51 protein-coding genes (1 of these 51 running past the window's edge) are annotated in these 57671 nt (G+C 66.1%); 32 read left to right on the forward strand and 19 right to left on the reverse strand.

All coding sequences use genetic code 11. From position 1 onward, the window contains the following. The 6 genes from PKKP23_RS05570 to PKKP23_RS05590 all read left to right on the forward strand — a co-directional run. The coding region (locus PKKP23_RS05570; protein WP_420873191.1) for a glycoside hydrolase family 19 protein at positions 1–1208 on the forward strand (1208 nt) is incomplete at its 5' end. A 90-nt stretch (positions 1209–1298) separates the two neighbouring features. Then, on the forward strand, positions 1299–1616 hold the full coding sequence (locus tag PKKP23_RS05575) for a hypothetical protein (RefSeq protein ID WP_126876142.1): 318 nt from the start codon (positions 1299–1301) through the stop codon (positions 1614–1616). Further along, positions 1613–1948, forward strand: coding sequence for a hypothetical protein (locus PKKP23_RS05580; protein ID WP_126876143.1), 336 nt, complete (start codon positions 1613–1615; stop codon positions 1946–1948). The genes PKKP23_RS05575 and PKKP23_RS05580 overlap by 4 nt, the downstream gene beginning before the upstream one ends. 113 nt (positions 1949–2061) lie before the next feature. Continuing rightward, the gene (locus tag PKKP23_RS05585; protein ID WP_420873192.1) at positions 2062–2325 is read left to right on the forward strand and encodes a PAAR domain-containing protein; all 264 of its coding nucleotides are present in this window, start codon (positions 2062–2064) and stop codon (positions 2323–2325) included. Between the two features lie 64 nt (positions 2326–2389). Then, on the forward strand, positions 2390–2692 hold the full coding sequence (locus PKKP23_RS34010; RefSeq protein ID WP_168724531.1) for a hypothetical protein: 303 nt from the start codon (positions 2390–2392) through the stop codon (positions 2690–2692). A 140-nt stretch (positions 2693–2832) separates the two neighbouring features. Then, on the forward strand, positions 2833–3099 hold the full coding sequence (locus PKKP23_RS05590; RefSeq protein ID WP_126876144.1) for a hypothetical protein: 267 nt from the start codon (positions 2833–2835) through the stop codon (positions 3097–3099). Positions 3100–3140: 41 nt separating this feature from the next. Here PKKP23_RS05590 and PKKP23_RS05595 read toward each other — a convergent pair whose 3' ends face one another. The 10 genes from PKKP23_RS05595 to PKKP23_RS05640 all read right to left on the reverse strand — a co-directional run bounded on the left by PKKP23_RS05595 (position 3141) and on the right by PKKP23_RS05640 (position 15148). Next, on the reverse strand, positions 3141–3539 hold the full coding sequence (locus PKKP23_RS05595) for a hypothetical protein (protein ID WP_240658766.1): 399 nt from the start codon (positions 3537–3539) through the stop codon (positions 3141–3143). 114 nt (positions 3540–3653) lie between these two features. Beyond that, positions 3654–4664 (reverse strand): SDR family oxidoreductase, encoded by a 1011-nt coding sequence (locus PKKP23_RS05600; RefSeq protein WP_126876145.1) that lies wholly within the window; start codon positions 4662–4664, stop codon positions 3654–3656. Between the two features lie 34 nt (positions 4665–4698). Continuing rightward, positions 4699–6366 carry a GMC family oxidoreductase gene (locus tag PKKP23_RS05605; protein ID WP_176048848.1) on the reverse strand — a complete coding sequence of 556 codons (1668 nt, stop codon included), beginning with the start codon at positions 6364–6366 and terminating at the stop codon, positions 4699–4701. Next, on the reverse strand, positions 6356–7027 hold the full coding sequence (locus PKKP23_RS05610) for a gluconate 2-dehydrogenase subunit 3 family protein (RefSeq protein ID WP_126876323.1): 672 nt from the start codon (positions 7025–7027) through the stop codon (positions 6356–6358). The genes PKKP23_RS05605 and PKKP23_RS05610 overlap by 11 nt, the downstream gene beginning before the upstream one ends. A 68-nt stretch (positions 7028–7095) precedes the next feature. Next, a complete protein-coding gene (locus PKKP23_RS05615; protein WP_240658768.1) occupies positions 7096–7953 on the reverse strand; it encodes a hypothetical protein in 858 nt (285 codons plus the stop codon). Positions 7954–8226: 273 nt separating this feature from the next. Then, positions 8227–9444 (reverse strand): enolase C-terminal domain-like protein, encoded by a 1218-nt coding sequence (locus tag PKKP23_RS05620; RefSeq protein WP_240658770.1) that lies wholly within the window; start codon positions 9442–9444, stop codon positions 8227–8229. Between the two features lie 309 nt (positions 9445–9753). Beyond that, positions 9754–10473: a DUF4396 domain-containing protein gene (locus tag PKKP23_RS05625; RefSeq protein WP_126876147.1), complete on the reverse strand. Its 720-nt coding sequence runs from the start codon at positions 10471–10473 to the stop codon at positions 9754–9756. Between the two features lie 376 nt (positions 10474–10849). After that, positions 10850–12082, reverse strand: coding sequence for an NAD(P)/FAD-dependent oxidoreductase (locus PKKP23_RS05630; protein WP_126876148.1), 1233 nt, complete (start codon positions 12080–12082; stop codon positions 10850–10852). A gap of 53 nt (positions 12083–12135) precedes the next feature. After that, on the reverse strand, positions 12136–13686 hold the full coding sequence (locus tag PKKP23_RS05635; protein WP_126876149.1) for an amidase: 1551 nt from the start codon (positions 13684–13686) through the stop codon (positions 12136–12138). Between the two features lie 100 nt (positions 13687–13786). Continuing rightward, a complete protein-coding gene (locus tag PKKP23_RS05640) occupies positions 13787–15148 on the reverse strand; it encodes an MFS transporter (RefSeq protein WP_126876150.1) in 1362 nt (453 codons plus the stop codon). A 128-nt stretch (positions 15149–15276) separates the two neighbouring features. On the opposite strand from PKKP23_RS05640, the gene PKKP23_RS05645 reads away from it, so the two are divergent. The 5 genes from PKKP23_RS05645 (at position 15277) to PKKP23_RS05665 (ending at position 20934) form a co-directional block, all read left to right on the forward strand. After that, the gene (locus PKKP23_RS05645; protein WP_240658771.1) at positions 15277–16038 is read left to right on the forward strand and encodes a helix-turn-helix domain-containing protein; all 762 of its coding nucleotides are present in this window, start codon (positions 15277–15279) and stop codon (positions 16036–16038) included. Between the two features lie 185 nt (positions 16039–16223). After that, positions 16224–17345 carry an extracellular solute-binding protein gene (locus PKKP23_RS05650; protein ID WP_126876151.1) on the forward strand — a complete coding sequence of 374 codons (1122 nt, stop codon included), beginning with the start codon at positions 16224–16226 and terminating at the stop codon, positions 17343–17345. A 373-nt stretch (positions 17346–17718) separates the two neighbouring features. Continuing rightward, complete coding sequence (locus tag PKKP23_RS05655; protein ID WP_126876152.1) at positions 17719–18024, forward strand: hypothetical protein; 306 nt, start codon at positions 17719–17721, stop codon at positions 18022–18024. 256 nt (positions 18025–18280) lie between these two features. Continuing rightward, positions 18281–20305, forward strand: a complete 2025-nt coding sequence (locus tag PKKP23_RS05660) for a response regulator (RefSeq protein WP_126876153.1) — start codon at positions 18281–18283, stop codon at positions 20303–20305. Continuing rightward, positions 20302–20934 carry a response regulator gene (locus tag PKKP23_RS05665; protein ID WP_017776386.1) on the forward strand — a complete coding sequence of 211 codons (633 nt, stop codon included), beginning with the start codon at positions 20302–20304 and terminating at the stop codon, positions 20932–20934. Before PKKP23_RS05660 ends, PKKP23_RS05665 begins: the two co-directional genes overlap by 4 nt. Positions 20935–21007: 73 nt before the next feature. Here PKKP23_RS05665 and PKKP23_RS05670 read toward each other — a convergent pair whose 3' ends face one another. Further along, entirely contained in the window at positions 21008–21427 is a 420-nt protein-coding gene (locus PKKP23_RS05670; protein WP_126876154.1) for a secondary thiamine-phosphate synthase enzyme YjbQ, read from the reverse strand. A 334-nt stretch (positions 21428–21761) separates the two neighbouring features. After that, complete coding sequence (locus PKKP23_RS05675; protein ID WP_017776388.1) at positions 21762–23177, reverse strand: aminotransferase-like domain-containing protein; 1416 nt, start codon at positions 23175–23177, stop codon at positions 21762–21764. Here PKKP23_RS05675 and PKKP23_RS05680 point away from each other — a divergent pair. The 9 genes from PKKP23_RS05680 to PKKP23_RS05720 all read left to right on the forward strand — a co-directional run bounded on the left by PKKP23_RS05680 (position 23164) and on the right by PKKP23_RS05720 (position 30868). Further along, the gene (locus PKKP23_RS05680; RefSeq protein ID WP_126876155.1) at positions 23164–23391 is read left to right on the forward strand and encodes a hypothetical protein; all 228 of its coding nucleotides are present in this window, start codon (positions 23164–23166) and stop codon (positions 23389–23391) included. The two genes, PKKP23_RS05675 and PKKP23_RS05680, sit on opposite strands and share 14 nt — an antisense overlap. 220 nt (positions 23392–23611) lie before the next feature. Next, positions 23612–24094, forward strand: a complete 483-nt coding sequence (locus tag PKKP23_RS05685; RefSeq protein ID WP_042303115.1) for an MSMEG_0572/Sll0783 family nitrogen starvation response protein — start codon at positions 23612–23614, stop codon at positions 24092–24094. A gap of 17 nt (positions 24095–24111) precedes the next feature. Next, on the forward strand, positions 24112–25188 hold the full coding sequence (locus PKKP23_RS05690) for a Nit6803 family nitrilase (RefSeq protein WP_126876156.1): 1077 nt from the start codon (positions 24112–24114) through the stop codon (positions 25186–25188). Then, positions 25181–26251: an MSMEG_0568 family radical SAM protein gene (locus PKKP23_RS05695; RefSeq protein WP_126876326.1), complete on the forward strand. Its 1071-nt coding sequence runs from the start codon at positions 25181–25183 to the stop codon at positions 26249–26251. The genes PKKP23_RS05690 and PKKP23_RS05695 overlap by 8 nt, the downstream gene beginning before the upstream one ends. A 2-nt stretch (positions 26252–26253) precedes the next feature. Next, positions 26254–26811, forward strand: coding sequence for an MSMEG_0567/Sll0786 family nitrogen starvation N-acetyltransferase (locus tag PKKP23_RS05700; protein ID WP_126876157.1), 558 nt, complete (start codon positions 26254–26256; stop codon positions 26809–26811). A 65-nt stretch (positions 26812–26876) separates the two neighbouring features. Further along, entirely contained in the window at positions 26877–27881 is a 1005-nt protein-coding gene (locus PKKP23_RS05705) for a sll0787 family AIR synthase-like protein (protein WP_126876327.1), read from the forward strand. Further along, on the forward strand, positions 27878–29122 hold the full coding sequence (locus PKKP23_RS05710) for an MSMEG_0565 family glycosyltransferase (RefSeq protein ID WP_126876158.1): 1245 nt from the start codon (positions 27878–27880) through the stop codon (positions 29120–29122). Before PKKP23_RS05705 ends, PKKP23_RS05710 begins: the two co-directional genes overlap by 4 nt. 57 nt (positions 29123–29179) lie before the next feature. Next, positions 29180–29464, forward strand: coding sequence for an MSMEG_0570 family nitrogen starvation response protein (locus tag PKKP23_RS05715; RefSeq protein ID WP_126876159.1), 285 nt, complete (start codon positions 29180–29182; stop codon positions 29462–29464). 60 nt (positions 29465–29524) lie between these two features. Then, positions 29525–30868, forward strand: coding sequence for an MSMEG_0569 family flavin-dependent oxidoreductase (locus tag PKKP23_RS05720; protein WP_126876160.1), 1344 nt, complete (start codon positions 29525–29527; stop codon positions 30866–30868). A gap of 419 nt (positions 30869–31287) precedes the next feature. On the opposite strand, the gene PKKP23_RS33730 is transcribed toward PKKP23_RS05720, so the two are convergent. Then, positions 31288–31443 carry a hypothetical protein gene (locus tag PKKP23_RS33730; RefSeq protein ID WP_160167493.1) on the reverse strand — a complete coding sequence of 52 codons (156 nt, stop codon included), beginning with the start codon at positions 31441–31443 and terminating at the stop codon, positions 31288–31290. A 35-nt stretch (positions 31444–31478) separates the two neighbouring features. Between PKKP23_RS33730 and PKKP23_RS05725 the strand changes: the two genes are divergently transcribed. Further along, complete coding sequence (locus PKKP23_RS05725) at positions 31479–32669, forward strand: porin (RefSeq protein WP_126876161.1); 1191 nt, start codon at positions 31479–31481, stop codon at positions 32667–32669. A 302-nt stretch (positions 32670–32971) separates the two neighbouring features. On the opposite strand, the gene PKKP23_RS05730 is transcribed toward PKKP23_RS05725, so the two are convergent. Both PKKP23_RS05730 and PKKP23_RS05735 read right to left on the reverse strand, forming a co-directional pair. Then, positions 32972–33904, reverse strand: coding sequence for a bestrophin family protein (locus PKKP23_RS05730; protein ID WP_126876162.1), 933 nt, complete (start codon positions 33902–33904; stop codon positions 32972–32974). Between the two features lie 56 nt (positions 33905–33960). Then, positions 33961–36279: an FdhF/YdeP family oxidoreductase gene (locus PKKP23_RS05735; protein WP_126876163.1), complete on the reverse strand. Its 2319-nt coding sequence runs from the start codon at positions 36277–36279 to the stop codon at positions 33961–33963. 293 nt (positions 36280–36572) lie between these two features. Between PKKP23_RS05735 and PKKP23_RS05740 the strand changes: the two genes are divergently transcribed. The 8 genes from PKKP23_RS05740 to PKKP23_RS05775 all read left to right on the forward strand — a co-directional run bounded on the left by PKKP23_RS05740 (position 36573) and on the right by PKKP23_RS05775 (position 45669). Continuing rightward, positions 36573–38015 carry an aminotransferase-like domain-containing protein gene (locus tag PKKP23_RS05740; RefSeq protein WP_126876164.1) on the forward strand — a complete coding sequence of 481 codons (1443 nt, stop codon included), beginning with the start codon at positions 36573–36575 and terminating at the stop codon, positions 38013–38015. Between the two features lie 285 nt (positions 38016–38300). Further along, a complete protein-coding gene (locus PKKP23_RS05745; protein ID WP_126876165.1) occupies positions 38301–40676 on the forward strand; it encodes an MCP four helix bundle domain-containing protein in 2376 nt (791 codons plus the stop codon). A 76-nt stretch (positions 40677–40752) separates the two neighbouring features. Beyond that, entirely contained in the window at positions 40753–41490 is a 738-nt protein-coding gene (locus tag PKKP23_RS05750; protein ID WP_126876166.1) for a methyl-accepting chemotaxis protein, read from the forward strand. Then, positions 41487–42032, forward strand: a complete 546-nt coding sequence (locus tag PKKP23_RS05755) for a hypothetical protein (protein WP_126876167.1) — start codon at positions 41487–41489, stop codon at positions 42030–42032. Before PKKP23_RS05750 ends, PKKP23_RS05755 begins: the two co-directional genes overlap by 4 nt. Before the next feature lie 50 nt (positions 42033–42082). After that, a complete protein-coding gene (locus PKKP23_RS05760) occupies positions 42083–42448 on the forward strand; it encodes a response regulator (RefSeq protein WP_026121776.1) in 366 nt (121 codons plus the stop codon). A 312-nt stretch (positions 42449–42760) separates the two neighbouring features. After that, complete coding sequence (locus PKKP23_RS05765) at positions 42761–44011, forward strand: Crp/Fnr family transcriptional regulator (protein WP_017776405.1); 1251 nt, start codon at positions 42761–42763, stop codon at positions 44009–44011. Between the two features lie 132 nt (positions 44012–44143). After that, positions 44144–44908, forward strand: coding sequence for a flagellar motor protein (locus PKKP23_RS05770; protein WP_017776406.1), 765 nt, complete (start codon positions 44144–44146; stop codon positions 44906–44908). Positions 44909–44946: 38 nt separating this feature from the next. Next, positions 44947–45669, forward strand: a complete 723-nt coding sequence (locus tag PKKP23_RS05775) for an OmpA family protein (protein WP_126876168.1) — start codon at positions 44947–44949, stop codon at positions 45667–45669. Between the two features lie 76 nt (positions 45670–45745). Here the strand turns inward: PKKP23_RS05775 and PKKP23_RS05780 are convergent, their stop codons facing one another. The 3 genes from PKKP23_RS05780 to PKKP23_RS05790 form a co-directional block, all read right to left on the reverse strand. After that, positions 45746–48820, reverse strand: coding sequence for an efflux RND transporter permease subunit (locus PKKP23_RS05780; RefSeq protein WP_126876169.1), 3075 nt, complete (start codon positions 48818–48820; stop codon positions 45746–45748). Between the two features lie 13 nt (positions 48821–48833). Then, positions 48834–50012 carry an efflux RND transporter periplasmic adaptor subunit gene (locus tag PKKP23_RS05785; protein WP_126876170.1) on the reverse strand — a complete coding sequence of 393 codons (1179 nt, stop codon included), beginning with the start codon at positions 50010–50012 and terminating at the stop codon, positions 48834–48836. Positions 50013–50082: 70 nt separating this feature from the next. Next, a complete protein-coding gene (locus PKKP23_RS05790; RefSeq protein ID WP_126876171.1) occupies positions 50083–51555 on the reverse strand; it encodes an efflux transporter outer membrane subunit in 1473 nt (490 codons plus the stop codon). A 592-nt stretch (positions 51556–52147) separates the two neighbouring features. Here PKKP23_RS05790 and PKKP23_RS05795 point away from each other — a divergent pair. The 3 genes from PKKP23_RS05795 (at position 52148) to PKKP23_RS05805 (ending at position 56286) form a co-directional block, all read left to right on the forward strand. Next, entirely contained in the window at positions 52148–54460 is a 2313-nt protein-coding gene (locus PKKP23_RS05795) for an FAD-dependent oxidoreductase (RefSeq protein WP_161978082.1), read from the forward strand. A gap of 323 nt (positions 54461–54783) precedes the next feature. After that, the gene (locus tag PKKP23_RS05800) at positions 54784–55440 is read left to right on the forward strand and encodes a phosphoribosyltransferase (RefSeq protein ID WP_126876173.1); all 657 of its coding nucleotides are present in this window, start codon (positions 54784–54786) and stop codon (positions 55438–55440) included. A gap of 219 nt (positions 55441–55659) precedes the next feature. Beyond that, a complete protein-coding gene (locus tag PKKP23_RS05805; protein ID WP_126876174.1) occupies positions 55660–56286 on the forward strand; it encodes a glycine zipper family protein in 627 nt (208 codons plus the stop codon). Positions 56287–56388: 102 nt separating this feature from the next. Here the strand turns inward: PKKP23_RS05805 and PKKP23_RS05810 are convergent, their stop codons facing one another. Continuing rightward, positions 56389–57671, reverse strand: partial view of a DUF6600 domain-containing protein gene (locus PKKP23_RS05810; protein WP_126876175.1) — the 3' portion only. 1015 nt of this gene lie beyond the right edge of the window; only the last 1283 of its 2298 coding nucleotides appear in the window; its start codon lies beyond the right edge, outside the window — the gene reads right to left on this strand; the stop codon is at positions 56389–56391.

The raw sequence follows: 57671 nt of genomic DNA on the forward strand, positions 1-57671 counted from the left end.
CGCCCTTCGATAGTGACGGGTTGTGCGATGTCGAGATGTTGAAGAGGCTCGTCAGGGACGCCGCGGCCAACGATCAGCCCGCAGTAGTGAAGGACGCAACCGAAGTCCAGAAGGCAGACGCGCTTTCTTACTACGTGAAGGGCCATGATGAGGTACGTCGAGCCCTGCGCGGATTCATCTGCAACGCGCCGAGTGAATGGGATAGCACGCACAACGAGACGCGCTTCGCGAAGCTGCTCGACGAGAGCGGGTTCTATCACGGCAGCCGAAAGGGCTACGAGGATTTTCTGAAATACCTCAAGGAACTTCAGTTCTGGGACGTGACGGGGTTGCCTGCCGGCCAGAAGCTCTGGTTCTTCCATCCGCTCGCGTTTATCCGGCATTTCAGGAAGTGTGGGTGGTTAAGCCTTCAGGAGCAGATTCAATTGCTACCTCGGAAATCGATATCTGATGCTGGTGGCCACATATCGTGGGTCGAAAGCAAGAAGCGATTTGTTGATGGAAACGACGATTCTCGTGGTCAATCGCCGAAGCACATGTGGCTAGCGCTCAATCATATGTTTAAAAAATACGGATTTAACAGTGACCTTCGGAAGGCTCACTTTTTGGCGCAGGTTTTAAAGGAGACTGGAGCTTTATGCTCGACAAGAGAAAATGGAAGTGCAGATTATTTCCGGAAAATGTACGAGAGCTATAAAGCTAGTGATGCTGCTTATGATTTTGACAACAAATACAATTGGCTTAAGAATCTTGGTTTTCTGAAAAACCGTGATCGTGCTACATACATAGCTCAGCGCCCCGGTGAGGTTCACGCGAAAGCCGTGGCAGGTGGGAATGTCCAGTCGGGAGACGGTCCTCGCTTCTGCGGTCGCGGGCTGATTCACCTTACGTGGAGAAAGAGTTACGGTGAATATGGAATTTACCGCGGCAAGGATTTTACGACTGATCCGAACCCAGCACTATTGCAGTCTGACGCAGAAACGGCGACAGATTCTGCTGGCTACTTCTGGGTTAAGACTCGTATCAACAGAAAGGCCGACCATGGCTCAAGCAACACAGATGTCCAAGGTTGCTTTGGTGTAGTGGGTGGTGCAGGCGGGTTACCTGCGCGGCAGCAGTTCTTTCGTTACGCCTACTTCATTCTTGGCGATACACCAAAAATGCCGACGGATAGCACATTGGAACGTCAAACGGAGGAAGGGGCATGATCTGCTTTCCTGTTCCAAAAATGCAGTGTCTTCAGATAGCATTCTCGGTTGGGGTATATCGTAGTTGAATTTATTAAGGGATCGGTTGTTATGAAAATTCGTCGGACTTCTACATTTTATTTGTTATTGGTGCCGTTTTTTTTGTTGATTTCCCAGTGGACTTATGGTGCGGATATTCCTGCGGCGGTTCAGGCGGCGGTAAGTGCTCGTACCGATGAGAGTCACAAATTGCAGCCACCGATCATCGATGCTGGATCCGCGATGCAAGGAGCGTACATCTACTTTGTGATAAATATGTCAGATGTACCGGATTATAAAAAAATGACAGATCATATATATTGGATGCGCATTTGCTATTTTTGGATGGAGACCATATTTGGCACAATGAAATATTTGATCGTTACGTGAAGGAAGATGGTGTTCCAGAAGTTGCTAGTGTCTTTTTTGTGAACGCAGATCGCGACCCCAAAGATAAAGAGGTCGTCATCCTGGTTCGAACGCCGCTTAATCACTACGATTACGGCGGCGAATATTTCGATGGTTACATTTACAGGTTAACTGGAAATGCTCGGGAAGGTGCTGTTTTCGCGGGATTGCAGAGCGATGCTAGTGCACCTTTTGTGGGTCAATGTGAATGTGGCTTCCGCGATGGCCGCTCTACACATGCACAATATAAGGATGCTGAGTCGATTCGAAAGGCGCTCGCAAGAAGATATCCTGTGGAACCTAAGTTGAAGTGAAGGATGTGGAGATATTTTTATCCATTAAATTAATGATTTAAATAAACCAAATAATACCTCGATAAAAAATCATCTTTCTTCTGGTCACGCTTGAAAACGGCAGGACATGTGCAATGATGAAATTCCCCATCCGTAAGGGCGACAAGCTGGAGAACGGTGGCGAAGTCACAGAAGGCTCACCGTGGTTCGAGGTGATGGGCCGGCCGCTCGCCCGCAAGGGTGACAAGGCGATCTGCGAGCAGCACGGACCCACCACGATTGCCGAGGGTTATGGGAAATTTCCCGACCGGGACGGCAGGGCCGTCGTCTTTCACCACTATCGCTGTGCATGCGGCTGCAGGCTGCTTTCGTCATTGATGAGCTTCAACGTCGCGTAATGCCGGTCGATCTTTCTGCTGCCGGAGGCCCGAGTGCCTATCCCCGCCGCCCCAGGTTCTGGCCTTGGTGGTTCTGCATCTGGCTTGCCTGCAATGTACCGGCGTAGCCATTGCGATGGTGCTTTGGCCGAAGGGTGAGGGGCGGCGCGCCGATGGTGTTTTCGAGCGTCTTCACGATGTCGATGAGCGGGCGCTTGTTCGACTGCGGCATTGCCGTGAACGGACCCGCATCGGGCTGCCTCGTGCGCTGCAACAGCCGCTGAAGATGCTGCTGCAGCTCGGCGAGAGCAGATGGGAATACATAAGGAGTTTCAACGCAGGGCTTTACCGCAGGGTTTCACCGCATAGGCCGTTTCGCGCGGTGTGAGTACCGTGGCGCGAGGCACGAGGAATGCGAGGTTGACGGCGCAGGTGCCTCGCCTAAACTCTTCAGACGTTTCCGGCATCGGTATTGCCCGCCTTTGCAGGACCCTTAGGACCCTTCGGATGTTCGATGGAGGTCACGCCATGAACGCGCAACGTTTAATCGTCAGTGCCGACCGCGGCAAGCTCAGCGTGATCGCCGTATGGAAAACGCTGCAACGGTATGACGTTCAGGTGAGCGGCTGCAAGGCGATCGTGGACGCGCAGCGCGGCGCCGAAAGCCTCATCATCGACCTCGCCGATACCACGCCCGAACGCGTGAGCAACGTGGTGGCCGCGCTGAACCGCCAGCCCGCGCCGCTCAAGGTGATGGTGAGCGTGGCAGCGGACGCGGTGCAGCGGGCGAGGTGAAGCGCGGCATGAGCGCAGCATGAGCGCGCGCTTTCGTTCGCTCAGAACAGCTGGCGTGGCCGGCCTTGCGCCATCTCGTGCGGCATCGTCTCGGGCAGCGTAAAGATGACGTGCGGCAGATCGTCGAGTAGACCCTCGAAGCGGGCGTCGGCTTCGCTCGTGAAAAGCGCATCGAGATAATCGAAGCTCAAGAGCGGTACGAGCGCGCGCAGCGCCGCTTCCTCATCGGGCTGCGGGCCGGTTTCGATGCCGTCCACATCGAGGTGCACGGAGCATGCCGTGCTTCCCGCGCGGTCCATTGCGCCGATGTCGATCAGCTTGCCCGCAACGTTTTGCGCGAGCACCCGGCCGTTATGAGCGAACACGCGGAACGGGCGGTCGAACTGCGGCAGCGAACGCCGTGCTTCGCTTCTGACTTGCCTTCGTGTTTCGTTAGCCATCCTGATTCCTCCTCATTTCAGCACGAGACCGGCGTGAGACCGATCACATGTGCCGAGGTCGCAAGGACAGTGCCACGTCGGCCGCGCTGGGCGAGCGAGGCACCTGAACCGTCCCTATACGTTGCCTCGACGGCTGCGCCATGCGAACAGCGCGGCAAGCGCGAGCGTCGCCGCGGCGAACGCCGTGCGCCGATGCGTGTCCAGCCACAGCGAGGCGCTCGTGGCGCGCGCTTCGTCGCCGAACGCGCCGCGCAGGCGATGCTTGTCGGGCACCGGGTCCCAGAGGTCGACGGGGCGCGCGGGGTCGGTAGGCGTCTTGCGCTGCTGGCCGCGCCACGCATGGTGTGCGAGATAGCGGTCGAGCCATGCCGGCGCGATCCGGTTCGCAAAAATCGCCTTCACGGACGAGAAGCCCACGTCGAGTTCGCGCCGCTTGTGGGTGGCGGCCCAGAAGATGGCGCGCGCAGCCACCTCCGGTTCGTAGACCGGCGCGACGGGCCGCGGCTCGCCCGGCAGGCGGCAGAGCGCCCAGTCGAATTGCGGCGTGTTGAGCGCGGGCATCTGCACCATCGTTACGTGCACGCGGCTTTTCTCGTGCAGCAGCTCGCTGCGCAGCGCGTCGGTGAAGCCGCGTATGGCGAATTTGGCGCCGCAATACGCCGATTGCAGCGGAATGGCGCGATACGCGAGCGCCGAGCCCACCTGCACGATCGTGCCGCGATTGCGCGGCCGCATATGCGCGAGCGCGGCCATCGTGCCCCACACGTAGCCGTGGTAGGTCACGTCCGTGACGCGCGCGAACTCCGCGGGTTCAATCGCCGTGATGGGTGCGAATACCGTCACCATCGCGTTGTTGACCCATACGTCGATGGGGCCCAGCTCGCGTTCCACGCGATCCGCGGCGGCGTGCACGGCGTCGGCGTCGCTCATGTCGAGCGCGATGGGCAGGGCGCGGGCGCCCAGCTGCCGAATGCCTTCGGCGACGGTTTCGAGCGCCTCGGCATCGCGCGCGATGAGTGCCACGTTGGCGCCTCGCTGCGCAAAACACAGCGCCGTCGCGCGGCCCACGCCTGCGCTCGCGCCCGTAACGACCACGACTTTCGGTGTGCGTGAAAGGAACGGCATGACGTTGTCTCCTTTGTGCTTGTGTGGGGAGTCATCAGAGTTCGCCGCGCGAGCGCAGCGTCGCGATGCGATCCGCGGTGCGGCACGCAATGGTCTGGATGGTGAGCGACGGGTTCACGCCGCCTACGGTGGGGAACACCGAGCCGTCGCAGACCCAGAGATTCGGAATGTCCCAGCTGCGGCAGTCGGCGTTCACGACGCTCGTGCGCGGGTCGTCGCCCATGCGCGCGGTGCCGTTGAGATGGCAGGTGTCGTCGTGCTGCTTCCAGACGTTGCGCCCGCCCGCCGCTTCGAGCGCGCGCTGCATGAATTCCAGCGAGTGCTCCACGAGCTTCAGGTCGTTTTCGCAGTACGAATGCGTGACGCGCGCAATGGGCAGGCCGTACGGGTCTTTTTCGTCGGCAAGCGTGACGCGGTTGCGTTCCTGCGGCAGCGTTTCGCCCACGATCTTGAGGCCCGCCTGATGGTTGTACTGCTCCATCTCGGCGGCGAGCGCGTCGCCCCACAGCCCGCGTCCCGTTTGCACCGCGGCCCATGCCTTCGGCAGCGGCCCCTGGCTCATGTAGCAATAGCCGCCGAAGAAGTCCTTGCCTTTGTCGGTGTAGTTCCAGTGCTCGGTCATCGCGAGCGAGGGCGGCCCCTTGTACCAGCGGATTTCTTCGTCCATGAGGCCCCAGACGGCCTGGTTCGACTGCACCATCAGGTTCTTGCCGACGAGACCCGAGCTGTTCGCGAGACCGTCGGGAAAGCGCGGCGTGGCCGACATCAGCAAGAGGCGCGGCGTTTCGATCGCATAGCCCGCCACCACGACGTTGCGCGCGCGCTGGAATTGCCAGCGCCCTTCGCGGAAGTACTCGACGCCGTCCACGCGGCCCTGATCGTTCACGGAGATGCGGCCTGCCATCGCGAGGTCGCGAATCTCGGCACCGGCGCGCAGCGCGCGCGGTATCCACGTGACGAGCGCGCTTTGCTTCGCGTTGGTCGCGCAGCCCGTCACGCAGAAGCCGCGATAGACGCACGGATGCGCCGCGCCGCGCGGTGCGGAGACGGTGGCGAGCGGCGTGGGCGTCCACGGAATGCCGAGCGCCTCGCAACCGCGCGCGAGCACGAGCGCCGAGGCGTTCAGTTCGTGCGCGCGATACGGATAGCGCGGCCGCGGCGGCCCCCACGGGTAGCGCACGGGGCCCGAAATTTTTAGCGCGTCTTCCACTTCGCTGTAGTAGTGCCACATCTCGCGCCAGTCGATGGGCCAGTCCGCGCCGTAGCCGAGCAGGCTGCGCGACTTGAACCACTCGGGACGAAAGCGCAGCGACACCATGGCGAAATGCACGGTGCTGCCGCCCACGGCCTTGCCGCTGTTGTTGCTGCCGAGCTTCAACGGATGGTCGCCGTCGCAGAGGCGTTCGTCGGTCCAGTAGAGCTTGGACTGGTGCGTTTCGTCGGAGGCGAACTCTTCGAGCGGACGCCACCAGGCCCCTGCATCGAGCGCAACCACCTTGAAGCCGTGCTCCGCAAGCCGACAGGCAAGCGTGCCGCCGCCCGCGCCGGTGCCGACGATCGCGAAGTCCACGGGCTCGTCCTGGCGGTACTCGCGCATCGGCACCCAGCCGCCGCGCGTGAAGACGTCGGGCGCGCGGCCGTGCTTGCCGCGTGGGTGGTGCAGGGCGTCGGTGAGGGAATCGGTGAGCACGTCATCGGACACGGCGGTTCTCCCGTTCCACGCGCGCCATGTCTGCGGGCGTGGTGTCGTGTGCCTCGACGGGCTCCCACGGGTCGCGGCGATTGGCTTGCATGCGCACATAGCCGCGCGGATTCGCCGGGCCGCCGAAGCCGATCTCGCTCCACGACTGCGGATGCCCGTAGTACGCGGAGCCGAGGTCGTGCAGCACGCGTTCGGTGAAGAAGAGACCGCTTGGCATGCCGTGCCATTCGGGGCCACCGAGCGCGCCGCGCTGCATGTCGCGAATCAGGTCGTCGCGTGATGCGTTGTCGAGTTGCGCGAAGGGCACGCGGTGACGCGTGCGGCTCGCGGCATCGAGCGCCGCGAGACCGGTTTGCCAGGCTTCGCGCAGCGGCGGCAGCCGTGCGTCGCGAAAGCCGTCGCGCACGTCGCCGGCGAGTTTGGCGTCGATGTAGGCGGCGAGGGGCACGGCGGGTTCGTGTGTCGCGGCGTTGTCTGCGTCATCGCTTTTACTGCCGTTTGACGTTGGACGTGCGGCCTGCGGAATGATCGCGGCACACAACGCCTGCAGCGTCTGCCATTGCGCTTCGTTGCAAAAGCGCGCGACGTCGCGCTGCGCGAGCCGATGGTCGATCACGGCGCGCGTCGCGTCGTCCCACGACACGCTGTCGCGCTTGCGCATGACGTCATAGCCTGGATAGCGGCCCGACGATCGGTCATGTACCGGCGACGATGTCGACAAACCATGCTTCATCTTTCCGTGCTCCTCATACGCAATGCCGCGAGCCCCGCGAGCGCGAGGGCCGTGAACGAGGGCGGCGCGGGCAGTGGCGGACCGTTGAGCACGTTCTGCGTCCACGCGCGCCAGCCGCCCTGATAGCGCGCGATGCCGCGCGCGTGAAAGGCCACGCCGATGCCGCCCAGCGCTGCGGTGACGCGCAGCCACAGCCGGGTCCACCAGCGCTCGCGCGGCTCACCGAGCGCGGCGCATGCGAGCAGCGCGGCACTGACCGGCGCCACAGCGATGGGCGCATACATCGCGCGATGTTGGAACGAGCCGCGAAAGTGCAGCAACGCGACCTCACCCAGGGTGCCCACCAGCCCCACGGCGGAAACCAGCGCGAGCGCCTTGCCCGCAGGCATGCCGAAGAGTTGCGGGTCTTCGGCGGGCTCGTCGCGCAGCCGTTCGGCCACAGCGCCGAGCACGCCGGAGAGCAGCAACGCCATGGGCGCGCCAAGCGGCGCGCCGTAGAACAGGTTGTGCCAGCTCAACTGCCCGGGCCGCTTCGTCACGTTGTAGAGATGGAACCCCGTGCCCACCACGCCGACCGTTGCCGCGAGGCGATACGCCGCGTGTCGCAGCGCATGCAGCCCCGGCGTGCGGTCCGTGCCGCCGTGCGCGCCCGCGGCGAGTGCGAGCGCGCCGGCCACGAGCGGCGCATACATGGCGCGATTCTCGAACGACCCGCGGTAGTGTTCGATGCCGCTGTCGGTCAAAGCGGACCACGCGAGCAGGGCCGAACTGCGGTTGAACGCGCGGGCCGCGAGGATGTGCTCGTGCACGAGCGTGCCGTCGCGCTCGCGGGTGGCGGGGCGGGTGGCGGGCATGGTGTTCGCCGAGGTGCGTGGCAGGCGGGCGCGAGCGGCGGAGCCAGCGCTGGGCCCGAGGTTAGGCCCGGGGGTGGCTCCTTCGTCGGCGGCACGGTCATCGTCGTGGTGGGCACCGCGTACAAGAGCGAACGCAGCGAGGCCCACGGCGCCGGCCACACCACAGAGCGACAGAAAAGAGTGACCTTGATCGTTCATCGCATGTTCATCCGTTGTTCTCTCCTTGCTGTGGCGGCATTGCGCCATGGCGTCCTGGCATCGTGGCGCGGCGGCTCACACGGCGAACTGCCGCGCGTCCGCGTAGCGAAAGGCGAGGCCGCAGCCGGGCCGCGAGAGGTCCGGCGCAATCGCACCGTTGCGCGGCACGGGTGCGCCGTCGAACAGCATCGCTTCGATGCGCACGTGGTCGTGGAACCACTCCTGATGACGCAGGCCCGGCACCGCGGCGGCCACGTGCAGATGCAGCGCCGGCGCGCAGTGCGCGGATAGCGGCACGTGCCACGCATCGGCAAGGCGCGCGGCCTGCATGAAGCCCGTCACGCCGCCGCAGCGGCTTGCGTCGGCCTGCAGCACGTCGACGGCGCGCGCTTCGAGCAGGCGGCGCGAATCGTCGGCGGTGTAGCTGTATTCGCCCGCGGCGATGTCCATGCCCGCGGGCGCGCGCAGACGTATGGCGTGCAGGCCCGCGGTGTCGTCCGAACTCACCGGCTCTTCGAACCACGTCACGCCGTAGGGCGCGAACGCATCGGCGGCGCGCAGTGCCTGCTGTACCGAAAGTGCGCCGTTCGCGTCGACGAAGAGTTCGGCGCCTGTACTGCCTGAATCGCTCGAACCGCCTGCTCCGCCTGTACCGATCGCCGCGCGCGCGTGCTTCACGCGGTCGGGGTCGCGCGCCGGGTCGCTGCCCACTTTCATCTTCACGGCGCGGCAACCGTCGTGTGCGACCCAGCGGCCCAATTGTTCCGCGAGATGCGCATCGGTGTAGTTCGTGAAGCCTCCGCTGCCGTAGATGGGCACCGATTCGCGCGCCATGCCGAGCACCTGTGCGAGCGGCGCATGCAGCAGCTTCGCCTTGAGGTCCCAGAGCGCGCAGTCGAGCGCCGAAATGGCCGTGGCGGCAAGTCCCGCGCGCCCCAGGTTGCGCACGCGCTGCTGCATGCGCAGCCACAGCGCGCCGGTGTCGCCCGGGTCCGCGTGCATGAGCACGGGCGCGAGCGTGTCGCGTATCAGGCTCGCCACGCAGGCGTCGGAATACGTGTAGCCGAGTCCCGTTTCGCCGCCCGCGTCGATCTGCGCGACCACGAGCGTGGTGGCGTTCCAGCTGAAGGTGCCGTCGGCCTCGGGGCTTTCGGCAGGAACGGTGTAGGCCGCGGCGCGCAGGGCGGTGATGCGCGGGCCGAAGCGGCGCTCGTATCCGTCGGTGAGGTCCGTTCTGCCGGTGGACTCCGTTCGCGGTTCGCGTGATTCGCGCGATGAGGGCGCGTCGTTCATTTCGTTCGTCGCCTGTGGGTTCGTCTGCTGCGCTTGACAGCGTGCTGATGGCAGTTGCATGCGGACGTCGTTCTGACCTCCGCCCACGAGGCGCGCGCAACATTCGTTCCTTGCAGCACGTAAGCGAAGGAGCAGGCATGCGCGCGACGGTGACCATTCGTGGCCATTCGCAGCGACGGCAAGAGCGGCGCCGTTGTATTGCCTGGAATTTTTACCGGACTTTCAGCGGCATTGAGCGAAAGAGCGCGGTTGCAGAAAACGAAACCGGAGACGAGCGCGAGGGCTCGTACGCTACACGCACTACATGCGCTACATGCGTTCCTTGATGCCGCGCGCGATCAGCCACACGTTGACCGGATACGTGGTGGCGAAGCCTGCGAGCATGGCCCACTGCATCGGTAGCCAATAGGCGAGCGTTTTCGGCGTGAGCCCGGCAAAGGTGTGGGACGTGATCCACATCACGACGAACATGCCCACTTCGTAAGCGACGAGCGAGAGCGTGTCGGCCTTGATGGCCTGCACGAGTCCCGCGCGCACGCCGAGGCCGCGCATGGGCGCAATCGCGAAGAACTGGAACACGATGCCGAGCACGTAAGCGAGCACGAAGCCGATCATCACCTTGCCCGCGAACACCGAGCCCCACGGCCGGAACCGGGTACCGTAGGCGAGCCAGTCGCCGATGAAATCGCCGAGCGCGCAGCCCGCGCCGCAGTGTGCCGCGCCTTCGAACACGGCCTGCCACATGGGGCGTGATGGAGGTGACGAAAAAGCGTGCTTGCTGCTCGGCTGGCTGTGTTCGCCGTGGGCATGTTGCACGCCATGTGAACCCGCGCTGTTCGCGCGACCGAACCACAAATAAAAGATCAGCCCCACAGGTCCCCAATAAAGCACCGTCAACGGCCAGACGAACGCCATCACGCGCATGGGCGGCCGGTGCCGGGGCGACAAGACGTCCGCGGCGACGTAGAGCGCGGCGAGCACGGAAAGCGGTAGCCACACTGCTGCCGCCTGAGCGAGCCAGGGTGGCATGAGAGTCCTCGCAGATACAACCGGTGCGTTGGAAAGAGGCCGAGACGATGCGCGGCACGAATGAGGCCGGCGCGGTGTTTGTCGATCAGAGCTATTGCGATTGATCGCGCAACACGGGCCGCACGTTGCGTCTGGCACGTCGACCCGTTCAGCACGAAGCGCGCCCGCGGTCGGGAACCGTGGGCGCGCTTCGTGTTGCAGACGGGAACAGCGTGCGGGGGGAAAGCGCGCGGGAAGAGGGTTCAGGAAGCTAGCTAATGCAGCTGGCTAATGCAGCTGGCTAATGCAGCTGGCTAATGCAGCTAGCTAATGCAGCTAGCTAATGCAGCCGCAGTCAACCTGAGGCAAACACGCGCAACCTCAGGCCCGCACCCCATCAAAACCGGTCGGCCCTGAACGGCCGCGGATCCACCACCGGCTGCGTGCCCGTCACCATCTCGGCAATCAGCCGTCCCGTGACCGGCCCGAGCGTGAGACCGTGATGCGCATGGCCGAACGCGAACCACAGGTCGGCATGGCGCGGCGCCGGGCCGATCACGGGCATCATGTCCGGCGTGCATGGGCGGCGGCCCAGCCACGGCGTGGCATCCAGACGTTCGCCCAGCGGAAACACCTTGCGCGCGATGGGCTCCACCGCGTCGAGCTGGGCCGGCGTGGGCGGCGCATCGCGCAACGCAAGCTCGGCGCCCGTGGTGAGGCGAATGCCGCGCGCCATCGGCGTGATGAGGTAGCCGATCTCGGCATCCAGCACGGGCTGGTTGAGACGCGCGCCGTTTTGTGCAGCGTAGTGCATGTGATAGCCGCGCTTCACGGCGAGCGGCAAGTGGTAGCCGAGCCTGGTCGTGACGAGGTCGGACCAGGGGCCCATTGCCACCACCGCCGAACGCGCTTCGACTACGCCTGCGTCGGTAGTCACGCGCCAGCCAGGTTCGAGCGTAGTGGCGTCGCCCGTCAGGATGCGGCCGCCCAGTCGCACGAAATGGCGCGCATAGGCCGTGACGAGTGCGTTCGGATCGCTCACCGAATCCGAGTCCGTATAGCGCAGTCCGCCCATGAGGTCGTGGCTGAGCCACGGCTCGTCGTGTTGCAGGCGTGCGGCGTCGAGCACGTCGAACTGCACGCCGTACTCCGTGTTCCAGCGGCGCGCCTGACGTTGCTCCGCTTCGAACTTCTGCGCCGTGCGAAACACCTTGACCCAGCCGCCGGTGCGCAGCAGATCGCCTGCGCCCGAGGCCTCGATCAGCGCGCGATGCTCGGTAATGCAATGCTCGATCAGCGTGGAATACGCGCGTGCGATGGCCGCGTGACGATCGGGCCGCGAGTTGTACCAGTAGCGGTAGAGGAACGGCAGCAGATGGGGCAGCGCGGCCGCGTGGTAGCGCACGTCGGTGGAACGGTTCAGCGCATAGCGCAGCAGGGTGCCGAAGTTGCGCGGAAAGGCGTACGGATACACGCCCTCGCGTTGAATGAGCCCGGCGTTGCCGAACGAGGTTTCGTAGCCGGGCGCGCGGCGATCCACGAGCGCGACCGCGAGTCCGCGCTGTTGCAGATGCAGCGCGACGGAGACCCCCACCATGCCTGCGCCGAGTACGACGGCATCGAACTTCATTGCAGCGATTCCTTGTTTCGTTGTGTTGTTATGAGCGTGCCGCGACGCGGGGCTTAGGCCACCGAGATGCCCTCGCGCTCGCCAGTTGCCGCGCCGAACACGGGCGGCGCCGTCACGATGGACTTGAGCGACGGGTTCGGCTGCGTGAGCTTCGACAGATCGGGCCGCGGACGACGCAGCGCAGGCACCACGTCGAATGCCTGCTCCAGCGCCTGCGCCACCGCGAGCGTCTTCAGGTCGCCGTGGAAGGGTCCGACGATCTGCAAGCCGAACGGCATGCCTGCGTGATCCACACCGCACGGCAGCGAGAGCGCCGGGTGCGTGGTGAGCGTCACCACGTACGTGAGGGCGAGCCAGCGATAGTAGTTCTCCTGCGCGCGGCCGTTGATCTGCGCTGCGTACAGTTCGCGCCATGGAAACGGCGAGACCGGCGTGGTGGGCGAGACGATCACGTCGTAGCGCTCGAACGCGGCCTGGAAGCGGCGGAAAAGGCGCGTCTGCTCGGTTTGCGCCCAGGCGCTGTCGGCGAGCGTCATCGCGGCGCCCATCTCGTAGTTCGCGCGCGTGTTGGGACCGAGCGCGCTCGGGTCGCGTGCATACGCGTCGCGCAGGCCCGCCACGAAGCTCTCGGCGCGGATCACGTCGAAGGCGCGGTGCGCGTCGCCCAGATCGAACGGCACGGGCTCGCAGGTGCGAACCCAGGGCGCGAGCGCCGCCATGCGCGCGCGGAACACGGCGCGAATGTCGTCGTCGACGTCGCAGCAGCCGAAGTCTTCGGTGAAGCCCACGCGCAGCGTGGAGAGATCGAAGGCGGGCAGGGTGGCGAAGCTGAGCGGATCGGTTTCGTAGCTGAGCGGGTCGCTTGCCGAAAGACCCGCGGTAGCCGCGAGTTGCAGCGCGGTTTCGGCGACCGTGCGGCCCATCGGACCCACGACCGAAATCGGCGTCCAGCCCAGCAGCCGGCGCGAGTTCGGCACGAGCCCCGGCGACGGACGAAAGCCCACCACGCCGCATTTGGCGGCGGGAATGCGCAGCGAGCCGCCTGTGTCTGAGCCCGTGCAGACGGGCAGCATGTCGCAGGCGAGTGCGGCAGCGGAGCCGCCTGACGACCCGCCCGCGTTGAGTTCGGGGTTGAACGGGTTGCCCGTGGCGCCCCACACCGGGTTGCGCGTGTTCGCGCCCGCGCCCAGTTCGGGCACGTTGGTCTTCGCCACGACGATGGCGCCCGCCGCGCGCAGGCGCTCCACCAGCACGACGTCGTGCGCGGGCACGTTGGCGCGCGACATCGGCGAGCCGTAGGTGGTGAGCAGGCGGGCCGTGTCTTCGAGATCCTTCACGCCGAGCGGCAGGCCGTGCAAGAGACCGAGCGGCTCGCCCGCCAGCACCTTGCGCTCGGCGGCTTGGGCGGCGGCGCGGGCGGCGGCGTAGTCGGTCGCGGTGATGGCGTTGACGGCGGGGTTGATGGCTTCGATGCGCGCGATGCAGGCCTCGAGCAGTTCGACGGGTGAGATCTCTTTTGCGCCGATCAGACGGCGCAGCTCGACAGCGCTGCGCGCGACCAGCTCGTGGCGATCGATTGAAGGGGTGGACACGGGTTCGGACATGAGTACGGTTCCGGAGTCGGATGAAGGTGAACAGGCTCGCGCCAGCGAGCCAGGTCAATGAATTACGCCAACGGGTTACGTCAACGAATTACGCCAACGGTTACGTCAACACTTCGCCCGTGCGGTCGCGCAGCCAGATTACCGGCACGAGCGATACGGCGCAGGCCGCGGCGACATACCACGCGGGCGCCAGCACGTTGCCCGTGAGCGCCACGAGCCAGCTCGCAATGAACGGAGAGAAGCCGCCGAAGAACGACGCGCTCACCACGTAGGTGAGGGCGATGCCCGTGGCGCGCACGGGCTTCGGGAACAGCTCCGGAATCATCACGAGCACCGGCACGATGTGCCCCGCCACGAAGACCCCAAGGAACGCGGAGACGGCGCAGAGCAGGAGCGTCGACGGCTCGGCCGAGAGCCACGCAAACGCAGGATAAACCGTCACCAGCAAAACGACGCGCGAGACGACCAGCACGCGCTTGCGGCTGAAGCGGTCGGCGAGCTTGCCGGCGAGCGGCGCGGCCACGAACAGCACGAGCGAACTCACGATGCCGGACACGACGGCCGCCGTCTGCGGCAGATGCAGCGTGCGCACGGCGTAGCTCGGCAGGAAGAACGCGGTGATGTAGACGGACACCGAGCCGCCCAGTTCGGCAAAGGTGCCGAGCACCGTGAGCTTGAGGTGCGTGGTGAGGGCCGCTTTCAGCGCGGCGTAACGCCCTGTGTCTGTCGAAGATGCCGGCGCCTTGCGGGCTGCCGGGGTCGTGGAGGCCTGGGCTGCGTAGGCGTGGGCCGATGCATCCCGATCTGCCTCGCCGCCCAGCGTTTCTTCGAGGCGCTGCCGGATCAGCATGCCGACCGGCGCCGCGACGATGCCGAGCAGGAACGGAATGCGCCAGCCCCAGGCGAGCAGCGCGTCTTTCGGCAGTGCCGCGTTCACGATGGTCGCTACTACCGCGCCGAGCGCGATGCCCAACGCGATGGCGGCGAAATTCCAGCTCGCGAAGAACGCCCGTGTGTTGTCGGACGCGTGCTCGATGAGCAGCGTCGTGCCCGGGCCGAACTCGCCGCCCGCGGCGAAGCCCTGCAGCAGGCGCGCGCCGAGCACGATGAAGGGCGCGGCCATGCCGGCCACGGCGTAGGTGGGCGCGGTCGCGATCAACGCGCAACTGGCGGCCATCAGCATGATGGTGAGCACCATCGCCTTCTTGCGGCCTACGCGGTCGGCATAGCCGCCAATCACGATGCCGCCGAGCGGCCGCACCACGAAGCCCACCCCGAACACGCCGATGGAGAGCAGGAACTGGTTCACGGGCGACGCGGCCGGGAAGAACAGCTGACCGATCTGGATGGCGAAGAAGCTGTAGATCGTGAAGTCGTAGTACTCGAGCGCCGTGCCGAGCGTCGTCGCGGCGATGACCTGGGCCTTCGAGAGGCCCGCCTTTTGCAATGCGAGAGTGGACACAGCGGCGGCTCCTTCAGCGTGGCTCTGGGATGCGGTTATCCTATACGAGAAAAAAATAATTCTCGTATACGACAAAACCCTCGCCCGAATTCACACACCAGGGCGAGATCTCACGCTCCGGTTTTCACATGGCCAAATCTGTTGCCCGTTCCCACGCTCGCTCCGTGCCGGTCGCCGCGCCGCAGGCTGCTGCCGATGCTGTCGATGCCACGGCGCCCGGGGTGGCGCTGCCGGTTTCATCGCCGGCTTCGTCTTCATCTTCACAGCCGAAATCCGCACAGACCGACCACAAGGCCGTAGGCGGCCGGCTGCGCGATGCGCGCAAGGCGCGGCGGCTTACGCTCATGCAGCTTTCGGAGCAGTCCGGCATCGCGGTGTCCACCATCTCCAAGGCCGAACGCGGCGACATCGCGCTTACCTACGACAAGTTCGCCGCACTGGCCCACGCCTTGCAGCTCGACTTCGACGCGCTCTTCGGACGCGCCGCGCCCAACGCGGCCCGCACGCGCGAGGCGTCGATGACGCCGTCGTTCACGGCGTCCGGCGAGCAGATGATCTACGACACGCCCAATTACGAGTACGGCATGCTCGCCGCCGACCTCACCGGCAAGCGCATGGTGCCCATGCGCGCACACGTGCGTGCGCGTTCGCTCGCGGACTTTCCCGACTACATCCGCCACAGCGGCGAGGAATTTGTATTTCTGCTGCACGGCGCGCTCGAACTGCGTTTCGAGAACGGCACCGCCTACGCGCTCAAGCCGGGCGACAGTCTTTACTTCGACAGCTCGATGGGCCACGTCTACCTGAGCACGGGGAAGGGCGACGCCGAAGTGCTCGTGTGCTGTGTGGAGACGGACACCGACGCGCCGCGGCCGCCCGAAGCGATCTGAGCGACGCATCGCGCGACGCATGCCGGTTCGCCGGCCGCGAAGTTTGACGCGAAGTCACGCGGGCCAGGCGTGACTTCATGGGCCTGGCGTGATTTCGCGCGACCTTACACGACCTTACCCCACGCACCTCCAGTACCATTTGCCCGCACCACCGCTATTGTCGAAGTCCAGCGAGGAGACCCACGATGAAGCTGTGCAGCACCTTCGCGGCGAGGGCCGTCGCGCTTTGCACTGCGCGCGGCGCGACGGTGACGGCCGCGCTCGCCGTCGCGCCGGCCTTCGGCCTTGCCGCGCTGGCCTTCGGCCTCGCCGCGCCAGCGCCGGTTCAGGCGCAGACGACGACCGTCTACATCGGCATGAACGGTGGTCCGATGGAAAGGGCGTACACGAGCCAGGTGCTGCCCGACTTCGAGAAGGCCAACAACGTGAAGGTGACGGTGGTGCCCGGCACGTCGTCGGAAACGCTTGCGAAATTGCTGGCGAGCCGCGCGCATCCGTCCATGCACGTGGCCTTTCTCGACGACGGCGTGATGGAGCGCGCGGTGAATAGCGGCGTATGCCAGAAGCTCGACGACTCGCCCGCGCTGCGCGAGCTGTATCCGTTCGCGCGCATGAAGGACGACATCGGCGCGGGGGTCCAGCTCGGCATGACGGGCATCGGCTACAACACGAAACTCTTCGCGCAGAAGGGCTGGGCGCCGCCCCGTTCGTGGATGGACTTCGCCAATCCCAAATACCGGGGCAAAGTGGTGTTTCAGTCCGCGGCCACCAGCACGTTCGGGCTGCATGGCTTTCTCGCCATCAACCGTCTGCTGGGCGGCAGCGACCGGGACGTCGAGCCCGGCTTCACGAAATGGGCGAGCACGGTGGGCCCGAACGTGGTCGCGTACATTCCGAACTCGGCGAAGCTTGCGCAGATGATCGAGAGCGGCATGGCGGGCCTCTTTCCGCTTTCGCCCACCGCCGTGGGCGACATGGAGGACAGGGGCGTGCCCGTTGCCTACGTGAACCCGATAGAGGGCGCCGTGCTCCTGCTCGTGGACCTGTGCGTCGTGAAGGACAACCCCGACCCCGCACTTGCCCAGAAGCTCGCGCAGTACCTGCTTTCGGCCGAGGCGCAAACGAAGGCCGCCGCAGCCGGCCGGCAGATTCCAACGAACCGCGATGCCGCGACCACGCCCGCCATGCGCAAGAGCGTCGGCGACCTGAGCGACCTGGTGCGCAGGGTGACCGTGGTCGACTGGGACGCCATCAACGCGCATCGCACCGAATGGGACGCGCGATGGAAGCGCACGATCGCGCAGTAGCCGGCGCCGGCAGCTAGTAGCCGGTGGGCCGACAGCCGGCGCCGGTGATTGCCCACCCGCGCGGCCAGCCACGGCCTGCAGTGGGCCCTAAGGATTTCCTGACACGCGATTCAGCACCTATCCCGCGCCGATTCCGCCCTTCCCGACGGAAAGCGGGCGCGCCCGCTCCTACCATGTCGCATGGGAGCGCATGAAGCGGCTAATGAGGTCACTGCGGAGATCACGGCCAGGACCGGCGCGCGAACATCGTTGTTGTTGTCGTAGCGGGTTTCAAGGCGGTTACCGAGGCGATGAGTCGTGCGCCCGCCTGAACAGGCGCAACAAGAGCATGCCAGCTGCCGGTATCGCCATTTGCGGGGAGCGGTTTTTTATCATGTCCAGTCTGTTGTCCGAGCGCGAGGCCGTGCATGCGCGCGTCGAGCGTGCTTGCATGTGCCTCTTCGACACGTGGTGCGAAACGCGCAGTGTCGTGCCGCTCACCTATCTGCTGCACTGCTGGCCGCTCGCGGACGGTAGCGCGAGAGCCATTCGTCGCATGCGCGACACGCTGCGCGAGTTGCAGAGTTCGCATCCCGACGCGCTGGACGCATCGGCCGCTTTGACGCTTGCCACGCTGATCCGTTGCGTGGACGAGGCGCTCGTGGAATCGCCCCTTGCCGGGCAGAAGGCGGGGCGCTAGCGGGCCACACGCGACTTCTGGGCGGCCGGTACCACGGGTACCACGGAGAGGTCTGATGGGCCACGGCTAGCAGCGGCAGCGAGCCGATCGCCGCCACGGCGGCCAGAAAAAGCTGCGGGCCACAGCCACGGCGAGCGGCGACGGATAGCCGGAAGAACCCGGCAGCGATCAGCAACCAGCAACAAAGAGCAGCAAAGAGCCGCCGGGCGCAGTCATAGGCAACGTGGGAGCCCAAGCCAGCCACCAGTCAGCCACCATGATGAGCCACTTCGATTCCGACGCTGCGGGCCCGCCCTCCATCCTGATCGTCGACGACACGCCGGCCGCTCTCGCCGTCGTCATGGAAGGCCTCGCCGACCGGGGCTTTCGCGTGCTGATGGCGCTCGACGGCACCGAGGCGATCGAGCGCGCGAAGTACGCCCAGCCCGACGTGATCCTGCTCGACGTGGAGATGGCCGGCATCGACGGCTTCGAGACCTGCCGCCGGCTCAAGGCGCACCCACGCACACGCGACATCGCCGTCGTCTTCATGGCAGCGATGACCGACGCCACCGACCTCACAGAAGGCTTCGCCGCGGGCGGCGCGGACTATGTGACCAAGCCGCTGCGTCTGCCCGAAGTGGTGGCGCGCATCAACACGCAACTCGCCCTGCGCGGCATGCGGCGCCAGCTTGCCGCCCGGCACCGCGAACTCGCCGACGAAGTGGCCGTGCGCGCGCGCACCGAAGCCGCGCTGGCCCGCATCCGCGAGGCGCTCGAGGAACGCGTCGCCCGCCGCACCGAAGAGCTTGCCCGTGCGAACGCGCGGCTTACCGCGCAAATCGAGGAACGGCGACGCGCCGACGCGAAGCATCTTGCGAGCGAAGCGCGCTTTCGCACCATCGCGGAGGCGAGCCCCGTGCCGCTGTGCATCGCCTCGATGCCCGAAGGGCACATCCTCTATACCAACCAGCCGATGCGCGCGCTGTTCTTCGGCGCCGATGCCGTCGCGCGGGGCACCAACATCGTCGATTTCGGCGTGGACCTCGCGCAGCGCGATGCGCTCATCGACCACCTGCGCCGCGAGGGCAGCTTCGGCAATTCCGAGGTCCAGCTGCGCCGCGCCGACGGCACGACGTTCTGGGCCATCGCCACGGCGCGCGTGGGCACCTACGACGACGCGCCCGCCATCTACGTGGGGCTGAGCGACGTCACGGCGCGCAAGGAAGCCGAAGAGGCGCTGCGCGCAAGCGAGGCGAGCCTCGCGAACGCCCAGCGCATCGCCCGGCTGGGCGACTGGGCCTGGGACGCCGCGCGGGGCATGGTGCACTGGTCGGACGAAACGTGGCGCATCCTCGGCCGTGCGCGGGGCGTCGCGCCGAGCTACCGCACGTACCTGCAGGCCGTGCATCCCGACGACCGGCCAGCCGTGCGGCAGGCGGTGCGCGAACTGCTGGCGGGCACCCCTGCGTACGGCATCGACCACCGCGTGGTGAGCACCGACGGCGGCGAGCCCACCGTCCGCATCGTGCGCCTGCAGGCCGAAGCCGCGCCCACGCCGCCGGGCGGCCCGCTGCGGTTGATCGGCACGCTGCAGGACGTGACCGGGCGCAAGCTCATCGAACAGGAATTGCTGGAGTCGCGCGAGCGGCTGCGCGAGCTGGGCGGCTACATGGAAGCCGTGCGCGAGGAAGAGCGCCGGCGCATTGCGCTCGAAATCCACGACGAACTGGGTCAGCTTTTGACGGCGCTGAAAATGGACGTGGCGCTGTTGCGCATGCGTCTTGGCGCGGACTGCGAGGCGCGGCGCAAAGCCGACGACATGCGCGAGCTCGCCGAAAAAACGCTCTGGATGGTGCGCAACGTCTCGAACCATTTGCGGCCCGCGGCGCTCAACTTCGGCATTGTCTCCGCGCTCGAATGGCTCGCCGAAGACTTCGCGCGGCGTACCGGCATCATCTGCCAGTTCCGGGCGCGCGGCGGCGAGCCCACGCTGCCCGATGCGTCGGCCACGGCGGTGTTTCGCATCGCCCAGGCGTCGCTCACCAACGTCGCGCGCCATGCGGGGGCCACGCGCGTGGACGTGACGCTCGACAGCACCACGGACGGCTTCGCCTTGCGGATCGGCGACGACGGCTGCGGCTTCGACACCGAGGCCCCGGGCAAGGGGTATTCTTATGGCCTGCTCGGCATGCAGGAACGAGCGAGGCTGATTGGCGCTGCGCTGCGCATCGACAGCGCGCCGGGCACGGGCACGGTGGTTTCGATGATCATCCCGGCTGAAAGCGGAACAACACAATGATCCATATCCTGATAGCGGACGACCACGCGATCGTCCGCGGCGGGCTCAAGCAGATCGTCGCCACCACCACCGATATCGTCGTGGCCGGGGAAGCCGCCAACGGCGCCGAAGTGGTGGAGAAGCTGCGCACCTGCCAGGTCGACTTGCTGCTGCTCGACATGACGATGCCGGGCATCAGCGGCGTGGGGCTGATCCGGCGCGTGCGCACCGAACAGCCCGCGCTGCCCATTCTCGTGCTGAGCATCCACAACGAAGCGCAGGTGGTCTCGCGTGCGCTGCGCGCGGGCGCCACGGGCTACGTGACGAAAGACAGCGACCCGGAGATTCTGCTTGCCGCAATCCGCAAACTGGCGGCAGGCGGTCGCTTCATCGACCCCAAGCTTGTGGACGCCATCGTGTTCGATTCGCATACAGGCGATGCGCCGCCGCACGAAGTGCTCTCGGACCGCGAGTTCCAGGTGCTGCAGATGCTGGCCTCGGGGCGCAGCATCAACGACATCGCCGACGCGTTCGCGCTGAGCGCGAAGACGATCAGCACGCACAAGATGCGCCTCATGCAGAAGCTCAACCTCACCAACAACGCGGAGCTGATCCGCTACGCGATCAAGCACGGGCTCGTGGCGGAGTAGTTGCGCTGGGCGCTTGCGCTTGCATCGCATTGCGCGGCGTTGCATCGCCCTCACGTCGCGTCAAGCGCGAGACTCACTCGCCGATCAGATGCAGCACGATCTCGCGCGACTGTGGGTGACGCCGGTGCTCGAACAGATAGAGCCCTTGCCAGGTGCCGAGTACGGGCTCGCCGTGCTCAACCGGAATGGAAAGCTGCACCTGGGTGAGCGCGGTGCGCAGGTGCGCGGGCATGTCGTCGGGGCCTTCGGTGTCGTGCTCGTAGCGTGATGCGTCTTCGGGCGCGAGCGTGGCGAAGTAGCGCTCGATATCGCGCCGCACGGAAGGGTCCGCGTTCTCCTGAATCAGCAACGACGCCGACGTGTGGCGGCAAAACACCGTCAAGAGCCCGGTCTCGATCGACGTCTCTTCGACGAACGCGCGCACTTGCCGCGTGAATTCCACGAGCCCGCGCGCGGGGGCTCGCAGTTGCAGATGATGAATAGCCTGGCGCATGGGAGTGCCTTTTGAACGTGCGAAGGTGCGGACGTGCGGCCCGCGGCGCGCGTGGGTTGCCGCGCGGTGGTGGGTGTTGGTGCGCGCTGGTGCGCGTTGGTGCGCGTTGGCCCGAACCGCGAAGGGTGCGGGCCATGATACGGGAAGCGCGCGCCAGTCGTACGCATGGGGTGTGGTGTGCAACCAGCACGCGTTGCGCAAACAGCGCGCCCGGTCGCGTGACCGGCGCTCGCGCGCGGCCTGGTGTGCAGCCTGGTGTGCGGCCTGATGCATGGCCGCACACCAGGCTTCGTGCCCCGGGCCGCGTGCCCCGGGCCTCGTGCACCGGCCTCACCTACATCATCGGCATGTGCAGATGATGCGGATCGTCGAGCGTATCCGCGATGCGCTGCAACGCTTCGCGGCAGTCGGCGCGATCTTGCGGACCGCCCAGGCACACGCGGATCGCATTGGGCGCGTTGCCGTCCGTGGAGAACGCCGCGCCCGCCACGGCACCGATGCCCTGATTGCGCAAATGCAGCGCCAGTTCGGACGCGGCCCAATCGCACTGCGCCGGAATGGGCAGCCACAGGTGGAACCCGTCGGGATGCGCGTCGTAGGGCCACGCGGTGAGCGTCTGCGCGGCAATGGCCTGGCGCGCGTTCGCTTCCGTGCGAATGGCGCGCAGCATGTCGTGCGCTGTGCCGTTGTTGATCCATTGCGTGGCGAGCAGCGCCGTGAACGGGCTGGGCATGACGGTGGTGGCGCGCAGCGCGCCCGCAATGCGTTGCGCCTGCCGCGCTGTGGGCATGGAGAGATACGCCACGCGCAGTCCCGCGCCCAGCGTCTTCGCGAGGCCCGTGACGTAGCATGTGAGTTCGGGCGCGAGCGTGGCGAGCGCGACGGGTGCGGTCTCGGGCAGCATCGCGTAGGCGTCGTCTTCGATGATCGGCACGCTGTAGCGCAGCGCGACGTCGGCGAGCGCCTCGCGCCGCTGCGTGGAAAGCGTGAGCGTGCTCGGATTCTGCAATGTCGGGTTGCAGTAGAAGGCGCCCGGCTTCTCCGACTTGCAGAGCGCCTCGAATGCGTGAGGCAGCGGGCCTTCCTCGTCGCGCGCCAGCGCCTGCAGACGCACGCCCAGTTGCGAAGCGATGGCCTTGATGCCGGGATAGGCGAGCGCGTCGAGGCAGATCGTGTCGCCGGGCCGCGCGAACTGCGAGACGAGCGCCACCAGTGCGCTGTGAATGCCGGGGCAGACGAGCACCGTCTCGTCTTTGCAGTCCGGCAACCGCATGCGCAGCCACTCGCGGCCTGCGGCGCGGTCTGCCGCGGTGCCGCCGAAGTCCTGATAACGCAGCAGCCGGTACGGGTCCGTTTCGGCGAGCAGGCTTGCCGCGGACGCGGCTAGACGTGCCGCGAGTTCAGGCGGCTCGGGCGGCATGTTCATCGACATCTCGACGCTGCTGCCGCCCGCCAGCGGCAAGGTCTGCGTCTTGCCGCGCACGAACGTGCCGCTGCCGGCGCGCGCATCCAATAGCCCGCGCTTGCGCGCTTCCGCGTAGGCGCGCGCGACCGTCGTGTAGTTGAGCGCGAGCGCGGCGGCGAGGTCGCGCAGGCCCGGCAGGCGATCGCGTGGCCGCAGCCGGCCGCTCGCCAGGTCTTCCTCGATCAGATCGGGAATGGCCAGATAAGCGGGTTTACGGCTTTCGGCCAGCCTTTTATGCCAGTGATGCGCAAGACTCTGCGTGAGATTCTGCGTGAGACTGTCCATAACCGATGAATTTCCTCTTTGCCGCACGCTCGCGGTTCAATTCACGATAGCACGCGATATTCATAAAAATAAAATCAGATTGCTTTCATTTCTCTCATTGATCGCATTGATCGGTTCAATGCACGGTTTCGGCGTGCCGCGCACCATCGGCGCGCGACAGAATGTCGCGGCGCGCACTCCGGGTGCACGCCTCGCGCCTCGCCGGATGGCCTGAAACGGCCGCCCACCCGCCTTCGCAGGCCTTCGCAAAAATTTTTCGGTTCGCCTTGCGACTTCGGCTTTGCTTGATTGGAAAGTGATTGCATTTTGTGGGCCAGTGATTGGCATATCCGTTGCGTTATTAGTCGCGCCGGTTACGGGAATTAACCGGGATAACCGCAATATCCGCAAACCCGGCAAAACCGCACAACCCATGCGATAAATCGGAGAGAGCCATGCCCGCTGTCAATCAACCGCTTCACAAGAACGGCGATTTTCTGGTCGATTACGAAGAGAAGGTGTTCGAGGACGTGAAGGCGGAGCCCGGCGAGAAGGCGCTCGTCACGTTCCACACGGTGGCGTTCGAAGGCTCCATCGGCTTCGTCAACCTGTTGCAGGCCACGCGGCTGCAGCGCAAGGGCTTCGAGACGTCGGTACTGCTCTACGGCCCCGGCGTCACGCTCGGCTTGCAGCGCGGTTTTCCCACGCTGGGCGACGAAGCGTTTCCGGGCCACCTCAACTTCAACAAGCAGCTCGTGAAGTTCATGGAGGAGGGCGGCAAGGTCTACGCGTGCCGCTTCGCGTTGCAGGCGCTCTACGGGCACGGCGAGGCGTCGCTGATCGAAGGCATTCGCCCCATCAATCCGCTCGACGTGCTGGACCTGCAACTGCTGCACCGCAAGGCCGACGCGCTGATCATCCATACGTGGACCGTCTGAGTCGCGCGGGGGCCATCATGGCGGAACAACGAAGCGCGAGCCGCACCGTGCGCGCCGCTGCCGTGCAGATCGCGCCTGATCTGCACAGCGCGGCGGGCACGCTCGAAAAGGTGTGCGCCGCGATCGACGAAGCCGCGGGTAAGGGCGTGCAGCTCATCGTCTTTCCCGAAACCTTCGTGCCGTACTACCCGTACTTCTCGTTCGTGCGGCCGCCCGTGGCATCGGGCGCGGACCACATGCGACTCTACGAGGAAGCGGTTGTCGTGCCGGGCCCGGTGACCGAAGCGGTCGCCGCGCGGGCACGCCGGCATGCAATGGTGGTGGTGCTCGGCGTGAACGAACGCGATCACGGCAGCCTCTACAACACGCAGCTGATCTTCGATACGGACGGCACGCTGCTGCTCAAGCGCCGCAAGATCACGCCCACTTTCCACGAACGCATGATCTGGGGGCAGGGCGACGCCGCCGGCCTGAAGGTTGCCCAGACCGCGATGGGCCGCGTGGGCGCGCTCGCGTGCTGGGAGCACTACAACCCGCTCGCGCGCTACGCGTTGATGGCGCAGCATGAAGAGATTCATTGCAGCCAGTTTCCGGGCTCGCTCGTGGGCCCCATCTTCGCCGAGCAGATCGAGGTCACCATCCGGCATCACGCGCTCGAAGCGGGCTGCTTCGTCGTCAATGCCACGGGCTGGCTCACGGACGCGCAGATCGAATCCGTCACCGCCGACCCGAAGCTCCAGAAGGCGCTGCGCGGCGGCTGCATGACGGCGATCGTCTCGCCCGAAGGCCAGCATCTGGCCGCGCCGCTCACCGAAGGCGAAGGCATGGTGGTGGCGGACCTCGACCTCGCGCTCATCACCAAGCGCAAACGCATGATGGATTCGGTGGGCCACTACGCGCGCCCCGAACTGCTGAGCCTCGCCATCAACGACCGGCCCGCCGCGCCGCTCATGTCCATGCCCATGTCAGCCACGCGCGAAGGCGCAGTGGCCACCTCATCAGTGGGCACCTCATTTTTCGACACCGGCTTCCGTGGAGAACGCGATGAACGCCAGAGAGACCTTGCCGGCCGCGAGCCGGCAATTGATGACTGAGCTGCAGTCGAGCGGCCTGCGTCTTGCCGATCCCCATGCGGGCGCCGCAAGCCGGCGCGGCGGCGCGGGTCCGTCGGACCACAAGGCCGTGACGGTGGACGGCGTCACGGTCATGGTGCCCGTGCATACGAGCAGCGCCTGGCACTCGCCGTTCGTGGCGAGCGCACCCGACGCCTCGGGCACGAGCACGCTGCTGCGCGGCACGATTCCCGTGGCGAGCATCCGCTTTCCGAAGGCGCCGCGCTTCTACGCGCTGCAGACGTTGGATGGCGTGCCGTACTCGCAGATCGCCACGCTGCACAGCGCCGACGTGCTTGCCACCACGGTGCTGCAAACCTGCATCCGCTACGAGAGCCGCCGCAAGGCCTGCAAGTTCTGCGCGATCGGGCAGTCGCTCGCGGCGGGCCGCACTATTGCACGCAAGACGCCCGAACAACTCGCGGAAGTGGCGCGCGCGGCCGTGTTGCTGGACGGCGTGAAGCACATGGTGCTCACCACCGGCACGCCGGCGACGCCAGATCGCGGCGCGCAGGTGCTCTGCGAAAGCGCGTTTGCGATCAAGGCGGCAGTCGATCTGCCGATTCAGGCCCAATGCGAGCCGCCCGACGACGACCGCTGGTTCGAACGCATGAAGGCGAGCGGCGTCGATACGCTCGGCATGCACCTGGAAGTGGTCACGCCCGAGCTGCGCGAACGCATCATGCCGGGCAAGGCAAGCGTGCCGATGGCGCGTTACATGCAGGCCTTCGAGGCCGCTGTCGCCGTATTCGGCCGCGCTCAGGTCAGCACCTACATCCTCGCGGGGTTGGGCGACAGCGCCGAAGCGATTCTCGCGATGTCGCGCGACCTGATCGCGCTCGGCGTGTATCCGTTCGTGGTGCCGTTCGTGCCGATCAGCGGCACGCCGCTCGAAGATCATCCGGCGCCGTCGCCCGCGTTTATGAGGTCCGTGCTGGAGCCGCTCGGTGCGATGTTGCGCGAGGCCGGCATGCGCTCGGCCGAGATCAAGGCCGGCTGCGCGAAGTGCGGTGCGTGCTCGTCGCTTTCGTCCTACGAGGTGTGACCGTGCTCTGCGAGACCACCGAACCGGATGCCCTGCCGCTCGCCTATGCGCCCACGGCGTATCGCGTGAAATGGGTCACGCTGCCGTGGGAAGCGAACGAGGCGTACAAGCTGCGCCGCGCGGTGTTCTGCATCGAACAAGGCATCTTCCCCGGCGACGATCGCGACGCCGTGGACGAGCACGCGCAACTGCTCGTGGCGGTCAGTTGCATGGCGGGTCTGCCCGACCAGGTGGTGGGCACCGTGCGCATTCATGAAACGGAGCCTGGCGTGTGGCTGGGTTCGCGGCTCGCCGTGCACGCGGCGTTTCGCCGGCACGGCAAGATCGGCACGACGCTCATTCAACTCGCGGTGACGAGCGCGCACGCGCTCGGCTGCACCACGTTTCTCGCGCACGTGCAGAGCCAGAACGTGCCGCTTTTCGAGCGGCTGCATTGGGACTCGCTGGCCGAGGAAGCCATTTTCGGGCGGCCGCATCGGCTGATGCAGGCGCAGCTTGCGCATTACCCGCCGTGCCATGCGCCACAGGCGGGGTTCGTGGTGGCGTCGAGGGGCGCGTGATGAACGCGACGCCAACCGCGCAGGCGTTCCCGCTCAATGCGCTGAACGATGAGCTGAACAATGAGCTGAACCTTGCCGCGCTCGTCGAGCGGTTGCGTGCGAGCCGCGGCTTCGCGCACAAGACCGACATCGCGGACGTGGTGGGCGCGCTCGCCCTGCGCTTGCCGAATGGCTTACGTGATCTCGCGCAGGCCGTTGCCGTGGGCGACGACTGTGCGGCCATCGCGGACGGCGACGGCTATCTGCTGTTCGCCATCGAGGGCATGGTGGGCGACTTCGTGGCGGCGATGCCGTGGTTCGCGGGCTATAGCGGCGTGATGGTCAACGTGAGCGACATCTACGCGATGGGGGGCCGGCCGCTCGCAGTCGTGGATGCGCTGTGGAGCGACGGCGTAGCCGCTGCGCAGCCCGTGCTCGAAGGTCTGGCTGCGGCGGCCGTGGCCTACGGCGTGCCCGTGGTGGGCGGCCACAGCAACGTGCGCAGCGGTGCGGCGCAACTGGCGGTGTCCATCGTGGGTCGTGCGAAAGCGTTGCTCTCCAGCTTCAATGCAAAGCCGGGCGATCGTCTCGTCATGGCCGTCGACCTGCGCGGCCGGTACGAAGAACCGTATCCGTTCTGGAATGCCTCGGTGGGCGCGCCCGGCGAACGGTTGCGCGCAGACCTCGAACTGCTGCCGCAACTGGCCGAGGATGGACATTGCGATGCGGCCAAGGACATCAGCATGGCCGGCACGCTGGGCACGGCGCTCATGTTGCTCGAATGCTCGGGCGTGGGCGCGCGTATCGATCTCGATGCGATTCCGCGCCCTGCGTTCGTGCAGTCGGCCGCGGACTTCGAACGCTGGCTCACCGCGTTTCCGAGCTATGGCTTTCTGCTTTCGGTACGCGAGCCGCACGTCGATGCCGTGCTCGCGCGCTTTGCCGGGCGGTCGCTCGCGTGCGCCGTGATCGGCACCGTGGATGCAACGCGCGAAGTCGCGGTAACGCAGCGCGGCGATGCCGCGTTGCTGTGGGACCTGCGCGATGCGCCGTTCATTCTGCCGGCGTCTTGCGAGCGGCGGCCGTCATGAACGATCGGCTTGCGTCCTTGCCGTCGACGGTGCCGCCCGTACCGCTTTCCGCACGCGCGTTGCGTGTGGCGCTTTTCACACACTCCGTGAATCCGCGCGGCGGTGTGGTGCATACGCTGGAGCTTGCGCGTGCGCTGCATGACGAAGGTTGCGACGTAACCGTGTTCGCGCCCGCCGCCCAAGGCGAGACGATGTTTCGCGACACGCCTTGCCGCGTGGTGCTCGCGCGTGTGACGGACCGGCCCGCGAACACGGTGGCGATGGTCGAAACACGCATCGCTGCGTTAAGGCGTGCACTGCTCGATGTGCTGCTCGAACGCGGCGCCGCTCATTTCGACATCCTGCATGCGGGGGACAGCATCAGCGGCAATGCGCTCGCGCAGTTGAAGGAAGAAGGGCACATCGCAGGCTTCGTGCGCACGGTGCATCACCTCGACGTATTCGACGACTTGCGCCTCGAACACTGGCAGCGGCGCGCGTGGCACGACGCGGACGTGGTGCTTTGCGTGAGCGATGCATGGGCGCAGCGTATGCAGCGCGATCACGGCGTGGCGGCACTGACCGTGCCCAATGGCGTGGACGTCGAACGCTTTTGCACCGCGCCCGCCGACGAAGACCACGCCGTGCGACAACGCCTCGGCATCACGAAGGAAGGTGGCCCGGTGGTGCTCGCCGTGGGCGGCGTGGAGGCGCGCAAGAACACGCTGATGCTGCTGGAAGCGTTCGCACGCTTGCGGCAAACGGCGCCCGCCGCGCAACTCGTGATTGCGGGCGGCGCAAGCCTGCTCGATCACGATGCGTACGCGCGGCAGTTCGCGGCGCGGGCAGCGGCGTGCGGGCTGCGCATCGGGCGCGGCGCAGCCGTCGTGTTGACCGGCACCGTGGACGATGCCGACATGCCCGCGCTGTTCCGCAGCGCGGACGTGGTCGCGATGGTCTCGGTGCGCGAAGGCTTCGGCCTCGTGGTGCTGGAGGCGCTTGCGTGCGGCCGTCCCGTGGTGGTCTCGCGCATTGCGCCGTTCACCGAATACCTCGACGAGCGCGTCTGCGTGTGGGCCAATCCGCTCGATGCGCAGTCCATCGCGGGCGCGCTGCGCCGTGCGCTGCACGCGCGCGGCGGAATCGACTTCACGCAGGCCGTGCCCGCGCTGCTCGATCGCTTCAGCTGGGCGGCGAGCGCGCGATGCCATTTGCAGATCTATGGAGCGTGGCTCGCCGGGCGAAGGCTCGCAGTGCGTTAAGCCGTTGGTTGGAGCCCTTGCTCGGGTCCTCTCGTTAAATCGTCACAGGAGCACCTCATGCCCGTCATGCATTTCCTCGTCCGCTGGCCCGACGGCAGCGAGGCGGACTGCTATTCGCCTTCCACCGTGGTCGGCGATTTCTTCGCGCCGGGCCAGCGCTATGCGCTCGAAGACTTCGTCGAGCGCGCGCGGCGAGCGTTGCACATCGGCTCGGAGCGCGTGCGCGAGAGGTACGGCTTCGCGTGTTCCGCGGCCATGGACCAGCTCGCGCAAATCGAGCAGACCGCCGCGGGCTTCGCCGGCGTGTCCGATGCCGCGGTCACCGTCATCGCGTTGCGCTAGCGCGTAACCGTAACGGCAAGCGCCATTCTCAACTGTCATTCAGCGAGGCAGGAATCCGTCATGTCGACATCTCTTTCCACCCAACGCCCCGGCGCGGCCGGCGAGCCGGGCCATTACAGCGTGATCGTCGTGGGCGGCGGGCAGGCGGGGCTCTCGGTGAGCTACTTCCTCCAGCAGTCGGGCATCGATCATCTCGTGTTCGAAAAGCACACCGTTACCCACACGTGGCGCGACCAGCGCTGGGACACGTTTTGCCTCGTCACGCCAAACTGGCAATGTGCGTTGCCGGGGCATCCCTACAACGGGGCCGACCCGCACGGCTTCATGAAGAAAGACGAGATCGTCGCGTACCTGGACGGCTTCGTGGCCGCAGTGGATGCGCCGGTGCTCGAACACACGGGCGTGAAGCGTGTGAAGCCCGCGGGCTCCGGCGCGCAGGGACAGGGCCCGACCCTGGGCCGCTATGCCGTCACGACGGACCGCGGCGACTTCACAGCGGACCATGTCGTGGTGGCCTCGGGCGGCTACCACACGCCCATCGTTCCGCGCATGGCCGAGCGCGTGCCCGCGCACATCGTGCAACTGCACTCGGCCGAATATCGCAACCCGCAGTTGCTGCCCGCGGGCGCGGTGCTCGTGGTGGGCTCGGGCCAGTCGGGCGCGCAGATTGCCGAAGATCTGCACCTCGCGGGCCGCAAGGTGTTCCTTGCCGTGGGCGACGCGCCGCGCTGCGCGCGCTTCTATCGCGGGCGCGACGTGGTGGACTGGCTCGCGGACATGGGCTACTACGACATGCCGGTGGAGCAGCATCCGTTGCGCGAGGGCGTGCGCGACAACACCAACCACTACGTGACGGGCCGCGACGGCGGTCGCGACATCGACCTGCGCAAGTTCGCGCGCGAAGGCATGGAGCTATACGGCCGCCTGCATGACCTGCGCGCGGGGCAATTGCACTTCGAAGCGAACCTTGGCGCGAGCCTCGACAGCGCCGACGACACCTACAACCGCATCAACGCGAGCATCGACGCGTTTATCGAAAAGAGCGGTATCGATGCGCCGCCTGGCTCACCGTACGAGCCGCTCTGGCGACCGGGCGCGGAGCGTACCACGCTGGACCTTGCCGCGAGCGGCATTGCGGCCATCGTCTGGTGCATCGGCTTTACGCCCGAATTCAGCTGGCTCGACGCGCCGGTGTTCAACGGCCGCGGCTACCCCTCGCATGTGCGCGGCGTCACGCCGCTGCCGGGGCTCTATTTCGTCGGACTGCCGTGGCTGCATACGTGGGGCTCGGGGCGGTTCTCGGGCATTGCGCGCGACGCGGCTTATGTGGTGGAGGCTATCCGCAGCGAGGCGGGCAGGGCAGACGAGCCGCCCGCCAGCCAGGCCGAGCGGGCGGCGGCCTGAGCTTCACCGCCGCGGCGTCGTGCTTCGATCGCCGCGGCGCCTATGTTTGCGCGCAAGCCGCACATGGGTTTCGGATCAGTCACTTACGGCACGTACCCGCAGGTTGTCCACAGTCTTGCCAACAAAAACTGGGGATAACCTTCCGGCAGTGCGCTAGCGGAGTGGACACGGCACGACACGGGGCGCCGCGCTAGCCGTGCGTCCGTTGTCGGACAAGTTGCGCCCGCACCACAATCGCGGGCAGGAATCAAAACGCCGGGCACGTCGATCGCCATTTTCAGGCGAGCTTGACCGCATCAGAGAAATGAAAAACCTGTCATTTCAATGAAGCTAAATTTATTTTTATAGAGCGTGATTACGCGATCAAGTAAAAGTCACTGTTTTGTCTGCGAAAAATAAATTACGGTCGACTTCCAAAATTAAATATCCGCCGCATTACACCAGCCACAAGCGTTAATCAACGAATCCAGCATCGGTATTTCTTCCAGGGCCGCGCGGTCATCTAGCGCCAGGGGCGCAAATCTATAATCCGCCTCGCGCCATACAAACAAATCTTTCCCGGCGACTTCAATCATTCGCCTTTTTCTTTTCATCTATTTAGGAGACCATAGTGAAAAAGACCATTCTGGCTGCCCTCCTGGGCGCAATGGCGACTGCGGCTTCGGCCCAAAGCAGCGTCACGCTGTACGGCCGTATCGACAACGGCGTCCAGTACGAATCGGGGCTGCCGAAGGGCTCGCAGATCAGCGCCGAAAGCGGCGACTGGGGCGAAAGCGAGTTCGGCATCAAGGGCGCGGAAGACCTGGGTGGGGGCACCAAGGCGATCTTCCAGCTCGAAATGGGGCTGAACACGCAGAACGGCTCGTACGGCAACGGGTCGCTGTTCGGTCGAGCCGCAACGGTAGGCCTTTCGAACGATACCTACGGTACGTTCAAGATGGGGAACTTCGGCGCCGGCGAAATTGAGCAGGACAGCTGGGACCTCGACCCGCAGGTGATGCAGGCCTACGCGATCTCGACGCTGGTGCGCGGCCGCAACTGGTCGCAGGCGGGCAATGGTCTCGAGTACACGACGGCATCGTTCGGCGGCCTCACGCTCAAAGGCCAGTACGACCTCACGAACGCCAATACATGGAACGCCGGCAGCCCGGGCAGCGCGCCGGGCCAACTCGGTACGTCGACCGGGCTCGGCAGCGCGCAAGGGCGTTCGGACGGCCTCAAGGCGCAGTACAACGCGTCTAATTTCGAGCTGCAGGCTATCTATGACGAAATTCGCGATCCGAATGGCCAGTTCAGCAACGTGTACCTGGCGTCGCGCTCGATACTGGCCGGTGGCACTGTCACGTTCGGGCCGGTCAAGGTCTATGCCGGCTTCCAACACCTGAGCGCACCGGACGCATCCAACGCCGGCTACTTCGGCACCGCCACGCCCACCACGCTGCCGGGCGGCACGTCGCTGCCCACCGCGGTCAACCACGAATGGCTCGGCGCCGCCTGGCAGGTCACGACAGACGCCGCACTCACCGCCGCCGTCTACCACGCCAACGCGAACAACGGTAATGGCAACGCGACCATGTACACGCTGGCCGGCACCTACAACCTGTCGCGCCGTACCTTCCTGTACTCGGAGCTGGGCTACGTGCACAACAGTTCAACGTCGAACATCGGTCTCGGCAACGGCTATAGCGACCCGTACGGAGCCAATGCGAACAACGACCCCGTCAACGGTGGCGACAACACCAATCCCAACTACGGCAAGGGGCAGTTCGGGGCATTTGCCGGCATCATGACGCAGTTCTGACGTCTAATCGGCTGCTCGCTCGAACCGCGCGTTCGTGGCGCCTGTGGACGATCCATTTCCAGGATTCCAGTCTCGTATGGAATACTGATTTTCAGATTACGGCCTATGTGCAGGACGCGCAATGATCTAACGTTGAATCGCGTTCACTCATACCCGTGGTTGAACGTGTTTCATACCTCTGTCACCCCAACGCCGCGGCGTTGGGGTTTTTTTGTTCATTGTTTATTCATTGCAGGGTGCAGGAAAGCGGTGCGGTTGACGTCTGCTTCATTGCGGCTCTCTACGCGCGCTTCCACAACCGCTCAAGTAATCCGATACTTCGGCCCCGGCACTACCTCGGCCGGCACCGGCTCATCGCACAACTCCAGCAGCGAGCGTTCGATGTTGCGCGTCAGCGCATCGAGCGCGAGATTGTTCGGTGCCGTGCCGAAGGGCTCGGCGATGTCGCCTGCAATGGCTTCGAGCGCAATCAGCGTGTACGAGACGAACACCGCGATGAGTGGCGTGAACACACCCAGCGACGCCACAAGGCCGAACGGCAGCAGAAAGCAATACGCGTAGACCGTGCGATGCAGCAGCACGCCATAGGCGAACGGAATGGGTGTGGAGGCAATCCGCTCGCAGCCGCCCACGATCTTTTCGAGTTCGTTCAACTGCGCGTCGAGCATCCAGAGCGGCGCGGCGCCCAGCGTGCCCCGCTGGTGCAGACCGCCGAGCGTCGTGCGCAGATCATTGAGGATCGCGACCGGCCGATACTGCCGGCCCTTCAGCGCAATGGCGCGCGTGGCGCCCACAAGGGGTTCGAGGTCGTCGTACGGGTCGGTGTTGCGCAGTTGATGCTTGAGCGCATAGGCGAACGCAATGAGCGAGCGCACGAACGCGTCGCGGTCGAACTGCTGCGAGCCTTCGTGCGAACCCGTTGGCACATAAGCGAGCGTCTGCGACGTCAGTGTGCGCGCCGCGATCAGCAGGTTGCCCCACAACGTGCGCGCTTCCCAGTAGCGGTCGTAGCTGCGGTTGTTGCGAAACGCGAGAAAGATCGTGAGCGCGACGCCGCACAGTGTGAATGGCGCCGTGCTCAGCAGAATCTTTTCGCCGAGTATGCGGCCGCCCGTCGCAACGGCGAGCACGCTCACGGCCAGCATGATCGCAAGCTGCGGCATGATGGCCTGAAGCACCGAGCCGTTCCAGACGAACAGCATGCGCAGCCAGTGTTGCTGCGGACGAACGATCATGGCTGTACCTCTCCTGTCACCGCGTCATGTTCCTGCGGACTCATGGACTCGTGCATTCAGGCAGCGGCCTGCACAGCCGACCGATGCAGCAGCACCGGCACCGACTTCGACGTAGGCGTGTTGCACACGTCGGCCACACTCGAAAGCGGCACGAGCGGATTCGTTTCCGGGTAATAGGCGCCGATGCAGCCGCGCGGAATGTCGTACTCCACGAGCAGGAAGCCGTCCGCGCGCCGCTCGATGCCGTCGTCCCAGACGGTGGTCAGGTCGACCCAGTCGCCCGCCTTGAAGCCCAGCATCGCGAGGTCCGCCGCGTGGATGAACACCACGCGGCGCTGGCCGAACACGCCGCGATAGCGGTCGTCCAGCGCGTAGATGGTGGTGTTGTACTGGTCATGCGAGCGCGTGGTCATGAGCGTCATCACGCGTTCGCCGTAGAGACGTTTCGCGCGATGCACGGGCGTGTCCGTGTCGAGCGGGTGCGCCACGAAGTTGGCCTTGCCCGTGGCCGTTTGCCAGTCGCGCTCGCGCGAGGCCACGCGCAGATGGAAGCCGCCCGGCTGCGCCACGCGTTCGTTGTAGCGCTCGAAGCCCGCAATCGACTGCTCGATGGCGTCGCGAATGCGCGCGTAGTCGGCGGCGTAGGCCAGCCAGTCCACCTTCGCGCTGCCGAGCGTGGCGTGCGCCATGTGCGCGACGATCGCCGTTTCCGACATCAGATTCGGCGACGCGGGCGTGTTCATGCCGTACGAGATGTGGACCATGCTCATGGAGTCTTCCACGGTCACGCCCTGTGCAACGCCGCCTTGCAGGTCCACTTCGGTGCGGCCGAGCGTGGGCAGGATCAGCGCGGCCTTGCCGTGTACGAGATGGCTGCGGTTGAGCTTGGTCGCGATGTGCACCGTGAGGTCGCAGGCGCGCAGCGCGTCCCAGGTGCGCGGGGTGTCAGGCGTCGCGATCGAGAAATTGCCGCCCAGGCTCACGAACACCTTGATGCGGCCCGCGAGCATGGCCTCGATGGTTTCCACCACGTCGTAGCCATGTTCGCGCGGCGGCTCGAAGCCGAACACGCGGCCTAAGCGATCGAGAAACGCCTGCGTGGGCTTTTCTTCGATGCCCACCGTGCGGTTGCCCTGCACGTTCGAATGACCGCGCACGGGGCACAGGCCCGCGCCTTCGCGGCCGATATTGCCGCGCATCATCATGAGGTTCGAGAGCATCTGGATGGTCTGAACCGAGCGCTTGTGCTGCGTGAGCCCCATGCCCCAGGTCGCGATCACGCGCTTGCCGTTCGCGTAGATGCGCGCAAGCCCTTCGATCTGCTCGCGCGGCACGCCCGATTCTTCCTCGATCAGCGGCCAGCTTTCGGCGCGTAGATCGTCTGCGAAGGCGTCGAAGCCCGAGGTGTGCGTGGCGATGAAGTCGAGGTCGAGCACGCGCGGCGTGCCCGCGTCGCGCGCTGCGTCGTCCAGTTCGAGCACGCGTTTGGCGACGCCTTTGATGAGCGCGAAGTCGCCGCCCACCTTCGGCTGGATGAACGTGGAGGCGATAGGCGTGCTGCCGAGCGTGAGCATCTCGACAGGATGCTGCGGGCTCGCGAAGCGTTCCAGGCCGCGCTCGCGCAGCGGATTGATCGAGACGATGGTGGCGCCGCGGCGCGCGCATTCGCGCAACTCGCCCAACATGCGCGGATGGTTGGTGGCGGGGTTCTGGCCGAAGATCAAGAGCGTGTCTGCGTGCTCGAAGTCGTCGAGCGTGACCGTGCCTTTGCCGATGCCTACGGTGCCGGGCAACCCGCGGCTCGTGGCCTCGTGGCACATGTTCGAGCAGTCGGGGAAATTGTTGGTGCCGTACAGGCGCACGAACAACTGATAGAGGAACGCGGCCTCGTTGCTCGCGCGGCCCGAGGTGTAGAACGCGGCCTCGTGCGGGTTATCCAGCGCGTTCAGGTGCCGCGCGATCAGCGCGAACGCGCCGTCCCACGAGATGGGCACGTAGCGGTCGGCGAGTGCGTCGTAGACCATCGGGTCGGTGAGGCGGCCGTGCTGTTCGAGTTCGTAGTCGCTCTCTTGCATCAGCGCTTCGACGGTGCGGGCGGCGAACAACGCGGGCGTGACGCGCTTCGAGGTGGCTTCCGCGGCCACGGCCTTCACGCCGTTTTCGCAGAACTCGAAGGTGGACGTGTGCTGGCGGTCGGGCCAGGCGCAGCCGGGGCAGTCGAAGCCGTCGGGCTGGTTCTGCCGGAAGAGCGTGCGGTACTTGCCGCCCGCCACCTTTTCTTTCACGAGGCTGATGGCGACGTGCTTGAGCGCGCCCCAGCCTGCGGCGGGCTGATGGTAGGGCGCAATGCGTGCGCGGGGTTTCGACTCTGCCATGTGTGTGCTCCGTTGCCTGGTGCCGCGCGGGTGGGTGCGGCCTTATTGATGGCCACCGATCGCGACTAACCGCGACCAGCCGCGCCCGATGGCGGCGTGTAGCCGCGTGCCGAAATGTCGCGGGCGCTTTGTCAGTGAGCGAAGGTTAAGGGCGGCGGGGCGGCTACAAGGCGCACACATCGCTGGCGGTTCGAGGAGTACAGTTCGGCAGGCGCGCGCGTTGCGGGCGCGCACTGTACTCCCTGGCACTTTCCCCTCATGGCGCAGGCAAGTCCAACGAAACGAGGCAAGCGTTGAAGCTCTACGAAAAACTGACGGCCGACGTCGAGGCCCAGATTCGCGGCGGCGTGTTCCGTGCGGGCGAACGCATTCCGTCCGTGCGACAGACCAGCCAGCAATACCGCGTGAGCATCAAGACGGTGATTCGCGCGTATCTGCAGCTGGAAAGCCGCGGGCTGATCGAGAGCCGTCCGCAGTCCGGCTATTTCGTGCGGGCCGCGGCCGGCGGCAAGCGGCAGGCTTCACGGAAAAACGAGGGCGGGGAGGGCCTGAGCGCCTCACGTCCCGCGGCCGTGTCGGCCCAGGTGGACGTGAGCCGGCTCGTGCTCGCCACGCTGCGCTCCATCGGCGTGGACAAGGCCGTGCCGCTCGGCTCGCCTTACCCGGACCCGTCGCGCTTTCCCTCGGCGAAGATCAGCCGGTACGCCTACAACATCGCGCGCCGCAAGGTGCAATGGGGCGTGACCGACGAACTGCCACCGGGCCACCCGGAACTGATCCGCCAGATCGCACGGCGCTACGCGGAGAACGGCGTGCCCGTGGACGCGCGCGAAATCGTCGTGACCGTAGGCGCCACGGAAGCCATCAACCTCTGTCTGCAAGCGGTGGCCAAACCGGGCGACACCATCGCCGTGGAGTCGCCCACGTTCTACGCGATGCTGCACGCCATCGAACGCATGGGTATGCGCGCCATCGAGGTGGCGACGCATCCGCGCGAAGGCATCGACATCGACGCACTCGCCGAGCTGCTCGCGAAGCGCCGTATCGCGGCCTGCATGGTGATGCCGAACTTCCAGAATCCGCTCGGCTTCCAGATGCCCGACGAGAAGAAACGCGCGCTCGTCGAACTGCTCACGCGCCACGACGTACCCGTGATCGAAAACGACGTGTACCAGGAACTGCACTATGGCGACGTGCACCCCACGACGCTGAAGTCGTACGACACGGCGGGCATCGTGCTGCACTGCGCATCGTTCGCGAAGAGCCTGACCGCGGCTTACCGCGTGGGCTGGGCGATGCCGGGGCGCTATCGCGATCAGGTCGAGAAGCTGAAGTTCCTCAACACGCTCACCACGCCTTCCATTGCCCAACTCGCCATTGCCGAATATCTGAAGAACGACGGCTACGACCATCACCTGCGGCGCTTGCGCCAGGCCTATGCACACCAGGCGAAGCTGATGCGCGCAACGGTCGCGCGTTTCTTTCCCGAGGGCACGCGCACGTCGGAGCCGCAGGGCGGCTACGTGCTGTGGGTGGAGTTGCCGCGCAAGGTGGACTCGATGCAGCTGTACCGCGACGCGCTCGAAGCCGGCATCACCGTGGGGCCGGGCTGCATGTTTTCGGCGAAGGGCGGGTATGGGCACTTCATTCGCCTCAACTACAGCTACGCGTGGTCGCCGGAAATCGAGCAGGCCGTGATTGCGGTGGGGCGGCTGGTGGCGGCAGCGGCGCGATAAGCGACCTATGCGTTATTGGTGCCGCGCAAACGTTTGCCCGACCGCGCAGCACAAAACCGGCACGCAGATCGACACCGAGAACCGCCTTGGTTAACGGCCGTCCCGGCCAAAACTTTACGCCTGAGAAAAGCAATTGACCGTTGCGCGGCGTGGCGCTTGCCGGCTCCGTGACCGTCACATTCGAGTCACATGCGCTCGCCGATAATCCGGGGGCTCGACGATTCCGCGAAGAGAAAGCGCGAGCCACTACAAGACAGCAGCAGGCTTGCTACGGGGAGTTGTGCCATGACCATACGCCACCGCATTACGTTGCTGGTCGTTCTGATGTTCGTCGCCTTGTCGGCGATCGGCGGCTACGCCGTGTATCAGACGCGCCGCAGCGCGGTCGATGTAAAGCAGGTCACGCAGGGCGTGGTGCCGAGTGCACTCGCTTCCGCGGATCTGGTTTCCGAAGTGAAAGACGTGCAGATTGCCACCATGACGCTTGTCTACGCGCCCGACGCCAACATGGTGACGCAGGCGCAAGCCGAGTTGAAGGCGAAAGAAACGGCGCTGCACACGGCGCTCGACATCCAGGAGAAATCCGCCGCGAGCCACGCGCAGCGCGGGCTGGTGACGCAGGCGCGTGAAAGCCTTGCCAACTATTTCCAGGCCATCGACGAAACCGCGAAGATGAAAGCCGCGGGCAAGAACGAACTGGCCCAGGCCTATCTCTTTGCGAACGTCGCGCAGTATCGCGACGAACTGGAAGGCATCGTCGAAACGATGCGCGTGGAGAAGAACCGCCAAAAGGACGACGCTATCGCGGGCCTGAACGGCATGCTCGCCACCACCGTCACGGCGATTTCGGGCGTGACGGGCGGCGCGGTGCTGCTGCTCACGGTGATTGGTCTCTTGCTCTATCGCCAGATCACGCGGCCGCTGTCGCGCATGCAGTCGATGATGAGCGAGATCGCGTCGAGCCAGGACTTCACGCGGCGCGTGCCGGTGGGCCGTATGGACGAGATCGGGCACTCCATCGTGGCCTTCAACGGCATGATCGAGAAGATCCAGCAAAGCTCCGCGCAGTTGAAGCAGAAGACCGCCGACATCCAGGCCATGCTCCAGAACATGCAGCAAGGCATTCTCACGGTGGTGGACGGTGCCGTGGTGCACGCCGAATATTCGGCGTATCTCGAAACCATCTTCGAGACGCGCGAGATTGCGGGCCAGCCGCTCATGAAGCTCGTGTTCGACGACACGGACATCGGCTCCGACGCGCTTTCGCAGGTCGATGCCGCGATTCACGCGTGCCTCGGCGAAGACAGCATCAACTTCGAATTCAACCAGCACCTGCTCGTGAACGAGATCACGAAGCGCATGGCCGATGGCCGCGAAAAGATTCTCGACCTCTCGTGGTCTGCCATCACCGACGAAAGCGACACCGTGGTGCGCCTCATGCTCTGCGTGCGCGACGTGACGGAACTGCGCCAGCTTGCGGCGCAGGCCGGCGAGCAGCAGCGGCGGCTCGAGATGATCGGCGAGATTCTCGCGGTGAGCCAGGAGAAGTTTCACCATTTCGTGGAAAGTGCGACGGGCTTCATCAGCGAGAACGAACGCATCATCCGCCAGTACGAGCGGCCCGACGGCTCCGCGATTGCCGAGCTGTTCCGCAACATGCACACCATCAAGGGCAATGCGCGTACGTATAGCCTCCAGCACCTCACCAACATCGTTCACGAAGCCGAGCAGGTCTATGAAGAACTGCGCCGCGCCGACAGCGAACACAAGTGGGATCAGGAAGCGCTGATGCAGGACCTCGTGCGCGTGCGCGAGGCGATCGAAAGCTACGCCGTGATCAACGAGGAAAGCCTGGGCCGCAAGGGGCCGGGCGGCGCGGGCAACCCCGAGCATTACCTCGTGGTGGAAAAGGCGCGCATTCAGGAAAGCCTGCGCCTGATCGAAGAGACGGACACGGCCGACCTGCGCGGCCTGCTGACGATGCGCGAGTCGGTGCGCGACACGCTGCGGCTGCTCGGCACCGAAACGTTCGGCAAGGCGCTCTCGGGCGTGGTGGAGTCGCTGCCGTCGCTGGCGAAGGAACTGGGCAAGGAAGCGCCGCAGGTGCGCATCGACGACAACGGCTATCGCGTGCGCAGCCAGGCCGTGGGCACGCTGCGCAACGTGTTCATGCACCTCGTGCGCAACTCGATGGACCACGGCATCGAAGCGGCCGCGGAACGCGTCGCGCAGGGCAAGCACGCGGCGGGCACGATCGAAATCGAAGCCGGCGTGGACAACCACGTGCTGCAGATCACGCTTTCCGACGATGGCCGCGGCCTCGCGCTTGCCCGCATTCGCGGCATCGCGATGGAGCGAGGCTGGATCGATCAAGATGCCGAACTTTCCGACGAAGCCATTGCCGAGTTCATCTTCCGCCCGGGCTTTTCGACGGCGGAGCGCGTCACCGAAGTCTCGGGCCGCGGCGTGGGCATGGACGCCGTGCGCAACTTCCTCACGCGCGAGCACGGCAGCATCGAACTGCGCTTCACGGACAACAACAAGGGTGCGGCCTGGCGGCACTTCCAGACCGTGGTGTGTCTGCCCGGGCATCTGGCGGTGGACAGCGTAGGCGTGCAAAAGACGACACACCCGGCCGCGAACACGGACTACGTGAGCTAATCACGCGCCCGACGAAGGCCCCGTCACGCGGGGCGTAGCACACAAGGAAAGCGGCAGTGGCAGTGAGGAAACCGACGTGATCGAAACATCTATCGCCGCCGCGCTGGCGGGCGGCGTGCTCGTGCTGATCGTGGCCGTGCTCGTGCACCGGGCGCGCATGGGCCGCGCGACGGCGGCATTCGCGACGCAACTCGAAAGCGAACGCACGGCGCGTGCGGCGGCCGAGGCGCGCGAAGAGACGCTTGCGCTGCAACTCGAAAGCGAAACGACGCAGCGGGACACCGATACGGCGCGCTTCGAAGCGCAACTCGCGCAGCAGTCGGAGCAAGCGCAAGCCGCGCGCGGCGAACTTGAAGTCGCGCGGCGCGAACGCGACGAATGGCTCGCGCTGGGACGGCGCATCGCCGACGAAGCCGCGCGTCTGCGCGGCATGTCGGGCACCTTCGAGCGCTGGCACGAGCAGATGATCTCGCTCATGACGCAGAACCACGACATGCACGCGAAGAACCAGGAGCTGTCGTCCATCGTGGCGCACGTGCTGATCGTCTCGCTCAACGCGTCCATCGAGGCGGCGCGCGCGGGGGCGGCGGGCCGCGGCTTTTCGATCGTGGCGAGCGAAGTGCGCACGCTTGCGTCGCGCTCGCAGGAACTCTCGAAGAGCTATAAGGACAGCCTCGACCGCAACGACCTCGTCACGGCCGCCACGTTCCAGGACATCCAGGCAGGCGGCAAGATGATCACGGCGTCGCTCGGCAGCGTCGAGGTGCTCGCGAACCAGCTTCAGGCGAAACTTCAGGCGCAGGCAACAACGTGATTACCGAGCAGGCGAAGCATAGCTTCGAACAGATTTTCCACAAGGCGGCGCGCACGCGGCTCGTCATTCACGCCGACGACACGTGCGAAATCGTGCGCGCCGACCACGTCGCCATGGAAGCGGACCCGGAAGCGCGCGTCGTGGTGCTCACCATCTCGTCGCTCTTTTTCCGCCTGCTCGTGGGCCTGCATTTCACCGACGACGACGCCACGCGCCGCTACTTCGCGCGCGAGACGTCGGCGGGCGGCCAGCCGCTGCGCGAAGCGTTCATGGAAGTGGCGAACCTGTGCTGCGGCGCGATGAACCAGGCGCTCGTCGGCCATTTTCCGGATCTGGGCATGTCCACGCCCTACGTGCTGGGCAGCGCGAGCCTCGCGCATCTGGCCGAGCTGAAGCCGGACCACGTGGCGTCGTACGAACTCACGATAGGCGGCAACGTGCCGCTCGCGGCCACGCTCTGCGTCTGCGCGAACGCGCCGCTCGACTTCGCGGCGAACGTCGAAACAGTCGAGGAAACCAGCGGCGAGCTGGAATTGTTCTAGGCAGTACCTACAGGTTGGCAAGCAAGGTAACGAAGCAACGGGGAAGGATGATGGCGAAAATTCTGGTGGTGGACGATTCGGGTACGGTGCGCGACGAGGTGGCCGGTTTCTTGCGCAAGAACGGCCTCGACGTGGACACGGCGGTGGACGGCAAGGACGGCCTCACGAAACTGCGGGGCAACCCGGGCATCCGGCTCGTGATCAGCGACGTCAACATGCCCAACATGGACGGCCTCACGATGGTCGAGAAGATTCGCGGCGAACTCGCGAATACGGCCGTGAACGTGATCATGCTCACGACGGAAAGCAGCCCCGCGATGAAAGAGCGCGGCAAGGCCGCGGGCGTGAAGGGCTGGATCGTGAAGCCGTTCAAGGGCGAGGCGGTGCTGGAGACGTTCCGGAAACTGGCGGGGTAGGGCGTCAGCCGGCCCGTTCGTCTTCGCCGGCTGAATGGGCACGGGCGGGCACGGGCGGGCACGGGCGGGCACGGGCGGCGAACCCATGCGGGCGGCGCCGGCTTCCCCCTACCGCCCGCGACACCTCACGAAGTCAATCCGTGACTTCGATCAGCCTTTTGCGTTAAAGAAATCTCCGCGCGTTGTCGTTACCAGAACTAGTAACGAAATGTAACGACACCGCCGCGCCGGTCAAGGAGGCGCCCCCAGGTCGAATGGCGACCCGCGGGCGGACGGACCGGCGCGGCCATAACACGCTACGGGGAATTCATCGTGAACCAGCAACGATCGTCATGGCCGCGCACCGCCGCGCCGGGCGAGGTCATCTATTCCGAAGGCTTTGCAAGCGACGGCCTTGTCTACGTCATCGCAGACGGAAAAGTCGAGATTTCCGCAGTCTGCGACGACAGCAAGGTCGTGCTCGGCACCCTCAGCAAGGGCGAATTCTTCGGCGAAGCCGCGTTGCTGCCCGGCGAGCCGCGCGGCAATACGGCCCGCGCGCTGAGTTTTTGCCAGCTCACCGTGGTGCAGGCGAGCCTCATCGAACAGGAGCTGGAACGCACCTCGCCGCTGCTGCGCCACATGGTGCGCACGCTGATTCGCCGCGTGAAGAAGCGCGACGACCTGCTCGCCACCTATACCCACGCGGACTTCCTGCCCGGCGTGCTCTCGTATGCCCACGTGCTCGCGCTGATGGCGGGTGGTGCGGAGAGCGGCGGCGACCGCTGGGACGGCAACGGCCGGCGCGGGCGCGGCGAGGAAGTGTCCGTGCCGCTTTCCGAAGTCATCAAGAAGTGCCGCGCCATTGCGGGCCATTCGCGGCTGCACGTCATGGCCATGCTCAAGCGCATGGAAAAGCTCAACCTCGTCACGCTGGAAGGGGGGCGCGCCGAACATCTGGCCGGCGCCGCGAGCCGGCTGGCGAGCCAGGACAGCGCATCAAGCCGCCAGCAGGTCACGTTTGACCCCACGCGCATTACCGAGCGCGCCCAGCAGGTGGCCGATCGCGAACTCGATGTGGCGCTCGCGAGCGAGCTGGAGTTGATCGATCTCGACGACCTCGAAGCGCTGATCGGTGTTGAAAAGTCCGTGATCCTGAACAAGCTCTCGCACGCCGAGATTGCCGAGGACGTCTTCGCGTTCCGCAAGACCCGCGTGCTCGATTACGTGGAAGAGAAGGGCGTGAGCTACTTCTCGCGACGCAACGCACGGCCGGGCGGCGAGATCACCTCGATCGACGACCTCGCGTTCGTCGACCAGCGCACGCTCTTCGAAGCCGTGAGCGCGTTCGACACTTACGATCTCGCGAAACTGCTCGCTTCGCTGGGCGGCCAGCCCGTGGCCGAGCGGCTGCTCTCCGTCATGACCGAGACGCGCAAGAACGAGGTGTCGTGGGTCATGCGGCGCGACATCAAGATCGACCCCATCGAGGTGGGCGAAATCGAACAGCGGTTCGTGGAAACCGTGAAGGCCATCAAGGCGGCCGCCGTGAATGCGGCGTCTTCCACCCAGCCGGGGGCTTGAGGTACTTGAGGCGCTCGACCCGTCTGGGGCCGTAGAGAAACGTTTGAGACTATCGGGAGGCGGGCGCGCCGCTTTCGCGCGTAGTGGGCCGCAAGCAACGGTCCCTGCGCACGAACGGCAGCCCGATGAAGCATGGACCTGTTGACCCTGTTCGGCGTGCTGTTCGGCGCCGCCGCCATCATCGTGGGGTTCTCGCTGGAGGGCGGCAGCATCGCCACGCTCGTGCAGCCCGAGGCGCTCGTCATCGTGGCGGGCGGCACGCTCGGCGCCGTGATGATCCAGAACACGTGGGCGCGCTTCTTCGATGGCATCAAGCAGTTGCGCCTCGCGTTCGTGAAGGCGCGCCAGGTGGATCGCGAAAGTCTTTCCGTGTTGCTCGAATGGGGCGACCAGGCCAAGTTGAACGGCATGCTCGCGTTCGAATCCATCGACGCGAGCGGCATCAGCCTCTTTGCCAAACGCGGGCTCGAGCTGCTGGCCAACGGCGTGCCGACCGCCGTGATCGAAGACGCATTACAGCGCGAACTGGATGCCTACGAGCGCAACCACATGGCCGCCGCGCGCATCTGGCAGCAGGCGGGCGGCTACGCGCCCACCTTCGGCATTCTGGGCGCCGTGCTCGGCCTCATTCACGTGACGGGCCACGTGCTGGAACCGGAACGGCTGGGCGAAGGCATCGCGGTCGCGTTCATCGCCACGCTCTATGGGCTCGGCCTCGCGAACCTCGTGTTTTTGCCGCTCTACGGCAAGATCAAGGCCCAGGTGGATAGCGAACTGCGCTTCCGGCGGCTCTATATGGACGGCCTGCTCGCGATCTCGCGCAAGGAGTCGCCGCAGATGATCGAAACCCGGCTCGCGGGCGACGTGCGCGGCCGCTCGGCGGAATCGCTCGTCTGAGCGCGTGAGCGCTTAGCTTCGGGCCAAGGGCTCCCGTCATGGACACCTCCTCTTCCAGCAGACGCGCTTCAGCGAAGTCGGGTCACGATCACGCAGACCACGAAGGCCACGAGGACGGCCGTTCTGACCGCTGGCTGATCTCGTACGCCGACGTCATCACCACGATGATGGTGCTGTTTCTCGCGCTCTACGTGTTGCAGCTGGCGAAGAACAAGGCGCTCGAAATCAAGGTGTTCGACGCGCACGTGGCCGGCCAGCGCACCGCGGGCGCGCAGCCGGATGCGCACCCAGATGCGGCACCCACGCCGGCCCTCGTGCAGCGCGACCGCGCGCGGCGCGAGCTGATGGCGTCGCTCGCCCCGCTGCGCGAAACGAGCGAGATATCGGTGGAGCCCGTTGCGCAGGGCGTGGAGATCGCGATCAACGCGAAGGTGCTGTTCGATTCGGGCGACGCGCATTTGCGGCCCGCATCGTTCGACGAGTTGAGCAAGGTGGCGCTTGCGCTCGCGCGGCATTCCACGCGCAACATTCTGGTGGAAGGGCACTCGGACAACGTGCCCATTGCGAACGCGAAATACGAGTCGAACTGGGAACTGTCGTCGGCGCGTGCCGGCGCTGTGGTGCGTTTTCTCGTGGAGCGCGGCGTGGAGCCGCATCGGCTCGCCGCCGTGGGCCGCGCGGACAACGTGCCGCTCGTGATTGGCGACGACGCGGCCGCGCGTGCCGCGAATCGCCGCGTCACGATCCTCGTGCAGGATTGACGCGGCAGTGAAGCGCGGTTAAAGCGAAGGACTAAAGCGAAGGGCTTAAAGCGAAGGGCTAAAGCGCCGCGCCGCTTCAGCCCTCTGCCACTGCCGCCTCACGCTCCCCACGCCCTTTCCCGTGATGGTCCTGCGCAAGCAGCATGTACATCGCGGGCACCACGAAGAGCGTGAACAGCGTGCCGATGGAAAGCCCCGTGAAGATGACGAGCCCCATCGCGTTGCGGCCCGCTGCACCCGCGCCCGACGCGATCACGAGCGGCAGCACGCCCAGCACCATCGCGGCCGTCGTCATCAGGATGGGGCGCAGCCGCACGCCCGCGGCTTCTTCCAGCGCTTCGCGTTTCGAGCGCCCCGCGCGCTGCAATTCGTTGGCGAATTGCACGATCAGAATGCCGTGCTTGCTCACGAGCCCCATCAGCGTGACGAGCCCCACCTGCGTGTAGATGTTGAGCGTGGCGAGTCCAATGTTGATGAACACGAGCGCGCCGAAGAGCGCCATCGGTACCGAAACCAGAATCACCACCGGATCGCGGAAGCTCTCGAACTGCGCGGCGAGCGCGAGAAACACGATGATCGTGGCGAACATGAGCGTGAGCACGAACCCGCCCGACTCTTGCACGTACTGGCGCGACTGCCCCGAGAAATCCACCGAGTAGCCCGAGGGCGCCACCTGCGCCGTGGTCTTGCGCAGGAAGTCGAGCACCTCGCCCTGCGAGACGCCCGGCACCGTGACGCCCGAAATGGTCGCGGAGTTGAGCTGCTGGAAGTGGTTGATCGATTCCGGCACCACCGTGTGCTGCAGATGAGTGACGGTGGAAGCGGGAATCACGTTGCCGTCCGGCGTGCGCAGGTAGTAGTCGAGCACCTGCGACGGGTTGAGCCGGTCCACCTGCAACACCTGCGGAATCACCTTGTACGAGCGCCCCGCAATGGAAAAGTAGTTCACGTAGTTGCCGCCCAGCCCCGCACCGAGCGACTGGCCCACGTCGCTCTGCGAAAGCCCGAGCGAGGCCACCTTGTCGCGGTCCACCACGAGCGTGACTTGGGGCTTGTCGAGCTTCAGGTCGCTATCCACGAAGAAGAACATGCCGCTTGCGCGCGCCTTCTGCAAGATGGCCTGCGAGACTTCGTTCAGGTTCTGGAACGGCTCCGTGGTGTTGACGACGAACTGCACGGGCAAGCCCTGCGAGCCCGGCAGCGGCGGGAACTGGAAGGCCGCCACGCGCGCCCCCGCAATGCCGTTCCATTCGTTTTGCAGCAACTGCTGCAACTGGTTGGCGCTGCGGTGACGCTGGTCCCAGGTCTTGAAGAGCACGCCGCCAATGCCCTGGTTCAGGGTAGGCGAGCCCGTCAGCTGGAACATCTGCGAGTACTCGGGCAGCTTCTTCGAAATGTCGAACACCTGGTCGGCGTAGGTCTGCATCTGCTGGATCGTGGCGTCGGGCGGCCCCTGGATCTGCGAAAGCACGATGCCCTGGTCTTCCTGCGGCGCGAGTTCCGACTGCGAGGTCATGAAGAGGTACACCGCGCAGGCGAGCACGAGCGCGCCCATCACGGTGAGCACGGGCCACGTGTCCAGCATGGAGTGCAGCGCGCGGCCGTAGCCGCGATGCAGGCGGTCGAACTGGCGGTCGATGAACTGCGTGAAGCGCCCCGATTCCTGTTCCGCGCGGAAAAAGCGCGAGCACATCATGGGCGAAAGCGTGAGCGCCACGATGCCCGAAACTGCCACGGCGCCGGCCAGCGAAAACGCGAATTCCGTGAAGAGCGCGCCCGTGAGTCCGCCCTGAAAACCGATGGGTACGTACACCGCGACCAGCACCACGGTCATGGCGAGAATCGGGCCGCCCAGTTCGCGCGCGGCGATCAGCGCGGCCTCGAACGGTTTCTTGCCTTCCTCCTTCATGTGGCGGTCCACGTTTTCCACCACGATGATCGCGTCGTCCACCACGAGCCCGATGGCGAGCACCAGCGCAAGCAGCGTGAGCAGGTTGATCGAGTAGCCGAGCAGCTGCATCACGAAGAACGTGCCGATCAGCGAAAGCGGCATGGCGATCACGGGCACGATCACGGCGCGCACGCTGCCGAGGAACAGGAAGATCACCACCGTCACGATCAGCAGCGCTTCCACGAGCGTCTTCACGACTTCGTAGATGGCGGTGTTGATGAAGTCCGTGGCGTCGTAGACGATGTCGCCCGTCATGCCGATAGGCAACTGCTTCTGCATGTCGGGGAACACGGCCTTCACGCGTTTGGCCACGTCGAGAATGTTGGCGTCCGGCGCCACCTTGATGCCGATGAACACCGAGCGCTTGCCGCTGAAGGCCACGTTGAAGTCGTAGCTGTCGGCGCCGAGCACCACGTTGGCCACGTCTTCCAGCCGCACGATGGCGCCGTTCTTCTCCTTCACGACGAGCTTTTTGAAGTCGTCCACGGAGTGCAGGTCGGTGGCCGCGTTGAGGTCCACGCTCACCATCTGCCCCTTCGTCGCGCCGAGCGTGGCGAGGTAGTTGTTGTTGCCGAGCGCGGTGTAGACGTCCGCCGCCGTCACGCCGTGTGCGGCGAGCCGCGCCGGGTCCAGCCACGCGCGCAGTGCGAACTGCCGCCCGCCCAGGATTTCGGCGGTCTGCACGCCTTCGATCGAATCGAGCTTCGGCTTCACGACGCGCAGCAGGTAGTCCGTCACGTTGTTGGTGGGCAGCACGTCGCTGTAGAAGCCCATGTACATGGCGTCGGTGGTCTGCCCGGTCTGCACCGTGAGCACCGGCTGCTGCGCCTGCGGCGGCAACTGGTTGCGCACGGAGGCGATCTGCGTGTTGATCTGCGTGAGCGCGCGGTTCGCGTCGTAGTTGAGCCGCAGCGTGGCCGTGATGGTGGAGACGCCCGTGGTGCTCGTGGACGACAGATAGTCGATGCCCTGCGCCTGCGCGATCGCGGCTTCGAGCGGCTGCGTGATGAAGCCGGCGATGGTGTCCGCATTCGCGCCGTAGTAGGCCGTGGTCACGGTGACGACGGCGTTCTCCGTCTGCGGATACTCGCTCACCTTGAGCGCCGCGAGCGAGCGCAGGCCGAGCACGAGAATCAGCAGGCTCACCACGGAGGCGAGCACCGGGCGCCGGATGAAGAGGTCGGTGAAATTGGCGTTCATCGAGCGGGTCCCGTCATTGTTCCTGCGGCGTGGGATTGGGGCTGTCGGCGGGCTGCACGCGGTTGTCGATGACGAGCGGCGTGCCGTTTTTGAGCTTCAGCTGGCCGCTTGTCACCACCTGTGTGCCTTCGGCAATGCCCTTGGTCACCGCCACCTGGTCGCCGCGCGTGGGGCCCGGCGTGACGAACACCTGCTGCGCGACGGGCAGCGTTTTGCCCTGCGTCTGTTTGCCTCTGGCATTGCCTTGCGCGCTCTGCTCGTTGCCGTTCTTCACCACGAACACAGTGGCGCCGTAGGGGTTGTAGGTGATCGCCGTCTGCGGCAGCGTGAGGTAGCGCTGGCCTGCGCCCGCGTCCACCTTCACGTTCGCGTACATGCCAGGCAACAGCTTGCGGTCGTGGTTGTCCACGAGCGCTTCGATCTGCACGTTGCGCGTGTTCGTGTCCACCTTCGGGTTGATCGAAAGAATCTTGCCCGTGAAGGTGCGGCCGCTATACGCGTTGGTTTCCACGATCACGCTCTGGCCGATGGCGAGCTGCCCCAACTGCTGCTGCGGCAGATAGAAATCCACGTAGATGGGGTCCACCGTTTGCAGCGTGACGATGGTGTCGCCGGGATTCAGGTATTGGCCGGGATTCACGGTGGTGATGCCGAGGCGCCCGGCGAACGGCGCGCGGATCGTTTTCTTCGCGACGAGCGCGGTCTGCTGCGCAACCTGCGCGAGCTTGCTCTTGAGGTCCGCGGCGTCGGCGTCGAGCTGCGCCTTTGCAATGGCCTTGATCTCGTACTGCGCGCGGTCCCGCTCGTAGACGGTCTTCGCAAGTTCGGCCGCGGCCTCGAGTGCGGCGAGCTGGGCCTTGTCGGTATCCGCGTTGAGCTCGACGAGCAACTGGCCCGCCTTCACGTCCTGCCCGGAGCGGAACGCGATGTCGCGCACGAGGCCCGCCATCTCCGTCGTCACGTCCACGCCGCGCACGGCGCGCAGGCTGCCCACGGCGGCGAGCTGCGGCTGCCACGCCTGATAGCGCGCCACGGTCGCGGTGACGGTGGCGGGCGGCGCGGCATTGCCCGCCATGAACTTCGCGATCATGTGCGCGCGGAACAGGTTGAAGCCGACGAGCGCGGCCACCAGCAGGCCCACGCACACCAGCATCACGATCATCCGCCTCGTCATGGGTCGTTTCTGATTCATTGTCGTTTTTCCTGTACGGCGTGGGACGAAATCGTCGAACGAGACATAGCGCGTCTGTATTGACTTCGATTCAGTTCACGGGAGGGCTCGCGGGCGCCGTTGTATTGCTTGCTGCGTCGCTTGCCGATGCGTTCCACCAGCCGCCCCCAAGCGACTGGAAGAGGGCGGCCGTGTCGGCATAGCGGGTCGCCTGCGCCTGCGCGAAGCTCACCACGGTCTGCTGGTACTGACGCTGCGCGTCGAGCAGCGCGAGGTAGCTCACCGCGCCCACGCGATACTGCGCGCGCGTGAGGTCGAGCGAGTCGCTGGCCGAATGCCAGGCCTCGGTCTGCGCCTTGAGGCCGTTCGCGTCGTTGTCGAGCGCGCGCAGCGAATCGGCCACGTTCTGGAATGCCTGCAACACCGTCTCGCGGTATTGCGCGTCGGCCTGTTCGTAGGCGGCCACCGCCGCGCGCTTTTGCGCGAGCAGCTCGCCGCCACGAAAGAGGGGCTGCAGCAGGCTGCCGCCGATGCTCCAGATCGTGCTGCCCGCGCGGAACACCTGGGCCGGCGTGAGCGCCTCGGCGCCGTAGCTCGCGGAGAGCGTGAGTTGCGGATACATGGCCGCCGTCGCCACGCCGATCTGCGCGCTCGCCTGATGCAGCAGCGCATCCGCGGCGAGGATGTCGGGCCGCTGCTTCACGAGCGACGACGGCACGCTCACGGGCAGCGTCTGCGGCAGCGAGAACATGTCGAGCCGGAACTCGGGCAACGCGGCCTCCGAAGGCAGCTTGCCGGAGAGCACGGCGAGCTGGTGGCGCACCTGGTCGAGCGACTGCTGGAGCGAGGGCAGCGTGGCGCGCGTCTGCGCGAGCAACGTCTGCTGCGCGAGCACGGCGGTGCGCGCCACGCCGCCCAGTTCGAACTGCTGCTGGAGCAGCTTCAACTGCTGCTCTTCGTCGAGCGCGATGCCCGCGGTCGCTTCGATCTGCGCACGCAGCGACGCCTCTTTCACTGCGGCCGTCACGATGTTGGCCGTGAGCGCGAGCCAGGCGGCCTGCAACTGGAAACGCTCGTAGTCGATCTGCGCGGCGAGCCCTTCGAGTTGACGGCGCGCGCCGCCGAACAGGTCGAGCTTGTACGAGACGCTGACCGAGGCGTTGTAGAGATTCAACTCTTCGACCACGCCCGGCTGGCCGACGCTCAAGCCGCTGAACTTCTGGCGTGTGGCGCCGAGCTGCGCATCCACGGAAGGCAGGAGCGAGCCGCCCACCTGGGCGCGATAGTTCTCGGCGGCCTGCCGCAGTGCGGCCTGCGCGGCGGCGATGTTCGGACTGTTGGCAAGCGCCGCGCGAATCACGGTGTCGAGCGGCTCGCAGTGAAAGAGCGTCCACCACGCGGCGGGAATGTCACCGCCGGGCGCGAAGCGCTGCGCGAGGCCGGCTGCGCCCGGCGACGACGCGGTTTCGTCGGGCATGGGCGCCGGCGTGTAGCGGTCCACCGTCGGCGGCGCGGGCGCATGGTAGTTCGGGCCCACCATGCAGCCCGCGAGTCCGAGGCTCATGCCCACGCCGACCGCATAAAGGAGGCCGGCACGGCGGGCAAGGCGAGTCAGGCGAATAACGGGGGCAGCGCGAACTACGGGGGCAGCGGGGGCAGCGCGAACTACGTGGATAACGAGGGTGAAGACGGCAAAGAGGCGGCGGGTGGCGCAGTGCGTTATTGCGGCGCACCAGAACGGAGGGTGCCGGGTCTGGCAAGCACGAGCTGTCATTGATTGACCTTATAGGGCTTGGCGCAATGCGGATCGTCGCAGAAAACGGCGACTAAATCACGCGGTGCATGCTCCTGGGTGGGCGGCGCGCGCCCATCGGTGCATGACGATTTCGCCGCGCCAGTTGTGACTTCGCGCGTGCTGGTTTTGCGATGGCACTGCCATCTGCTGACAGCGGGGTGGCTTTGCGCTGAGGTTGCGCTGAGGTTGCTCTGACGTTGCGCTGGGGTTGCGCTGACGTCGCGCTGATCCGCCTCGCCCCGGGCGCCTGGCCCGATTGACGTGGATCAACGGGGCGCACCCGCGCGCCGGTACGGTACGGAGTGATCCCGGGCTGTCTTCCGTCCCGCTTTGTTTTCTTGCCGGAGCCGCTTTCATGACGATGCGCCATGTCGACTTTCTGCTGGTGGGCGCAGGCCTTGCCAGCGTCACGGCGGCTCGCACGCTGCGCATGGAAGACCCCGCCGCGAGCATCGCCATTCTGAGCGGCGAGGCCGTACTGCCGTACCAGCGTCCGCCGCTGACGAAGGGTTTTCTGGACGGCTCGGTGAGTGCGCTGCAGATTGCGATTCGTCCCGCCGAGTTCTACGCGGAGCAGCGCATCGATTTGATGCTGGGCGCGCGTGCAGTGCGCGTGGATGCCAAAGACCACGTGGTGCATCTCGCGGACGGCAGCGCGATGGGCTACGGCAAGCTGTTGATCGCCACGGGCGTATCGCCGCGCGCGCCCGCACTGCCGGGCATGGGGCTCGCGGGCGTGTACAGCCTGCATACGCTCGCGGACGCCTCTGCGGTGCGCGATGCCGCGTTGCAGAGCGCGCAAAGCGGGCGAACAAGGCGCGCGGTGGTGATCGGCGCGGGCTTCGTCGGCATCGAAACGGCCGCGTCGCTGCGCGCGCTGGGGCTCGACGTCACCGTGATCGAGCGTCAGCACGCGGTGATGCCGCAACTGCGCGCGCCGGTGCTCTCGGCTTACTTCGCGAAACGTTGCGTTGAGCACGGCGTCGCCGTGAAAACGGATTGCCTCGTAGAAAGCGTGGTAGGGCGCGAGGGCGCGGAGGTAGTGGAAGGCGTGGTGACGAGCACAGGGGAAACCATTGCCTGCGATCTGGTGGTCGCGGCGGTGGGCGTGGCGCCGAACTGCGCGTTCCTGGAAGGCAGCGGCGTGGCGCTCGCCGACGGCGTGGTGGTGGACGACTGCCTGCAATCGAGCGACCCCGACATCTACGCGGCCGGCGACGTGGCCAGCTTCTTCGACCCCGTGTTCGGCGTGCGCCGGCGCATCGAGCACTGGGACAACGCGCGCCGCCAGGGCAACATCGCTGCGCGCAACATGCGCGGCGGGCGCTTTCCGTATCGCGACGTGTCGATGTTCTTCGGCGACGCGTTCGGCCAGCCGTACAACTTCATGGGCTTCCCGCACGGCGTGACGGAAACGGTGGAGCGCGGCTCGCTCGAAGCGGGCTCGTATTCGCTGCTGTACCTCAAGCACGACGTGCTGCGCGCCATCTTCTCGCTGGGGCGAACCGCGGGCGAGACCTCGGCCGCCGAGGAACTGATCCGCCTGCGCATCAGCCTGCACGGCGCGAAACCGCGTCTTGCCGACACCACGTTTCCGCTCGACCGCCTGCCCGAGCAGACCGTGCTGATCCTGCAAGGCGGCGGCGCGCTGGGCGCGTTCGAATGCGGGGCCATCCGCGCGCTGGAAGAAAAGGGCGTGCGGCCCGACGTGATTTCGGCCGTGTCGATCGGCGCCTTCAATGCGGCGATCGTCGCGAGTCATCCGGGCGATGCCTCGCGCGCGCTCGCCGCGTTCTGGCGGGACGTGTCGATTCCGCTGCCTGCGCTGCCTTCGTTACCGGCGCCGTTCGCCTGCGGTGACGACTCGCTGCACGGCGCGCTGCTTTCCTGGTACGTGCTGTGGTTCGGCGTGCCCAACTTCCTGCGTCCGCGCTGGTGGAATCCGAACCTGGGGCTTGCGGCATGGCTGCCCTGGTGGACGAGTCTCTACGACACCTCGCCCGTGCGCACGCTGATCGAGCGCTACGTGGACTTCGACGCGCTGGCCGCCAGCCCCACGCGGCTCCTCTTGAGCGCCGTGGACGTGGCCACCGGCGAGCCGCGCATCTTCGACAGCTACGTGGACCGCATCGGCCCCGAACATCTGCTCGCGAGCGGTAGCCTGCCGCCCGGCATGCCGTGGACGATGGTGGACGGACGCGCGTACTGGGACGGCGGCATCGTGAGCAACTCTCCGCTCGACCTCGTGATCGAGCGCTGCGGGCGCATTGGCGGACGCATCTTCGCGGTGGACCTGTTTTCGGGCACGCGCGCGATGCCGTCGAATCTGCTGGAGGTGATGCTGCGGCGCGACGAGATCGTCTACACCGACCGCGTGCGCAACGACCTGCGCTTCGAAGAGTATGCGAACGACTTCAGCGACCTCGTCGACGAAATTCTCAAGCAGGTGGACGAGCCCACGGCGCGGCGCATCCGCCAGCGCCCGCACTTCATTCGCCTGATGGGCAACCGCGCGCCGATCCGCATTGCGAGGATCGCGCTGGACGGCGGGCCGTTGTCGCTCTCGAGCGATTTCGATTTTTCGGCCTCGACGGTGACGCGCCTGCAGACGCGCGGCTACGAGGCGGCCCTTGCGGTGCTGGCGCGCGACGAGGTGCCGGTGCCCGCGGATTGAGGGTGGCTTCGGAATGGCCAGGGTGCCTTGGCCGGGGAGGAGGGGGCAGATGCCAGGCGCGTGCCGCCACAGTCGCCATAGCTGTGTTCGGCCGCCCTCGGCCGCGGCGCACCGTTCCCGCCGTTTGATTGACCTCAAGCGATTCGCCCCGATCGCGCGCAGAATTTCTTCGTGGCGTTGCAGACCGGCGTGCTGCGAACCGTTCCTTCGCCGTTCTGACGGTCTTCATCGCCTTCGCGGCCTCTCGTGACGTAGCGCGCGACGACCGGGCGCACAACGCGTTTTCGCCTCTGCTGCGCCCTTCACTGTCGGGATGATCTGCCATGGAATTTCTCTACGACGACCGTGCCCACGCCGGCCGCGTGCTCGCAGGAAGGCTCGCGCGTTATGCGGGGCGCGATGACGTGATCGTGCTCGGCCTGCCGCGCGGCGGTGTGCCTGTGGCCTACGAAGTGGCGCGTGCGCTCGGCGCGCCGCTCGACGTACTCGTGGTGCGCAAGCTCGGCGTGCCGAACTATCCGGAACTCGCAATGGGCGCGGTGGGCCCGGGCGATACCGTGTATCTGGATCGGCACATCGTTGCCGAAACCGGCGTGTCGCCGCACGAGATCGATCGCGTGCTGGCCGCAGAGCGCGCGGAACTCCAGCGCCGCGAGGCGCTGTACCGCGGAGGGCGTGCACCGCTCGTCGCGGAGGGACGCACCGCGATCGTCGTCGACGACGGCATGGCAACCGGCGCCACGATGCGTGTGGCCGTCCAGCTGCTGCGCAAGGGCAACGCCGCGCGCATCGTGGTGGCGGTGCCGGTGGCGCCCGGCGACACGGTGGCGCGCGTTGGGCCGCTCGCGGACGAGGTGATCTGCGCTTACGTGCCGCGCGTCTTCCAGGGCGTAGGGCAGTTCTACGGCGACTTCGCCCAGACCGCCGACGCGCAGGTGACGGAGCTGCTCGCGCGCTCGCGCGTGGAGCCCGCGGAGTAGCGGGGTAGCGGATCGGGTTGCAGGCGAGGGATCGCAGACGGAATGGCAGCCGGCCCGAACAAGGCGAGGGAAGGGCGCGGCATACCGCGTTCGGGCGATGCGAAGCGGCACCTTGTTACAGGTCGTGACCGAAACATTTCACCGGTAACGATCGAGTAACCAACACGCGCAGCAGGTGCCCTATCGTGTCGCCATCGCAACGCAAGGAGTCAGGCAATCATGAAACGCAAAGCCAGTTTGTCGGCCTTCGGAAGGGCACGCCGGCTGCCGGCGTGGTCGCGGTTTGCCGTGCCCGCCGCCATGGCTGGTGTGGCGGTGGCGCTGGTGGGCTGCACGGTCATGCCGCCCAGCGGCCCGAGCGTGGTGGCGTTGCCGCCCAAGGGCAAGTCGCTCACGGAATTCCAGCAGGAAGACTATGCGTGCCGCGACTACGCCTTCCGCTCTACGGACTCGGCGGGCGCGGCTCAGGGCGCGACGGCCAATAGCGTGAACAGCGCGGCGCTCGGCACGGTGGGCGGCGCGGCGGCCGGTGCGCTACTGGGCGCGGCCGCGGGCAACGCAGGAGCCGGCGCGGCAATTGGCGCGGGCAGCGGCCTGCTGCTCGGCTCGGCGGTGGGCGCGAACGGTGCGCAATATGCGTCGGGCGGCTTGCAGGCCCGGTACGACGCGGCTTACGCGCAATGCATGACGTCGAAGGGCAACACGATTTCGCCGCCTGCCTACGCCACGCCGATGTACGGCCAGCCCGTCTACGGTCAGCCGATGTACGCGGCGCCCCCCGTGATCTATCGCGCGCCGCCTCCGCCGGTCTACTACTACGCGCCTCCGGCCCCCTGGTATTACTGACGCGGGTGGGGTAGAAGCAGGGCACTCCGCCGCATGGGACTGTCCGCGGCCCGGCTCTCACGACCGGGCCGCGGCATTTACTGCTCGTCGCGCGCCCGACTCCTAACCGTGGTGTTCTTCCGCCTTGTGAGCGGGCGGATGAGACTGCGGGTGCGGTTGAGGATGAGCATGCGGCTGCGCCGGATGGGCGTTGGTGTGCGGCGCGGGCCGTGGCGCCGCGTCGGCGCGTTGGGGCGGACGCGGATTGTCGTGCGGTGCTTCCACGGCGTGAGGCTCGGCGTGCTGCGTCGGCTGCGCATTGCGCGGCACTTCTTGCTGCCGCACGGCGTCGTGCTCGGGTTGCTGCTGCGGTTCGCGTGGCGCCGCGGTTTCATGCGGCTGCATCCGCCCGGCTTGCGGCGCACGCGGGCCTTCCGCCTGAGGTGCGGCCTGAGGTGCGTCGAAACCGCCTTGCGCCGTATGTCCGTTGCGCGCTTCCTCCTGCGCGTGCGAGGCGCCGCCCGTCGGGTGCGGCACGCCATTGTCGGCGGCCGCGGGCGCGTGCGGTGCCGGCTCGCCGGGGTGCGCTTCGTGGTCGATTCCATGGCTCGCTTCACGGCTGTTCCCGTCCGCGGGCGCTTGCGGCGCGCCCTGCCCCCGAGCCGTCTCGCCGCCGTGTTGCGGTGCTTCTTGCGGTTCGCCGTTCGGTTCGCCCTGCACGGGCGCCTGTAGGCCGGGCCGCCGGCCAACCGGCCGCGCCGTTTCGCGATCGATCACATGAAAGCCCTGTGTTTGCGGTTCGCGGCTCGCCGGTGCGCCGTGGGCGGCTTCGGGCGCGGCACGGTGCACGACCGGTTCGCCCGCGCCTTCCACGCGTCCGCCCGCTGACGCGAAGCGCTGCGCAAGCGTGTCGTGCAATGCGGGGGGCACGGCCGGCGCACGCGTGGCGATGACCTGCCGCTGCGCGGCCTCAGCCGGCGCGCCGATCTTCGCGGCGCGCATGCCGCCCGCAAAGCTTTCCCGTACCGGCGCCACGGCGGGCGCACCTGCTCCGACCTGCGCATGCGCCAGCTGCTGCGGCGTGAGTGCATGAGCGGCCATGGCCACGGGCTGCCCGTGCACGAAGGTGTTGGCGGGGACGGCGGTCACCGCGCCGGGCACCGTCTGGTTGATGTACGTGTTGTGCACGTTGGTGATGTTGTTGACGATCGTCGTGTTGTGGACGTTCGTCACATTCACGTTGTTCACGCGTTCGTAGTAGCGCGGACTGTAGCCGTAGGCCGGATGCCAGGGCTCGCCCGGGCCGAGCGGGAGCCACGCCACGCCTGCGGTGATGGCCGCGCCGATGGTGAGGTTGATCCCCCAATGCACGCCGCCCCCTCCACTGCTCCCGCCGCCCACGAAGG

Source organism: Paraburkholderia kururiensis JCM 10599 = LMG 19447 (assembly GCF_003986935.1).
GTDB lineage: Bacteria > Pseudomonadota > Gammaproteobacteria > Burkholderiales > Burkholderiaceae > Paraburkholderia > Paraburkholderia kururiensis.

Bases quoted from the DNA above. Each gene is read 5' to 3' on its own strand.
- PKKP23_RS05575 (WP_126876142.1), top strand. From the start codon at position 1,299: ATGAAAATTCGTCGGACTTCTACATTTTATTTGTTATTGGTGCCGTTT.
- PKKP23_RS05585 (WP_420873192.1), top strand. From the start codon at position 2,062: ATGATGAAATTCCCCATCCGTAAGGGCGACAAGCTGGAGAACGGTGGC.
- PKKP23_RS05590 (WP_126876144.1), top strand. From the start codon at position 2,833: ATGAACGCGCAACGTTTAATCGTCAGTGCCGACCGCGGCAAGCTCAGC.
- PKKP23_RS05595 (WP_240658766.1), bottom strand. From the start codon at position 3,539: ATGGCTAACGAAACACGAAGGCAAGTCAGAAGCGAAGCACGGCGTTCG.
- PKKP23_RS05600 (WP_126876145.1), bottom strand. From the start codon at position 4,664: ATGCCGTTCCTTTCACGCACACCGAAAGTCGTGGTCGTTACGGGCGCG.
- PKKP23_RS05610 (WP_126876323.1), bottom strand. From the start codon at position 7,027: ATGCGCAAGCGCGACAGCGTGTCGTGGGACGACGCGACGCGCGCCGTG.
- PKKP23_RS05615 (WP_240658768.1), bottom strand. From the start codon at position 7,953: ATGCCCGCCACCCGCCCCGCCACCCGCGAGCGCGACGGCACGCTCGTG.
- PKKP23_RS05620 (WP_240658770.1), bottom strand. From the start codon at position 9,444: ATGAACGACGCGCCCTCATCGCGCGAATCACGCGAACCGCGAACGGAG.
- PKKP23_RS05625 (WP_126876147.1), bottom strand. From the start codon at position 10,473: ATGCCACCCTGGCTCGCTCAGGCGGCAGCAGTGTGGCTACCGCTTTCC.
- PKKP23_RS05630 (WP_126876148.1), bottom strand. From the start codon at position 12,082: ATGAAGTTCGATGCCGTCGTACTCGGCGCAGGCATGGTGGGGGTCTCC.
- PKKP23_RS05635 (WP_126876149.1), bottom strand. From the start codon at position 13,686: ATGTCCGAACCCGTGTCCACCCCTTCAATCGATCGCCACGAGCTGGTC.
- PKKP23_RS05645 (WP_240658771.1), top strand. From the start codon at position 15,277: ATGGCCAAATCTGTTGCCCGTTCCCACGCTCGCTCCGTGCCGGTCGCC.
- PKKP23_RS05650 (WP_126876151.1), top strand. From the start codon at position 16,224: ATGAAGCTGTGCAGCACCTTCGCGGCGAGGGCCGTCGCGCTTTGCACT.
- PKKP23_RS05655 (WP_126876152.1), top strand. From the start codon at position 17,719: ATGTCCAGTCTGTTGTCCGAGCGCGAGGCCGTGCATGCGCGCGTCGAG.
- PKKP23_RS05660 (WP_126876153.1), top strand. From the start codon at position 18,281: ATGATGAGCCACTTCGATTCCGACGCTGCGGGCCCGCCCTCCATCCTG.
- PKKP23_RS05665 (WP_017776386.1), top strand. From the start codon at position 20,302: ATGATCCATATCCTGATAGCGGACGACCACGCGATCGTCCGCGGCGGG.
- PKKP23_RS05670 (WP_126876154.1), bottom strand. From the start codon at position 21,427: ATGCGCCAGGCTATTCATCATCTGCAACTGCGAGCCCCCGCGCGCGGG.
- PKKP23_RS05675 (WP_017776388.1), bottom strand. From the start codon at position 23,177: ATGGACAGTCTCACGCAGAATCTCACGCAGAGTCTTGCGCATCACTGG.
- PKKP23_RS05685 (WP_042303115.1), top strand. From the start codon at position 23,612: ATGCCCGCTGTCAATCAACCGCTTCACAAGAACGGCGATTTTCTGGTC.
- PKKP23_RS05690 (WP_126876156.1), top strand. From the start codon at position 24,112: ATGGCGGAACAACGAAGCGCGAGCCGCACCGTGCGCGCCGCTGCCGTG.
- PKKP23_RS05695 (WP_126876326.1), top strand. From the start codon at position 25,181: ATGACTGAGCTGCAGTCGAGCGGCCTGCGTCTTGCCGATCCCCATGCG.
- PKKP23_RS05710 (WP_126876158.1), top strand. From the start codon at position 27,878: ATGAACGATCGGCTTGCGTCCTTGCCGTCGACGGTGCCGCCCGTACCG.
- PKKP23_RS05715 (WP_126876159.1), top strand. From the start codon at position 29,180: ATGCCCGTCATGCATTTCCTCGTCCGCTGGCCCGACGGCAGCGAGGCG.
- PKKP23_RS05720 (WP_126876160.1), top strand. From the start codon at position 29,525: ATGTCGACATCTCTTTCCACCCAACGCCCCGGCGCGGCCGGCGAGCCG.
- PKKP23_RS33730 (WP_160167493.1), bottom strand. From the start codon at position 31,443: ATGATTGAAGTCGCCGGGAAAGATTTGTTTGTATGGCGCGAGGCGGAT.
- PKKP23_RS05730 (WP_126876162.1), bottom strand. From the start codon at position 33,904: ATGATCGTTCGTCCGCAGCAACACTGGCTGCGCATGCTGTTCGTCTGG.
- PKKP23_RS05735 (WP_126876163.1), bottom strand. From the start codon at position 36,279: ATGGCAGAGTCGAAACCCCGCGCACGCATTGCGCCCTACCATCAGCCC.
- PKKP23_RS05745 (WP_126876165.1), top strand. From the start codon at position 38,301: ATGACCATACGCCACCGCATTACGTTGCTGGTCGTTCTGATGTTCGTC.
- PKKP23_RS05760 (WP_026121776.1), top strand. From the start codon at position 42,083: ATGGCGAAAATTCTGGTGGTGGACGATTCGGGTACGGTGCGCGACGAG.
- PKKP23_RS05770 (WP_017776406.1), top strand. From the start codon at position 44,144: ATGGACCTGTTGACCCTGTTCGGCGTGCTGTTCGGCGCCGCCGCCATC.
- PKKP23_RS05775 (WP_126876168.1), top strand. From the start codon at position 44,947: ATGGACACCTCCTCTTCCAGCAGACGCGCTTCAGCGAAGTCGGGTCAC.
- PKKP23_RS05780 (WP_126876169.1), bottom strand. From the start codon at position 48,820: ATGAACGCCAATTTCACCGACCTCTTCATCCGGCGCCCGGTGCTCGCC.
- PKKP23_RS05785 (WP_126876170.1), bottom strand. From the start codon at position 50,012: ATGAATCAGAAACGACCCATGACGAGGCGGATGATCGTGATGCTGGTG.
- PKKP23_RS05790 (WP_126876171.1), bottom strand. From the start codon at position 51,555: ATGAGCCTCGGACTCGCGGGCTGCATGGTGGGCCCGAACTACCATGCG.
- PKKP23_RS05795 (WP_161978082.1), top strand. From the start codon at position 52,148: ATGCGCCATGTCGACTTTCTGCTGGTGGGCGCAGGCCTTGCCAGCGTC.
- PKKP23_RS05800 (WP_126876173.1), top strand. From the start codon at position 54,784: ATGGAATTTCTCTACGACGACCGTGCCCACGCCGGCCGCGTGCTCGCA.
- PKKP23_RS05805 (WP_126876174.1), top strand. From the start codon at position 55,660: ATGAAACGCAAAGCCAGTTTGTCGGCCTTCGGAAGGGCACGCCGGCTG.